Source organism: Ancylobacter sp. 3268 (genome assembly GCF_031456575.1).
GTDB lineage: Bacteria > Pseudomonadota > Alphaproteobacteria > Rhizobiales > Xanthobacteraceae > Ancylobacter.
The window spans coordinates 1-56,782 of record NZ_JAVDUX010000008.1 but is presented as its reverse complement, the minus strand read 5'-3'; the positions used below and the strand labels follow the sequence as shown (position 1 = coordinate 56,782).

The window sequence follows — 56,782 nt, the reverse complement described above, 5'->3', positions numbered from 1 at the left end:
ATGCCGGAAGGGACTTCGAAGGGCGCCCCGCCGGCCAGGGGCGGCCCGCAGGCTCTCTTCGAACGGTCGGACAGAAGGGATCGCAAATTTGCCGCCGGAACTCTGCCCCCTCTCCCGCCGGCCAGGAAAGGGGCAGGCATTCCGGCCTCGGCCTTCAGCTCAGAGCAGCGACTTGCGCAGCATCATGTGGATGCCCTTATTGCCGTCGACCAGCTGCGTCACCCGCAGATTGCCGGCCAGCGAGCACAGCATATAGGCCTGGTTGCGGGAGAGATTGGTACGCTCGCAGATGTGCTTGACCATTTCCCGCGTCGCCTGCTTGGCGGCGTCATCGAGATCCTCGTCGAGCCCGATGGAGATGAGATGCGTCGCACTCTCCGCAAAGGGCCAGTCAAGCTCCATGTCCTTGCGCACGGTGAGGCGGAACGTGCCGGTGACGCCGGTCTCCAGCGCGGTGATGCACACCTCGCCGTCACCCTGCACACCGTGGCCGTCGCCGGCGAAGAACAGCGCGCCCTCATTGAACACCGGCAGATAGAGGGTGGTGCCGGCGCGCAGTTCCTTGTTGTCCATGTTGCCGCCGAAGGCGCGCGGCACCGGCGATCCGCACCGGCCCCAGGCCGGCGGCGGCGCGGTGGCGATGATGCCGAAGAACGGGTCGAGCGGAATCTCGGTGCCCCACGGCATGACGCACACATTCCTGGCGTGATCGACCACGGGATGGATGGTCTCGTAATCGGTGAACTCGGCCGGCAGCGTACCCAGCAGCGGCAGGATGGAGACGAAGCCCCAGTCCTGACGCACCTTGACGTCGAGAATGTCGACCTGGAGGACGTCGCCCGGCTTGGCGTCCTTCACATGTACCGGGCCGGTGATGAAATGGGGCCCGGCGCCCTGCGGCAGCGTGTCGAGTGCCAGCTGATAGTCTGCCGGCACCGGAAGATCGTCGGGCAGCGTCTCCTTGCCGCCGGCGGGGAAGGAGTGCAGCGTGACCACATCTCCCGACGCCACTTCGAGGACGGGCGGAGTCGAGCTGTCGAGATATCCCCAGACCATGTTTTCCGGCGTGGCGGGGATTTCAAAGCGGCGCGACATGGGAACTCCTGATGCGTTGCGCGAAAGCGGGTTCAGACGGCGATGAAGCGGGTCAGACGTTCCCGATCCATCGTTGTTGCACGGCCGGTCTCGACGATCGCGCCGCGGGAAAGGATGACGAAGGCGTCGGCCGTCTCGATGGCGAAATCCAGATACTGCTCGACCAGCAGGATCGAGATGCGCCCCTTGAGCGAGCGCAGCACCTCGCCGATGAGCGCGACGATATTGGGCTGGATGCCTTCGGTCGGCTCATCGAGGATGAGCAGCCTCGGTTGGGTGACCAGAGCACGCGCGAGCGCAAGCTGCTGCTGCTGGCCGCCGGAGAGCGCGCCGCCGGAGCGCTTCCACATCTCGCGAAGCACCGGAAAGTGGCTGATCGCCTCTTCCATGACCGGGCTGCCATAGGTGCCATGGGCGCGCGCCGCCGCCTCGATGTTCTCGCCCACCGTCAACTCGGCGAAGATCTCCCGTCCCTGCGGCACATAGGCGAGGCCGGCTCGCGAACGCCGGTTGGGGGACCAGAAGGTGGCGTCCGCCCCATCGATCATCACCCGCCCGCCGGTCGGGGCGAGCAAACCCATCAGGCATTTGAGCAGCGTGGTCTTTCCAGCGCCATTGCGGCCGAGCACCGCCAGGCATTCGCCCGGCGCGATCTCGAAGCCGACCTGCCGCAGCACCTGAGCCGAACCGTAATGCTGGTCGAGAGCCTCCACACGGAACTGCATGTCAGCGCCCCAGATAGACGTCGACGACCGCAGCGTCGGCGCGCACCCTGTCCATCGAACCCTCGAACAGCGTGCGGCCCTCATGAAGCACGGTCACGCGGTCGGCGATGCGCTCGACGAAATCCATATCGTGCTCGACGACGATGATGGCGCGGTCCGGCCGCACCAGCGCGCGCACCAGTTTCGCGGTGCGCCCGGTCTCCTCGTCGGTGAGGCCGGCGACCGGCTCGTCGAGCATCAGCACGCTCGGATCGGAGGCGATCACCATGCCGATCTCGAGCCACTGCTTCTGGCCATGGCTGAGCTCGCCGGCGAGGCGGGTGGACTGCCCGGTGAGCCCGACCGTCTCCAGCACCTCGCCGATCCGGTCATCGAGCGCGGGCGTATCGAGACGCGGGCGGAAGCCGACATCGGCGCCGATGGCGATATGCTGGCGCACGGTGAGCCCCTCGAACACGCTCGGCTTCTGGAACTTGCGGCGCAACCCGGCACGGGCGATGGCGGCTTCGCTCGTCTGGGTGAGGTCGAGGGCGCCGTTAAAGAGGATGCGCCCCTGCTTCGGCCGGGTAATGCCGGAGATCACATCGAGCAGGGTCGTCTTGCCGGCGCCGTTGGGGCCGATGACGGCGCGCACCTCGCCATAGTCGATGGCGAGCGACAGGTCGTCGATGGCGCGAAAGCTGCCGAAGCGGACGGTGAGGCCGTCGACGAGAAGGGCGGTGAGGCTCATGGGCGCGCCTCCTCCATCTCTTCAGCCATGCGCTTGGGGCCCATCGGCCGGGTCAGCCTGAATTTGGCGAGGTCCATCAAACCGTTGGGAAAGACCAGCACGACGAGGACGATCAGCCCGGAGAGGATGAAGGGCCAGATCTCCGGCGCGGCCGAGGACAGCCAGAACTTCACCGCATTGACCAGCAGCGCGCCGATGACCGCGCCGACCAGGTGCCCGCGCCCGCCAATGGCCACCCAGACCGCGATCTCCAGCGACAATTCGGGCGAGAGCACGCGTGGATTGATGATGCCCACCTGCGGCACGTAGAGCATGCCCGCGACCATGGCGATCAGCGCCGAGAGGCACCAGACGAGGAGCTTGAGCCGCAGCGTCTCGTAGCCGAGCGTGCGCAGCCGGGTCTCGTCATCGCGCGTGGCCAGCATCAGCGCGCCGAAGCGGCTTCTAACCAATTGACGGCACAGCAAAAGCACCAGCGCCAGCACCACCAGCGACGCGACCGCCAGCGCGGTGATCATGGAGCTGGTGCCCATCTGCCAGCCGAACAGGACGGAGAAGCCGGTCATGCCGTTATTGCCGCCGAAGCCGGTGTCGTTGCGGAACATCAGCAGCATGGCGACATAGACCAGCGCCTGGGTGATGATGGCGAAATAGACGCCGCCCACGCGCGAGCGGAAGGACACGTAGCCGAAGATGCCGGAGATCAACAGCGTCACCGCCGTCGCAACGGCGAGTGCATAAGGGAAAAAATCGAACCCGGCCCAGTAGAAGGGAAAGTCCTTCCAGCCCATGAACTGGAGGAAATCCGGCACCGTGCCCGTCACCACGAAGGAGTGCTTGAGCAGATACATCGCCATCACATAGCCACCGAGAGCGAAGAACAGCCCGTGGCCCAGCGATAATATGCCGAGATAGCCCCAGATCAGGTCGAGCGAGATGGCGAGCACGGCGAAGGCCGCGAGCTGGCCGATGGCGTTGGCGAGGTAGCGGGATATTTCCAGCGGCGTGCCGGACAGCGCCGGCAGCGCCAGCGCGACCATGAGGATGAGTGCAGTGAGGTGTACGATGGGACCGATGCGCCCGAGCCGGATCATTTACGGCGCCCCTTCACGGCGAACAGGCCTTCCGGCCGCCATTGCAGGAAGCCGATGATCATCAGAAGCACGATGACCTTGGCGGCGACGGCGCCCCACAGCGGCTCGATCAGCACGTTGATCTGGCCGATGCCCAGGGCGGCGACCACCGTCCCGGCGATGGTGCCGACCCCGCCGAGCACCACCACCATGAAGCTGTCGATGATGAAGTTCTGCCCCATTTGCGGATTCACCGAATAGATCGGCGACAATGCCAGCCCCGCCAGACCGGCGAGGCCGGAGCCGAAGCCGAAGGCCATCATGTCGACGCGTCGCGTCGGGATGCCGATGCACGCCGCCATGTCGCGGTTCTGCGTCACCGCGCGGATGTTGAGCCCCAGCGGCGTCCGGCGCACCACGCCCCAGGTCAGCGCCAGCGTCACCACGGCGAAGGCGATGGCGAACATGCGGTTCCAGGTGAAGATGAAATCGCCGATGACCGGCACCCCGCCCGATACGTAGAACGGCGTCTCGAACTGCATGTTCTGGGTGCCGAAGATCACCCGCACGAGGTTGACGAGGAACAGGCTCACCGCCCAGGTGGCGAGCAGGCTCATCAGCGGGCGCTTGTAGAGATGGCGCAGCAGCAGCGCCTCCAGCGCGATGCCGATGGCGGCGGTGGCCAGGAAGGCGACGGGGATGGCGAGGACGAGATACCAGTCGAGCAGCGCCGGCGCCGCCACCCGCAGCCCCTGCTGCACCAGCCAGGTGACATAGGCGCCGATCATGATCAATTCGCCCTGGGCGAGGTTGATGACGCCCATCAGCCCGAAAATGATGGCAAGGCCGATGGCCGCCATGAACAGGATCGAGGCGAAGCTCAGGCCGTTATAGAGCGTGGCCAGCGTATCGCCGAGGGCGATGCCCCGCTCGATGCGCGCGGTCGCGGCGTCCACCGCCCGGCGGAACTCGGGGTTCGCGGCATAGACCGGGTCGCTCGCCAGCGCCGCGATGCGGGTCAGCGCGCGCCGGCTCGGCGTCTCCGCCACCCGGCCGATGGCGCGGATGCGGGCGGCAGGATCGGAGGCGTTGAGCGCGGCGGTCTGGGCGAGGGTGTCGATCTGCTCCTTGAGCCCGGCATCGCTTTCCGCCGCGGCGGCGGTGTCGAGCAGCCCCTCGGGAATCTGCGCCGGGCGGCGCTCCAGCGTCTTCAGCGCGGCCGCGCGCTGGGCGATGTCGGGCGCGCCGCGCAGGGCGAAGGCGGCATCGGCCAGTTCGAAGACCGGGCGATTCTTGAGGCTGAGCAGCGGCGAACGGGGCGTGCCGGCGGCGGCGCGGGGCGTGCGACTCACCGCATCGAGCCCGCCTTCATCGAGCACGGCGCCGGCATCGTCGCAGCCCAGCTTACGGTCGATGACGGCGCGGGCGAGCGGCGCGGCGAAGGCACGGTCCTGCGCACTGCCCGAGGCGGCGGTCGCAACGAGCGCGGCACCGGCCCGGCCCATCGCGCCGGCGTCGCCGCACAATTCCTGCACGAGACCCGCGCGGTCCAGCGTGTCCGCGCGGAGCCCGGGAGCGAACAGCAGGCCGGCCAGCAGGCCGGCGGCGGCGGTGAGACGCGCAAGCTTCATCGGGAACTCAGAAGGGCCGAACTCGGCCGGGAACGATGCCGGGTACCGGGCGCTCGACGCATCATGGCCGGGCGGATCCCGGCCATCCACGTCCTGCGAAGATGCGAAGGCGAACCGGACGACAGGATCCCCGGGCCGAGCCCGGGGACGTGGCGCGAGCGGCGTGCCGCCCGGTCGCGGAGCCCTCCCGCTCAGCCATAGGGGCTGAACGGCACGGGCTTGGGCGTATCCTTGGACTGCCAGAGGATATCGAAGCCCTGCTTGTCGTTGACCGAGCCGATGAACACGCCGCGGGCGACGTAGTTGTTCTCACCGGTCATCGAGATCTTGTAGCCCGACGGGCAGTCGAAGGTGAGGCCGGCGAAGGCCTTGGAGACTTCCGGCACCTCGAAGGAACCCGCCTTCGCCGCCGCCATCGCCCACAGATGCACGGAATCGTAGGCGGAGACCATCGGATCGATGGACACCGTGCCGCTGAAGGGCACGTTCTTCGCCTTCACATAGCCGGCCCAGTTCTTCAGGAAGGCCTCATTGGCCGGGCCCTTGGCGTTCTGCAGATAGGCCCAGCAATTGAGGTGGCCGACCAGCTTGGCGGTGTCGAGGCCTTCGAGGTCGGCCTCCACCATATCGAGGCCCAGCACCGGAATATCGGTGGCGAGGATGCCCTGATTGGCGAATTCGCGCATGAAGTCCGGGATCGAGTTGCCGACCACGGTGAGGATGACCACCGGCTGGCCGCCGCCCTGGTCGGCGAAGGCGCGGATCTGGTTCACCAGCGTCTGGAAGTTGGAGAAGCCGAAGGGGACGTATTCTTCCTTCCACGCGGTCTCCGGGATGCCCTTGGATTTGAAGTAACCCTTGAGCTGCTTGTTGATCGTGCGCGGCCACACATAGTCCGAGCCCAGCATGAAGAAGCGCTTGGCGGAGACGCCTTCCTCGCCCATCAGGTAGTCGACGGCAGGCAGCACCGAGCTCGCCGGCGGCGAATTCACATAGACGACGTTCTTGGAGTTCTCATCGCCCTCGAAATGCAGCGGGTAGTAGAGCAGCCCGTTCTCCTGCTCGACCACCGGCAGCACGGTCTTGCGCGACACCGAGGTCCAGCAGCCGAACAGCGCGGAAACCTTTTCCTGCTGCAGCATCTGCTTGGCGGTCTGGGCGTAGAGCGGCCAGTCGGAAGCGGGGTCGGAGACCAGCACGTCGATGGTGCGGCCATTGACGCCGCCCTTGGCGTTGATCTCGTCGGCGGCCATCTTCACCACGTAGTTCAGCCGGCCTTCGAGATTGGCCATGGTGCCGGATGAGGAGAAGAGGCAGCCGAGCTTGACCGGGCCGGACTGCGCCTGCGCGCCGCGCAGATAGGCCGGCATGGCGAGGGGGGAGGCCAGCCCGGCGGCGGCGACGCCGCCCGCCTGCAGAAAGGAACGCCGCGTGAACTTGACCATGGACGACACCTCAGGGGGTTCGGAAGATGAGGCGAATTCTGTTGCGGCCGGCTCCACGCGCAACTTCATATAATGTTCAGCCCTGCCCAATGGCGCGGCAAAGACGCGGTGGCTGCTTGCATTCTGGCACGATTGCCAGAATGCCCGGCCACGGCTGGCCGGGGCGGTGCCGACCGATCGCCGGCCGGCGCCGGCTCCGCCCATGGCCGGACGCAGGGGCCGAGGGCACCAAGTTGCGCACAATTCAGGCGTTTATCCCTCGGAGGGATGGTCTATAGTATGCCCATATTACGTGCATGCTCAGGCGACGGGCGGCTGGCGGTCGCTGTGCGCCATCGCCCGTGAAGGCCTGGCCTTCGGATCTCGAAATGACCGCCATCTGATCCGTCAACGATCCCGGAGGACCGATCCGATGCGACACTCACAGTTCACCGATGCCGAAATTCTCCACCTCATCGGCGAGGCGGATGCCGGGGTTCCGGTCGATGAAATCTGCCGCACCGCGCGTGTGTCGCTGCGCACCTTCTATCGCTGGCGCCGGCGCTTCGGCGGGCTGAGCGTCCCGGCCGTGCTGCAGATGAAGGAACTGGAGGCGGAGAACCGTCGGCTACGCTCCATGGTGAGCAATCTCGCCGAGCGCCTCAAGGGGCCGGCGCTCGGCGAAGCGGCGCATCTTCCCGGCCGCCCCGCGCGGGCAACGGCGCCGCTGCCTCCCGCGCGCGCCTCCGTGCTCGCCGCCGAACGCTGTGGCGGCGCCGTGGTAGGCCGCTTCGCCTCGGTGCGCGTCACCCGGTGAGCAGGACGCGCGAGGCCGCGGCAGCCGCAGAGCGCGGCTGACCGCCCCGCGGCGGCGCCGGGGCGGAAACCACGGGACGGGTTCGGAGCAAAAAATGCTGCCCCGCCGGCGGCCAGTCGGCCACACCGCAGGCCCGGCCGCTCCGCTAGGACCATCTCGGCCGGCAGGCCGGATCTCAGTTCTTGGCGGCGACGGCCTGCATGACTTCGGTGGTCATGGTGTCATGCTCGACAAGGAAGGCCGCCAGATCCTCGCGCCCCCGCCATACCGCGCCGAAACCACGCTCCTTCATGCCCTTTTGGAAGGTCTCGCTGTCGAAAGCCTTCCTGATCGCGGCCTCGATGGTCACGGCGAGGGCCGGATCGATGCCGGCCGGCCCGGCGATGGCGCGCCAGGTGCCGCCGGTATAGGCCTTGCCGGTCTGTTCCGCGACCGTCGCGACATTCGGGTAGCGCTCCAGCCGCGCGTCGCTCATGACGCCGATCGAGCGAACCTTGCCGGCCGACGCGAGCGCATCGGTCTCCGGCAGGGAGCACAGCACGATATCGACGCCGCCCGAGGCAAGCTCCTGCAGGCCCGCCGCCGAGCCCTGCGCGGGGATCAGGTTGACCTTGGCGACCTCGACACCCTGATCCATCAGCAGCGAGAGAAAGGGTATGTCCCAGCTGGCGTTGCAGGTGCCGCCGCATGAGATCTTCAGGCTCGCCGGGTCTTTGCGAAGCTGCCCGATGACGTCGTTGACCGTCTTCAGCGGCGAATCCTGCGCCACATGGATCGCCGCCGGATCGGCGTTGAACTGCGCGATGGGCGTGAAGCTGGCCGGGGTGAAGCTGGCCTGGCCGGCGAGGCGATATTGCGCAAAGGGCGACAGCTGCCCCAGCGTGTAGCCATCGGGCGCGGCGCGCGTGTAGTTGGTCATGCCGACCACGCCGGAAGCCTGGGGCTGGTTCACCACCGTGAAGGGCTGCTTGAGATTGGCTTCCAGCTCGCGCGCGAGCAGGCGCATGGTGAAATCGCTGCCGCCGCCGGCACCGGCGATCACGATCAGCGTGACGGGTCGTTCCGGCCACTCCGCGCGGGCAGGCGCGCTCGCCGCGCATGCGACCGAAACCAGCGCGGCGGCGGCCAGACGGCGGTACATCCTCATGCATGCGACGGCGATCATAGCATCCTCCCTGTGCACCCGGCCGGAGTGCCGGCGGGTGACATTTTATGAATTCATTCATTCCGCAATATGGGATATCAGTCAACAGACCTCCCTATCCATCATAGCTATTTCAACGATATCTTTCTTGACAATGCCATCATCGACTACATGATATTCCCACAATATGGGATTCAATAACATGAGAGGAAGCCCCGATGGGCGCACAGCTGACCGGCATCATCCCCCCCATTCCGACCCCCTTCCGGGCGGATGGAACCATTGACGAGGCCGCGTTCCGCGGGGTGGTCCGGTTCATGCTGTCGAAGGGCGTGCACGGCCTGTGCATCGGCGGCAGCACCGGCGAAGGGCACACCTACACGACCGAGGAACTCGTCCGGCTGAACGCGATCGGCTGCGAGGAAGCGAAAGGCCGGGTGCCGGTCGTTGCCGGCGTCATCGTCAACTCCACCCGCGAAGCCATCGCCAAGGTGGAGGCGCTGGCCCATCTTCCGCTTGCCGGGCTCCAGGTCACGCCCGTGCATTACGTCTTCAAGCCGACCGAAGACGCCACCTATGCCCATTTCGAGGCGCTGGCCGGCGCTACCGACGTGCCGATCGTCATCTACAATGTCGTGCCGTGGAATTATCTGTCCCCGGCGCTGCTGGTGCGCATCATGAAAGGCATCGACGGCGTGGTCGGGGTCAAGCAGAGCGCGGGCGACCTCAAGCTCATGGCCGACCTGCTGAATGCCGAGCTGCCCGGCAAGATCGTGCTGACGGCGGTCGACGCGCTGCTCTACCCCTCCTTCGCCTTGGGCGCCCACGGTACCATCGCCGCCAATCCGGCGGCGGTGCCGGGCGTGACCGTGAGCCTGTGGAACGCGGTCAAGGCCGGGGACCATGCGCGCGGGCTCGCCATTCATCGCGCCCTGCTCACCTTCTGGAACACCATCAATGGCGACAACCTGCCGGCCTGCGTGAAATATGCACTGACGTTGCAGGGGTGCGACGGCGGCCTGCCACGCATGCCGATGCCGATCCCCTCCCCCGAGCAGAAGGCCCGCATCGAGGCGGCGCTGCCGGCCGTGCTCAAATACGACGTCGAAGCCCTGCGCGACGCGGCCGAATGAGCCACCCGACCTGACCGGACGCAAAGGCGGCCGCCCCGGCGCGCCGCCTTTGCGCTTTGAAAGGCAAGGAGTTTACCGCCGGCGACCTTGCCCCGTGGAGCATTTCCGAGCGGAGGGGAGTCCGGCCCGCGTGAAGAAAATGCGATAAAATAAAGAGTTAGGGCGATTTCGCGATTCGGGGGCGCGCGAAACTGCTCTATATAGTCGGTGAGTTGTGGCGCGGACCGTGTGCAGCGCGAGAGCGAGTCTGTTTTGGAAACCAAGAACGTCAAGTCTGCCGGCAAGCTGCTCGCCGTGCTGGAATGCTTCTCAAGCGTCGACAAGCGGCTCTCCGTCGGCGAGATCGCCCGCCGCACCGACCTGCCGCGCAGTACCGCGCATCGGCTGATCCTGGCGTTGAAGGAGATCGGCTTTCTCGAACAGGACCGCTCGCGTGACGAGTATCGGCTGGGCATCAAATTGTTCGAGCTGGGCTCGATCGTCCTCAACAACATGGACTTGCACCGCGAGGCGCGGCCCTTCGTCGACGCGCTGACGGTGGCGACGCGCGAGGCGGCGCATCTGTGCGTCTTCGACGGCCTGCGCATGGTTTTCGTCGAGCGCTCCTCCGGCGGACGCAGCGGCGAAAACAACGCCACCATCACCATGGAATCCTCGCCGTGCCACTGCACCGGCGTCGGCAAGGCCTCCCTGGCCTTCCAGCCTCCGGCCGTGATCGACCGGGTGATCGGCCTCGGCCTCAGCGCCTATACGCGCAACACCATCACCGATCCCGACCGACTGAGGGCGGAACTGGAGCAGATCCGCGAACGCGGCTACGCCATCGACCGCGGCGAGATCGAGATCGACCGCAACTGCGTGGCGGCGCCGATCCGCGACAGCACGGGAAAGGTCTTCGCCGCCCTGAGCTGCACCGGGCCGGCGAGCCGGATGACGGCCGAGCGCCTCGCGGAGATCGCGCCGCTGGTGGTGAACCACGCCGATTCCATTTCCTGGCGGCTCGGCTGGCGGCGCGATACCGGCGGCGGCGAGGCCCGGCCCCGCCGGGCGCGCACCCCTCGCACCCCGGCGGCACTGTCCTGAACCATCACCTCCGGCGGCGGAACGCATCCTCCTGACGCCGTCACGCAGAGCCGTTCGCGCGCGGGCTCGTGGAGGGGAGCGCTTCTTCCTGTCCCTCCTTCGCCCGCGCGGACCGCGACGCCGCCAGGTTCAGCAACAGCACCAGCGCCCAGGCTCCGAGCGTGATGACGCCGAGCGTGCCGCCGATCGGCCGGTCGAAGAACGCCACCGGGTTGCCGTTGGCCTTCATCATCGTCGTCATGAAGTTCTGCTCCAGCATCGGCCCGAGGATCAAGCCGAGGATGGCCGGCGCCAGCGGTATCTCGTTGGACTCCATGACATAACCCACGAGGCCGAACACCAGCATGAGCACCACGCCGAACATCACATTGTCGGCCGAGAACGCACCGACGATGCAGAACAGCAGGATGACCGGCGAGATGAAGACCGCCGGCACGTTCAGGATGGCTCCATAAGCGCGGATGCACGCAAGGCCGAGCGGGATCATCAGCAGGTTGGCGATGAAGAAGATGCTGAAGATGGCATAGATGACGCCCGGATTGTTGATGAAGATCGTCGGACCGGGATTGACCCCCTTGAGGAACATCACGCTGATGACGATCGCCGTGATGGCGTCTCCCGGAATGCCGAAGACGGTGGCGGGAATATAGGCTCCGCCCAACGCCGCATTGTTGGCCGCGCCGGAGGACATGATGCGCTCGACCTTCTCGAACTCCTTGTCTCCGCCGCGCCGCCCCTTCTGCACGCGGCGCTCGACCGCATAGGACACCCAGGCCGCGACATCCGCCCCCGCCCCCGGCAAGGCGCCGATCAAGGTTCCGATGCCGCTGCCGCGCACCAGGCCAAAGCGATGGTTCCAGAGCATGCGCGTCATTCCCGAGCAGATCTGGCCGATGGCCGGCCGCCGGGCGGCGGTGGAAACTTCGAAGAAGGCCCCACGCAGCAGCTCGGAAATCGCGAACAGGCCGATCAACACCGGAATGAGGCTGAGTCCGCCCAACATGTCCGGCACGCCGAAAGTAAAGCGCGGCATGCCGGCGATCGGGTCCATACCGACCATCGCCAATGCCAGACCAAGGAAGAGCGACAGCAGACCCTTCAGAATCGAGGAGCCGCCGATGACGATGGCGCAGGAGACGCCCAGCACGCCGAGCCAGAAATATTCCACGCTGGAGAAATGCAGCGCGACTTCGGCCAGCGAAGGTGCCGCGAAGGCGAGCACGACGGCGCTCAACAGGCCGCCGACGACCGAGGAAAAGAGCCCGGCGCCCAGAGACAGCCCGGCCTTGCCGGCCATGGTGAGCGAATAGGCGTCGTCGGTGTAGGCGGCCGAGGCCGGCGTTCCCGGCATGCGCATCAGCGCGCCGGGAATATCGCCGGCGAAGATCGCCATCGCCGAGGCGGTGATGATCGCGCCGATGGCCGGCACCGGCTCCATGAACATCACGATCGGCACCATCAGCGCGGTCGCCATCAGGGCGGTCAGGCCCGGGATCGCCCCCATGAAGAGACCGAACACCGCCGAGGCCAGCAGGACGAGCCACAGATGGCCATCGGCAAGCAGCGAGAAGACGCTGGATATGGTCACCATATCAACCACCCGGAGACATCGCGGAGCGGGCCCCAGGGCAGGGGCATGTGAAGGAGGGAGGCGAAGAAGACGGTAAACAGCACCGACACTGCCAGGGCGACCGGGGCGCCGTGGCGCAGCTTCAGCCCGGCGAGGGTGAACAGCGCCGCGAGAATGACGGCTGCGGCAAGGACGAAGCCCAGCGTGTCGGCCGCGAGCACATAGAAGAGGATCGCCGACGGGATGGCGGCGAAACGAAGCCATGCGCCCTTGCCGGAGACGGCCGGAAGCTCGGCGAGTGGTTCGCGGCGGCCGGCGCGCAGGCCGTTCCAGGCCACGGCGCCGCCGATCAGAACGAGGCCGCCGCCGATGAGCGAGGGAAAGAAGCCCGGCCCGTAGGCGAGATGCCGGGCACCGTGCAGACCGGCCGCATAGACGAGCATGAACACGCCGAAAAGCGCGAAGATGCCGCCGGTGATGCTGTCGTGGATCTTCATGATTCCTCCACCCTCGGCGACGGGCCTGCCCGCCGGCCCCCTAGCCGGACCCCGCGGGAAACCTCGGCGGGTCAGTTCGAGCCGGCGCGGCCGAGCGCTTTCATCACGCGGTCGGTGTCGGCCTCGTGCTTTTTCATCAGTGCCGTCACCTCGGCGGTGTCGAGCCACTTCACCCCGAACTTCGCCTTGGCCATCGCCTCGCGGAAGGCGGCGCTCTCCACCGCCTGCTTCATCGCCGCCTCCCAGACCCGCGCGGCCTCGGGCGACATCTTCGCCGGGCCGCCCAGCGCCCGCCAGGTACCGCCGTCGATCGCGACGCCGATCGCCTGCTTCGTGGTCGGCACGCTTTCAAAGCCGGCCACCGGCTCGGGGCTGAGCACGCCGAGAGCCCGCACCCGCCCCGCGCCGGTCAGCGCCGCGGCCTCGGGCAGCGAGGCGGTCTGGAAATCGACCCCGCCGGCCGCAAGTTCGGTCAGGCCGTTGGCGGCGCCCTGCCCCGGTATCCAGTTCACCTTGCCGACGTCGATGCCGTAATCGAGCATCATGCCGGCCACCGGGATATCCCAGACGCTGCCGCATCCGCCGCTGCAATGGACCTTATAGGCCGCCGGATCCGCCTTGATGGCGTCCAGCGCGGTCTTCAGATCCTTGAAGGGCGAATTCTGCCCGACCAGCAGGGCGGAGGAATCGCCGTTGAAATTGGCGATGGGCGTGAAGTCGGCAAGCGTGAAGTCGGCGGCGCCGCTGGCCTTGTAGCCGGCATAGGGGAAGAGCAGGCCGACCGTATAGCCGTCCGGCTTGGCGTTCTTGAGCGAGGTGAGCCCGACGACGCCGCCCCCCTGCCCCTGGTTCACGATGGTGATCGGCTGCTTGAGAACGGCTTCCAGTTCGCGAGCAAGAAAACGCATGGTGGTGTCGCCGCCGCCGCCGGCGCCGGCCGGCACGATGATCGTCAGCGGCCGCTCGGGAAAACCGGCCAGCGCCGGAAGGGGCACAAGGGCAGCGGCGAGCGCCGCCGCGCAGACTCGGATCAAGCGCATTCCATCCTCCCACTCTTATGCTTTTCCCCAGCGGTACCGGATTAGATTGGAGAGGTCAATCCCACATTGCGGTTTACGAAATGACGTTCCCATTCGTCATTTTATGATCTTGCGTACCATTCATCACACTCATATCCCGAAATGCAGGATATGCATCGCAGGCGATCGTTCCCTAGCCGTCAGCGCCCCGACCCGGCGAGCCCGGGATACATCTTGCCGGGATTCATGATGCCGGCGGGATCCAGCGCCCGCTTGATGCGCTCCATGAGCCGGACGCCCTCGCCGTGTTCGGCCTCCATATGCACCATCTTGTGGCTGCCGATGCCGTGCTCGCCCGAACAGGTTCCGCCATGGGCCAGGGCACGGCGGGCGGTGCGGAAGGCGAGGCCTTCGGCACGCGCGGCCTCGTCCGCGTCGGCAGGGTCGAACAGGATGCCCAGATGGAAATTGCCGTCGCCGACATGGCCGACAATGGGGGCGACGAGGCCGGTTTCCTCGATGTCGGCGGCGGTTTCCAGCAAGCAATCCGCCAGTTCGGAGATCGGCACGCAGGCATCCGTGCCCATGATGCTCCGCCCGGAGCCCAGCGCCATGACCGCATGGTAGGAATTGTGCCGCGCCTTCCACAGCCGGCTGCGCTCTTCCGGGCTCGAGGCGAAGTCGAATGCCGTCCCGCCATACTCATCGGCGATGTCCCGCATGAGGGCGATTTCCTCCGCGACGGCGGCCGGCGTTCCGTGGAATTCGAGGAACAGCGCCGGCGCTTGCGCATAGTCCAGCTTTGAATACAGGATGCAGGCACGCATCTGCGCGGCGTCGAGCAGCTCGATCCGCGCCGGCCGAACCCCCGATTGCAGCGACGCCACCACCGTGCCGATGGCGGAGGCGAGATCCGGAAACTGGCACACCGCGGCGCTGATCTGGTCGGGCACGCCGTGCAAGCGAAGCTGGATTTCCGTGATGACGCCGAGCGTCCCCTCGCTGCCGACATAAAGATGGGTGAGGTCCAGCCCGGCCGACGACTTGCGGGCCCGGCTGCCGGTGCGCACGATGTCGCCCTGCGGGGTGACGACCGTCAGGCCGAGAATGTTCTCGCGCATGGTGCCATAGCGCACCGCATTGGTGCCGGAGGCGCGGGTGGAGGCCATGCCGCCGATGGTGGCGTCGGCGCCGGGATCGACAGGAAAGAACAGGCCACTGCCGCGCAGATGGGCGTTGAGCGCCTCACGGGTGACGCCCGCCTGCACCCGGCAGTCCATCGCCTCCGGCGAGATGGCGAGCACATGGTCGAAGCGGGCCATATCGAGCGACACGCCGCCCGCCAGTGCCGCCACCTGCCCTTCCAGCGAGGATCCGGCGCCGAACGGCGTCACCGGGACGCCGTTCGCGTTGCACAAGGCGAGAATGGCGGCGACCTCCTCGTTGTTTTCGGGGAAGACGACGATGTCCGGCATGCCGGACACCGGAACGCCTTCGCCATGGCTGTGCTGCTCGCGCACCGTGCGGTTGAGCACGGCGCGCGCGCCGAAGCGGGCAAGGAGCACCGCCAATGTTTCGTCGAGGGAGGTGCTGCAAGAAGGACTGGGGGATGTCGTCATCGTCGTCCCGATGGGTCTGGCGTCACCGGCCGACCGGCTCGGCGACGACCGAGTCGAGCAGGCGGACAAAGGCGAGCATGCCGGGATCGTCGAGCCCGATCGTCTTCTCGCCGAACATGCGGGCGCGGCCGAGCCGGTTCGGCCGGTTGCGGAACTGCGCCAGCGTATCCCTGGCGGCCGCGACCGAGCGGGACGCCGCCTCCTCGCCGCTCGATGCGCCGTCGAGGGCGAGAGCGACCGCGTCGATCATGTCGACGACCGTCTTGTCGCCGAGATTGGCCCCGCCGCGGGCCATCATCTGGTCGCGCAGGGCCGCCACATGGCCGCCGAGGTCGCTCCACGCGATCTCGGACCGTCCTTTCGTCGCCTTCGCCAGCGTCATCATCGCCACGGTGACCAGCGTGCCGAGGCTGGAGCCGGTCGCGCTCGCACAGGTCTTCGCATAGGCCTGAAAGGTGGCGCCGAGATCGGCGCCGTCCTCGACATCGAGGGCCGCCAGCGCCTGGAACAGGCGCTGCAGCATCACCCCGGTATCGCCATCGCCCAGCTTGCCATCGGCGGCGTTGAGCTCGTCATGCGCGCGGGAGGCGCCGGCGGCGGCGCGCCGAATGGCGCCGTGGACGGCAAGGGAGGTGATGCTCATGACACCCTCCAGAACGGGCAATCGCAGGGAGCCGCCAGCAGCGCCTCGCGCTCGGCGTCGAGATGAAGGAGACTGATCGACATGCCGGCCATCTCCATGGAGGTCACATAGGGGCCGACGAGCGGGCGCACGATCTCGTATCCCTCGCTCTTCAGCCGTTGCGCGACGCGCCTATAGGCGATGAACAGCTCCTCGAGCGGTGTCGCCCCGAGGCTGTTGACCAGCACCGAGACGCGCGCGGAGGGCACGGGGACCGGATCGGCGAGCAGGCGCGCGATCATTTCGTCGACGATCTCATCGATCGGCCGGAGGGTGTCGCGCCAGATGCCGGGCTCGCCATGGATGCCCATGCCCATCTCGATCTCGTCGTCGCCGATGGTGAAGCTCGGTGCCGCCGCCCCCGGGATCCGGCACGAGGAGAGAGCGACGCCGATGGTACGGCAGGCGTCGACGGCCGCCTGGGTGACCTCGGTCACCTCGGCGAGGTCGGCACCGCGTGCTGCCATCGCCCCGGCGATCTTGTAGGCGTAGACGATGCCCGCGACGCCGCGGCGCTTGCCGGCCTCCTGCGCACCGGCCGAGGCGATGTCGTCCGTGCCGAGCACGGTCGTCGTCGCGATTCCGTCCATCTCCAGCAGCTCGCCGGCCAGATCGAAATTCATCCGGTCGCCGCCGTAATTGCCGTAGAGGCGCAGCACGCCCTTCCCGCCGTCGGCGGCCTTGATCGCGCTCACGCAGGAAGCGACCGACGGACCGGCGAAGACGTCGCCGATCGCACAGGCGTCGAGAAGGCCGGAGCCGACATAGCCGGTGAACAGCGGGAGATGGCCGGAGCCACCTCCCGACACGATGCCGACCTTGCCGGCCACCGGCGCATGGCGGGTGCGAATGATCCGGTCTTCGCGCACGAGGGTGGGATGAGCGGCCACCAGCCCGTCCAGCATCTCGTTCACGAAGGCGTCGGGCGCGTTCATCAGCTTCTTCATGAGCGTCCTCCTTCCCGCACCGCGCTCACACGTCGTATTCGAGCAGCGCGGGCAGCGTGCGCTCGATCGCGGCGCGGGTCGCGGCATCCGGCATCGGCATCGGCTGGCGGGAGACGCCGCAATCGAGGCCCTGGAGCTGAAGCGAATATTTCACGCAGGCCGGCAGGTTGCCGTGCGGCAGCACGGACCAATAGTTGACGAGCCGGTGATGAATGGCGAGCGCGGTCTCGTCGTCCTTCTGCTTGACCGCGTTCCACAGCCGCACGCAGGGACCGGGCGCCGCCGTCGGCGAGGCCGCCAGCGTGCCGTGCGCGCCGAACTGGAAGCAGGAATAGAGCAGGTTGTCGACCGCCGCGAGGATCACCTTGTCCTTCGGCGCATTGGCCACGAGTTCGGCTGTGCGGGTGATGTGGCCCTGGCTCTGCTTGATGCCGACCACCAGCGGAAGCTCATTGAGGATGCGCAGCACCAGAGGCGTCGACAGCAGGTTCCACGGGATGACGTTATAGAGCAGCACCGGGGTCTGCAGCGCCTCGGTGACGGTCTTGAAGTGGCCGAAATTGGAATCGTCGTCCGGCTGGAACACATAGAAGACCGGGGTGACCTGCAGCGCGTCGACCTTCAGGTCGGCGATCAGTTCGCCGCGCTTGATGACCTCGCGGGTCGAATTGGCGATGATGCCGGCGACGACGGGCACGCGGCCGGCCACTTCATCGACGGTGATCTCGCCGAGGCGGCGGAATTCCTCCAGCTCCAGCGCATGGCCCTCGCCGGTCGAACCGCCGAAGCAGAGGCCATGCACGCCTTTGCCGAGCATGAAGCGGATCTGGTTGCGGAACTTGGCCTCGTCAATGTCGCCCTTGGCGTCGAAGGGCGTGGTCAGCGCGGGAATGATGCCGTGAAACTTGGTCATGGCGTTGGGCATACCTCTTTTGGGAACAGGTGGTGGAAAACGGCATCAGGCGCCGAGATAGGCGTCGCGGACGTGCTCGTCCTGCAGCAGTTCGTCGGCATGGCCCTCGAGAGCGACGCTGCCGCCCTCGAGGACATATCCATAGTCGGCTACGCCGAGGGCGGCGTAGGCGTTCTGCTCGACGATGATCACGGTTCTTCCCCCTTCCGCGATGCGGCGGATGGAGCGGAACATCTCCGTCGTGAGCTTGGGCGAGAGACCCATCGAGGGTTCGTCGAGCAGCAGCAGGCGCGGCCCGGCCATCAGCCCGCGCCCGATGGCGAGCGCCTGCTGCTCGCCGCCGGACAGCACCCCGCCCAGGTCTGCCGCCTTGCGCTTGAGGACGGGGAACAGCTCGAACACCTCGTCGCGGGTGGCTGCGATCCCTGCCTTGTCGTGCCGGCGCGCATAGGCGCCGACATCGAGGTTCTCCATCACGGTCAGCGTGCTGAAAATCCGCCGGCGCTGCGGCACGCAGGCGATGCCGCCGGCGACGATCTGCTCGATGGAGCGGGCGGCGAGCGGCTGGCCAAGGAAGCTCACCGTGCCGCCGGACGGCTTCAGCCTGCCGATGATCAGGTTGAGCGTCGTCGATTTGCCGGCGCCGTTGGCGCCGATGATGGCGGCGACCTCGCCGCGCTCCACGCGGATGGACAGATCGAAGAGGACCTGGGCCTTCCCGTAGAACACGTCGACATGCGACAGTTCCAGCTCGGCGGGTTCCGGTGCGACGATGTTGAGCACGGCGATGCCCCGCTTGTCAGTAGCTGACGGCGGACCGGACGACCGGACGGCCGCCCTTGATCTCGACGATGTTCACCTGGTTGTTGCAATCGCCGCTCGGCGTGCAGTGATAGCCGGCAAGCAGGCCGTCATACTTCACGGAATTGAAGGCGTCGCGGATCTTGGCCACATCGGCGGACCCGGCGGCGTTGATCGCCTTGGCGGCAAGGATGGTGGCGTCGTAATAGGTCGCCGACCACACGTCCGGCGCCATCTTGAAGCGCTCCTCATACTTCTTCACGAAGGCCTGCACCGCCGGGTTCGGATCGGTCGGCACGAAATAGGAGGCGCTCATCGCCCCTTCCGCGCTGCGGCCCGCGAGCTTGAGGAACGCCTCCTCGCTGAGCACCGCGCCGGCGAACTGGAAGGGCAGGCCGAACTGCTTGGCCTGCTTCACGATCAGCGCGGCATCGGTGTCGTGCGCCCACAGGATGACGAGTTCGGCACCCGCCTTCTGCAGCTTGGCGAGCTGGGCGGAATAGTCCTTGTCGTTCGGATTGTGGCTCTCCACCGCGACCGGCTTGAGGCCGAGCGCGGCCATCTGCGCCACCACGCGGGCCTGCCCCGACTTGCCGAAATCGTCATTGGCATAGAAGACGGCGATCTTCTCGCCCGCCTTCAGCTCCTTCTGGGCGTAGTCGATGAGCGCCTTGGCCTGCACATTGTCGTTGGAACGGGTGCGGATGACGAAGTTGCAGCCGCTATTGGTGACGGGCACACCGGTGGCGCCGGTGACGGAGACCACCTTGCCGTTGCAGTACACGTTCTGCGTGGCCATCTGCGTGACCGAATAGTGCGGGCCGATCATCACCGGCGTCTGGTGCACCTGCATGATCTTGTTCACGGCGTTGATGGCGCCGTTGGTGTTGTCGCCCTGGTCGTCCTCGAAGACCACCTTCAGCGGCTTGCCGAGCACGCCGCCCGCGGCATTGATCTCGTCCACCGCGAGCTCGACGCCCTGCTTGAAATTGCGCCCGACAAGGGCCTTCGGCCCCGTCATCGGCAGCGAGACGCCGATCAGCGCGTCCTGCGCCCAGGCCCCGCCCAGCGGCAGCGCGGCGAGGATCAGGCCGGCACCCGCCGCCGCCCGGAGGCGTTGCCAGCCGCCCGCGTTACGTTCCTTCATGATCGTCCCTCCCTTATGTATTTGTATTGTTTGGTTTTGCTGGTGGTGTCCGGCCCGTTCAGCCCCGCACGACGACAGGACTGGCGGAGCGGCGCCGGATCCGGCGCGGCATCGCATCCGCGGATGCATCGGCACGCTCGCCGAGATAGGCCTCGACGACGGCCTGGGTCTCCATGACGGCGGCCGGCGGACCGTCGGCAATGAGATCGCCCAGATTGAGCACGACGACCCGGTCACACATGCTGGTGACGAGCTTGATACGGTGCTCGACCACCAGGACGGTCATGCCCTGATCGCGCAGGTTCTTCAGGATCTGCGCGAGTTCGAGCACCAGCCCGCCGCGCAGGCCGGCAGCCGGCTCGTCGAGCAGCAGGATCTTCGGCCGGGCGACAATGGCCCGCGCCATCTCGACCAGACGGCTCTGGCCGAAGGAGAGGTCGCGTGCCCGGCGCATGGCGAGGTGCCGCACGCCCATCTGGTCGAGCGCCGCGAGGGCCGCCGCCCGGATCGCCGCCTCGCCGCTTGCCTCGCCGGCCACCGGCCTCCACGCCACCATGACGTTTTCCAGCACGGTCATGGATTCCCACAGGCGCACATTCTGGAAGATGCGGGCGACGCCGAGCGCGTGGATGTCCCATGGCGGACGGTTTTCGATCCGGCCGGCCTCGAGCTCGATCGCGCCTTCGACATGCACCACGCCGGAGCAGGCATTGATCATCGTCGACTTGCCCGACCCGTTCGGGCCGATGACGCCGAGAATTTCGCCCCGCCGCACCTCGAACGACACGTCGTTGAGGGCGCGCACGCCGCCAAAGCTGCGCGAGACATCGCGCAGGCGCATCAGCGTCCCGCCGTCCGGCTCCGCGGCCGTTCGGCGCGCGGTCGAGGACGTGGCGGCGATTGCATGGGCGAGGCTGAGCGGACCCGCCGGCGCGGGAACCTCCGCCTCGCGGCCTCTGGTGAGGAAATCGCCGCACAGCCAGTCGGCGACGACGCCGAGCCCCTTCGGCCAGACCAGCATGATGACGACCACGCCCGCGCCGAACGCAGCCATGTAGTAGGTCTGCAGGTCGCGCAGCGCCTCGGGCAGCACGGTGACGACGAAGGCGCCGAGCATCGTGCCCGGGATCGAGCCGAGGCCGCCGATCACCACCATCAGCATCATCTTGATGCTTTCGGCGATGGTGAAGTTGGTCGGCGCCACAAATCCCACGAGCAGGACGTAGAGACCTCCGGCCAGCGCCGCCCAGACGCTGCAGATGACGAAGGCGATGGTCTTGGCACGCACCGAGTTTACGCCCATGGCCTCGGCCGCCATCTCGTCGTCGCGCACCGCCCTGAGCTCGCGGCCGAGGGACGAGCGGTGGAAATGGACCATCACCGCATAGGAGGCGAACATCAGCAGCACCAGCGGCAGATAAAGCTGCCGATCGATGTTGTCGCCCAGCATCGGGATGTGCAGGGTCGGGATGTTGCGCAGCCCCATCGGCCCGCCGGTGAGGCTCTCTTCGTTCAGCGCGACGATGCGGAATATCTCGTTCAGCGCGAGCGTGACGATGGCGAGGTAGTGCCCCTTGATGCGGGTGGAGATCAGGCCGAGCACGGCGCCGACAAGACCGGTCAGCACCATCGCGCCGGGCAGCGCGATCCACCAGGGCAGCGACAGGCGCATCATCAGCAGCGCGGTCGCGTAGGCGCCGAAGCCGACGAGCGCGGCCTGCCCGAGCACGATCTGCCCCGCGACGCCGGTCGCGACCGACAGGCCGAGCGCCGCGATGGCGAAGATCCAGGCGAGGTTGAGGACATGGACGTAGTAGGTATTGAGGCCGAACACGACCGGCGCGAACAGGGCGGCGACGATCAGGAGCCACGCGGCGGAACGCAGGGCGGAGGTCATGGTGGAGGTCATGGGGAACGTCATGGCGATCCTCATGCCCGGTCGGCGTTGCGTTCGGGAATGAGGCCTTCCGGCCGCACGACGAGGAAGGCGAGCAGCAGGGTGAAGGCGATCGCGTCCTTGTAGGTGGACGAGATCGTGAAGGCGCCGACATTCTCCGCCACGCCCAGCAGCAGCCCGCCGACGATGGCGCCGGGCACGCTGCCGAAGCCTCCGATGATCATCGCCACGAAGCCCTTGAGGCCGACCATCGTCCCCATCTCCGTCGTGACGTAGAACAGCGGGGCGAGCAGGATGCCGGCGAGCGCCGCCAGCACGCAGGAGAAGGCGAAGGTGCCGGCCAGCACGGCATTGACGGGTATGCCCATCAGCGCGGCGGTCTCCCGGTCGAGCGCCGTCGCGCGCATCACCTTGCCGATCATGGTGTAGCGCAGGACGAGATATTGCGCGGCCATGATCACCACCACCACGACCATGATCAGGATTTGCTGCATGGACAGGCGGATGCCGCCGACATCCAGCATGTCGTCGCCGAACGGGCTTACATAGAGCAGCGGCTCCGGCCCATAGATGATCCGCGCCATCTCCTTCAGGAAGATGCCGAACCCGACCGTGGCGATGATGGCCACCAGCGCGCGCTGACGCTGCAGCCGCGCGAAGACGAGGCGCGAGAACAGGGCGCCCATCAGCGCCATCGCCCCGGCCGTCAGCCCGAGCGCCATCCAGAACGGCAGACCCAGGCTGGTGGTGAAGGTCGCGACGAACACATAGGCGGAGAAGGTGAGGAACTCGCCGGCGGCGAAGTTCACGATCGCCATCGTGTTCCAGACATAGGCATAGCCCAATGCCACAAGCGCATAGATGCAGCCCATTGCGAGGCCGCTCGCGATAACCTGACCGAGCATTTCGTCTCCCAGCGCCGCGCGCCGGGATCACCGCCCGGTCGTCGCGATCATCTTGTTCGTTGGCCCGTTGGCGACGGGCGACTTTCCATGTCAGAGGTCGACGGAAGCGTGGAAACCTTGTAATAACGCACTGACATGTTACAGCTGAATTTGTGTAGCACTGCCGATAGGCGCTGCCAAGTGGCTTTGAAGCGCGTGAGGCCGAAGCGGGTGGCACGACCGGGTAGCGGCTCCCTCAGGGACCGCCTCTGCTGCTACATGTGATGTCGAAGTCGGGAGCGAAGCGTTGAGCACGGAAACAGGGGCGACGGCGAAGAAGAACCGCGTGGTGCCGGTCTCGCAGCGGCTGCGCGCCTATGAGAGCTTTCGCGAGCAGATCATGAATGCCCGGCTGCTGCCGGGCGAATTCGTCTCCCAGCGCGAACTGACGGAGCGGCTCGGCCTACCGCTCGGCGCGGTGCGCGAGATGATTCCGCGGCTGGAGGCGGCCCGCCTCATCGTCACCGTCCCCAAGCGGGGGCTGCAGGTGGCGCCTGTCGATCTCAAGCTGGTGCGCAATGCGTTCCAGATTCGCAGCATGATCGAGAGCGAGGCGGTCCGGCACTTCACGCGCATCGTTTCCGACGCGGATCTCCACGCGCTCCGTCAGGTGCATGAGGACATCCTGCGCAGGGCGGAGAAGGAAGGCGACGGCGAGGCGCTGGATGCCGATGCCCGCGCGGTGGACTGGGGCATGCATGATCGCATGGTCGACGCCATGGGCAATGAGATCCTGTCGGAGATCTATCGCGTCAACAGCCTGCATGTCCGGCTGATCCGGATCGACGCGGACCGCGTCGTCCGCCTGCGCGTGCTTCCCGCCATGCAGGAGCATCTCAACATCATCGCGGCGATCCACACGCGCGACGAGGACGCCGCCGCCCGCGCGATGACGGTACATATCGAGACTTCCAAGCAGCGCGTCCTGGAGGCGATGCTGAAGGGCTGAAGACGTCGCGGGGACCGTGGCCGCGGCTGAGGAACCGGGCGTTCGTCATGGCAGGGCGATCCATCGAGAACGATCTCCCCTTCGTCGGCGGCGCAAATGCCCCGGTCCCGGCACGCGGCCGTCCGAGTTCCGCGCCACCGGCCGGCCGGCCATGGCGCTCCTGCCGCGCTCAATTTTCGATGAGATGCGCCAGCTTCTGGCGGAGCAGATTGGCCGACCCCAGCACTTCCTTCAAATGAGCCGACATGAGGCGCCCCGCCTCCTCCGCCTGTCCCCGCTCGATCGCCTCCGCGACCTGCCGGTGCTGGGCGAGGAGCACGTCGAGATGGCCGGGCTCCGGCAGGCTGAGATAGCGGACCCGGTCCATTTGCAGCTTCACGGACTGGATGACGCGCCAGCTCTTGGACAGGCCGGCCTCCTCGCACAGGCCTCGATGGAAGGCCTCGTCCAGTTCCAGGAACAGGTCGCGATTTCCCTCGGCGACGGCGCTCTCCTGCCGGGCGAGGTTGAGCTTCAGCTCCGACAGGAAGCGCGCCGAGCAATGCCCCGCCAGCCGGCACGCCACCGCCACCTCCAGCGATTCGCGAATGAACTGGGCCTCCTCGACATCGCGCAGCCGGATCGGCGCAACGAAACTGCCGCGCTGGGGCAGGATGTCGACCAACCCTTCGTCGGCGAGGCGGATCAGCGCCTCGCGCACCGGCGTGCGGCTGACCCCCAGCTGCAGCGACAGTTCCTTCTCGCTCAGGGCCTCGGAAGGCAGCACGACGAGCGTGGTGATCGCCCGGCGCAGCCGCTCATAGATCTGTGGGGCGATGGGCAGGCGCGGATTGACCGGCTCCAGGGCGGAAGCCGCGAGAGCGCCCATGCCGGTTCCGGAGGCGACCGGTGACGAACCGATGCCGGAAGCAGGCGCGTCCGGAATCGCAGCACCGAGCCGCCGTCGCTTCGCTTCCATCGACATCCCTCCCCGTCGCGCCTCGCCATCCTGTCAAATCGCACATTCACCCGGTGCACGCTATCACGGCAATTGACATCCTACCATGGTAGAGTACAAAGCCGACAACAAGCCGCCAAGGCAGGCATGCGGACCCGGGCAACGCCTCGGGCCGCGACAATGGGGAGGAAGGTCCATGGCGAAGACGAACAGTAAGATTTTGGCGTTGACGGCAGCTCTGCTGGCCGGCGCCGCACTCACGAGCGGTGCTTTCGCGGCGGAGGGTACCGCCACCGGCGATACGTCGGGCAAGAAGATCGCCTTCAGCAATTCCTATGCCGGCAATTCCTTCCGGCAGGTGATGATCAAGAGCTTCGAGGCGGCCGCCGCCAAGGCCAAGGCCGACGGCAAGATCGCCGGCGGTGCCGTCGTCTCCTCCAACAATTCCGTCACCGAGCAGGCGTCGCAGATCCAGAACCTGATCCTACAAGGCTATGATGCCATCATCGTGCTCGCCGGCTCCGATACCGCGCTGAACGGCTCGATCAAGGAGGCCTGCGACGCCGGCATCACCGTCGTCGCGTTCGCCAGCGGCGTCACCGAACCCTGCGCCTATGTGGTCGACTACAATCTCGATTCCTACGCCAAGGCCGAGTTGGACTTCATTGCCTCCAAGCTGGGCGACAAGCCGGCCAACATCCTCGAAATTCGCGGCATGGCCGGCGACGGCTTCGACAAGCGCCTCAACGAGGGCGTGAACAAGGCCCTCGCCGCCCATCCCAGCTACAAGAAGGTCGGCGAGGTCTACGGCCAGTGGACCGGAACCGTCGCCCAGAAGGAAGTCTCCGGCGTGCTGCCCTCACTGCCGCAGATCGACGGCGTGCTCACCCAAGGCGGCGACGGCTACGGCGCGGCGCAGGCATTCAAGGCGGCGGGCCGCAAGCTGCCGATCATCATCATGGGCAACCGGCAGGACGAACTCGCGCTCTGGAAGAAAGAGCATGACGCCACCGGCTACGAGACCTTCTCGCTGGGCGCCACGCCCTCGGTCTCGCAGGTCGCCTTCTGGGTGGCGCAGCAGATCCTCGCCGGCAAGCAGGTGCCGAAATTTGTCGAGGTTCCCCTCCTCCAGATCAACCAGCCTGACCTCGATGCGTGGCTGAAGACCGTGCCGGAAGGCGGCGTGGTCAATGCGGAATACCCGCAGGACCTGGTGGCGAAGATCATCGACGCCAATGTCGCCAAGGCGCCGCTTCCCATGGTTCCCGCGCCGAAGTGAGGCGTTGCGCCCGATGCACGCCCTCTCGCCCATATCAGGAGCGCCGCGCGCAGGCGCGGCCTCCTCGGTGCCGCTGATCGCGACCCGCGCCATCGCCAAGAACTATGGCGCGGTGCGGGCGCTGGCCGGCGTCGATTTCGTGCTGGCGCCGGGCGAGGTGGTCGGTCTGGTCGGGCACAACGGCGCCGGCAAGTCGACGCTGATGAACGTGCTGGCGGGCACGGTGCAGCGCAGCTCCGGCGACTTCCGCTACGACGGCGCCGAGATTGGCCCCTGGGGCGCGCGTGAGGCGCAGGCTGGCGGCCTGCGCTGCATCTTCCAGGAACTGTCGCTCTGCGCCAATCTCACGGCGACCGAGAACACCCGTATCATCCATGCGAGCCTGAAGGGCTTGGGCTGGCGGCGCCGGGCGCGGGCGCTCATCGCGGCGGCGCTCGATGACATCTTCCCCGGCCACGGCATCGACCCCGACCGCAAGGTGGCCGAGCTCGCCATCGGCGAGCGGCAGATGGTCGAGATCGCCCGTGCCTTCACGCAGACCAGCATCCCGGTACGCGGCGTCATCCTCGACGAGCCGACCTCCGCGCTCGGGCACACGCCGACGGAGCAGCTCCTCGCCCATATCCGCAAGGCGGCGGCCGGCGGCATCGCCTGCATCCTCATCACCCACCGCCTCAACGAAATCCTCGCGGTCAGCGACCGCGTCACCGTGATGATGGACGGCGCCGTGGTGGCGGATCGTCCGGCCGCCGGTCTCGCCCGTTCCGATCTCGTGACCATGATGGGCAGCATCGAGGCCCATGGCGGGACGGGCCGCGTCAGCGCCCCCGCCGTCGATGGCGCGACCGTCGTCGACCATGCCGGCCGCGACGCGGCCGACCGCGCTATTCGTGCCCGTCGCGGCGAGATCATCGGCTTTGCCGGGCTCGACGGCCATGGCCAGCGCGAGCGCCTGCGCGCCATCTATGCCGCCACCTCGGATGTGCCGGTGGCCTATGTCGCCGGCGACCGCGGCACGGAGGGCGTGTTCCCGCTCTGGTCGATCGCCGACAATCTGACCATCCGCAGCCTGAAGGCGCTGCAGCGCGGCGGCTTCGTCGTCCCGCAGGCCGCACGGGCGCTTGCCGAGCAATGGGCGGCGCGGCTGAAGGTGAAGGCGCCGGACGTCGACACGCCGGTCCTGTCGCTCAGCGGCGGCAACCAGCAGAAGGTGCTGTTCGCCCGCGCGCTGGCCTCCGACGCGCAGGTAGTGCTGCTCGACGACCCGATGCGCGGCGTCGATGTCGGCACCAAGCAGGAGGTCTACGCCCTCATCCGCGCGGAAGCCGACAAGGGCCGCAGCTTCGTCTGGCACACCACCGAGATGGACGAATTGACCAATTGCGACCGGCTCTACGTCTTCCGCGAAGGCCGCGTCGTGGAGGAAATCCCCGGCGCGCAGATCGACCATGCCCGCATCCTCGAAGCCTCCTTCGGCGGCGCGCAAACGGGAGCGTCCCATGGCTGATATCGCCCTTCAGCGGCGTCCCCGCATCGCCCCGGCTCTGGGCTCCGCGCTCCAGATCGGCCTGCCGGCGGCGACGCTGATCGCCATGCTGGCGGTGATCTTCTGGATCCGGCCCTCGGCGATGAGCTATTTCGGCTTCGGGCTGCTGTTCAAATTCGCCGTGCCGCTGATGTTCGCCGCGCTGGCGCAGATGCTGGTCATCATGCTCGGCGACATCGACCTGTCGATCGGCAGCTTCGTCGGCTTCGTCACCTGCGTGACAGCGCTGTACCTCAATGAAGCCCCGCTTCTGGCGGTGGCCATTCTCGCCGCCGGCATCGCGGTCTATGCCGGGGTGGGGCTGCTCATCCATGTGCGGCAGCTGCCTTCGATCATCGTGACGCTCGGCATGTCGTTCATCTGGCTCGGCGCGGCGGTGACGCTGATGCCGGGGCCCGGCGGGGCGGCGCCGCGCTGGCTGGTGGCGTTCATGAGCTGGAAGCCACCATTGGTGCCGCTGCCTGTTCTTATCGCGCTCGTCACGGCATTCGTCGGCCACCTCGTCATCACCCGCTCCTCCTATGGCGCGGTGCTGCGCGGCGCGGGCGCCAATCCCCGCGCCGTCGAACGGGCCGGCTGGTCGTTGCTGACCATACGCTGCGCGGTCTATGCCGCCGCCGGCGCCCTCGCCTGCCTCGCCGGGCTGACCCTCACCGGCCTCACGACCTCCGGCGATCCCAACGTAGCCCCCGCCTACACGCTGCTCGGCGTCGGCGCGGTCATCCTGGGCGGCGGCGCCTTCACGGGGGGCATCGTCTCGCCCGTCGGCACGGTGATCGGCGCGCTGACGCTGGCGCTGGCCGGCTCGCTGCTGAGCTTCCTGCAGGTGCCGCCGACCTGGCAGATCGGCGCGCAGGGGGCGATCCTGTTCCTCGTGCTTGCCGGCCGCGTCCTGTTCTCGGAGCACCGCTCATGAGCCTGCGTCTCGCTCCCTGGAGCTACGGCTTCCTCGTCGCGCTAGTGATGTGGGGCGCGACCATCGCCTATTCGGGCGTCGGAAGCGCCATTCCAACGCTCTCCTCAGCGCTGGTCTTCGCCGCCTTCAGCGTGGTGGTCGGCAGCGGCCAGATGCTGGTCATCGCGTCCGGTCCCGGCAATATCGACCTCTCCATGCCCTCGGTGCTCACGCTGGCGGCCTATGCCTCGATGAGCGTGATGGCGGGGTCCGACGCGATGGTCCTGCCGGGGTTCCTCCTTGCCATCACGGTGGGCGCGTTGGCGGGCATGCTCAACTATCTCGCCATCACCGCCCTGCGCCTGCCGCCGATCATCGCGACACTGGCGTGGAGCTTCGTGTTCCAGTCCTTCGCCTTCAACCTCGGCGGCGAGGCGACGCTGAAGCCGCCGGCGGCGCTCTCCGATTTCACCCTCTGGTCGATCGGCGGCATCCGCGTGCTGCCGGTGGCGGTGATGGGGCTCACCCTGCTCGCCGTCCTCGTGCTGAAGCGCGGCGTCGGCGGACGGCACTTGCTGGCCGTCGGGCAGAGCGAGCGCGCAGCGCGGCTGGCGGGCATTCCGGTCGGGCGGGTGCGGCTGGTCGCCTATACGCTGTGCGGCATGTCCGCCGGCCTCGCCGGCTTCCTGCTCTCCGGCTTCTCCGGCGGCGCGGCGCTCAATATGGGCGACACCTACCTGCTGGAATCCATCGCCGTGGTGGTGCTCGGCGGCACCAGCGTCGCCGGCGGGCAGGCCAACGCCATCGGAATCTGGGGGGCGGCGCTGTTCTTCAACCTGATGGCGACGATGCTCAACACCTTCCAGATGCAGGCCGGCATCCGCTTCCTGCTCACCGGGGCGCTCATCATCCTCATCGTGGCCATCGTGCCGCGCCCGAAGGTGGGGTGAGGCGATGGCGATTGGTGACGAAGACCTGGACGCTCTCGCCGCGCTGTTCCGCTCGCCGCAGGTCCGGCTTGTCGACCTCACCCATCCCATGGCACCGGACATGCCGGTGTGGCCGACGCATCCGCGCTTCACGCAGGAGCTCGTCGAGAGCTACGACCGCGGCGACGCCGCCTGCAATCACGCGCTCTGCATGAGCGAGCATTCCGGCACGCATTTCGACGCGCCGCTGCATTTCGTGCCCGGCGGCGCCGCCATCGACGCGATCGAACCGCAGCGCTTCTTCGGCCGCATGGCGACGATCGACTGCCGCAACGTCGCCCCCCGCCATGCCGTCGGTATCGAGACGATTCTTGATTTCGAGTCCCGTCACGGCGCCATCCGGCCCGGCGACGCGGTGTTCTTCCATTTCGGCTGGGATGTGCACTGGACCGAGCCGGCCCCGCACGCCGCCTTTCTCGCGGATTGGCCGGGCCTCTCGCAGGCGGCGGCGGCGCTGCTGGTCGAGCGTCAGGTGCGCATCGCCGGGTCGGATTGCCTGTCGCTCGATGCCTTTGGCAGCACGGAGTTTCCCGTCCATCGCCTGTTGCTGGGGGCGGGCGTGCTGATCGGCGAGAACTTCGCTCGGCTCGGCGATCTGCCGCCCTTCGCCTTTCTCGTCACCCTGCCGCTGCCCATTCGCGGCGGCTCCGGGGCGCCGCTGCGCGCCATCGCGGTCGTCGGCGCGGTCGTCGGCGCGCCTGCCTGAACCGTCAGCCATTTCGAGGAAACCAAGAATGCGACACACATGGCGCTGGTTCGGCCCGATCGACAGAGTGAGCGTGCGCGACGCCGCGCAGGCCGGCGCGCAGGGCATCGTCTCCGCGCTGCATCACGTCCCGACCGGCATTGCCTGGACCGCGCAGGAGATCGCCCGGCGCCAGGCCGAAGTGCGTGCCGGCGGTCTGGAATGGGAGGTCGTCGAGAGCATCCCGGTCTCCGAGAGCATCAAGACCCAGACCGGCGAATGGCGCGCGCACATCGCCGCCTGGCAAGACAGCCTGCGCCGGCTTGCCGAGGCGGGAATTTTCACCGTCTGCTACAATTTCATGCCGGTGCTGGACTGGACCCGCACCGATCTGCGCTGGGAAGCCGCCGACGGCGCCCGCGCCATGCGCTTCGACCTCATCGATTTCGTCGCCTTCGACCTGTTCCTGCTCGCGCGCCCCGGCGCCGCGCAGGACTATCCGACCGCGCTGGTCGACGAGGCGGACCGGCGCTTCGCGGCATTTGACGACGGGAAGAAGACCGCGCTCGCCCGCAATATCGGCGCCGGCCTGCCCGGCTCGTCCGACGGCTACAGCCTCGCCGAGCTGCGCGAGGCGCTCGCGCGCTACGCGGCGATCGATGCCGACCGGCTGCGCCGCCATCTCAAGGACTTTCTCGCCCAAGTGGTGCCGGTGGCCGAAGAGCTCGGCATGCGGCTCTGCGCCCATGGCGACGACCCGCCCTGGCCGCTGCTCGGACTGCCGCGCATCCTTTCCACCGAAGCGGATTACCGCGACATGCTCGATGGGGTCGACAGCCCGGCCAATGGCGTCACCTTCTGCACCGGCTCATTGGGGGCGCGGCCGGACAACGACCTTCCCGCCATGGCACGGCGGCTGGCCCCGCGCATCCATTTCGTGCATCTGCGCAATGTACGGCGCGAGACGGACGGGTTTCCCTGCTCCTTCTTCGAGGACCAGCATCTTGAGGGCGGCACCGACATGGTCGCGGTCATCGCAGCCATTCTCGCCGAGGAGCGGCGCCGCAAGGCCGAGGGGCGTGCCGATCACCAGATATTCATGCGCCCCGACCACGGGCAGGAAATCCTCGACGACCTGACGCGCGGCGCACAGCCCGGCTATCCCGCCATCGGCCGCCTCAAGGGGCTCGCCGAACTGCGCGGCATCGAGCACACGCTTTCCCATTCCGTCTTCGGCATGGCGTGATCCATGGAGCGGCTCTCACCCACAACCGCGCTGCCGGCGCATGTCCAGCGCCCGGCCTATGACCGCACGGCGCTGACGCCGGGCATCGTCCATATCGGCCTCGGCGCCTTCCACCGCGCCCATCAGGCCGTTTATACCGATGCCGCGCTGGCGGCGGCGTTCGGCCCGTGGGGCATTGTCGGGGTGAGCCTGCGCTCGACCGACATCGTGCAGGAGATGCACGCGCAGGGCGGCTTCTACACCGTCGTCACCCGCGACGCCGATGGCGACACCGCCCGCGTGATCGGTGCCGAGATCGACGCCGTCGCGGCGACGCAGCAGCGCGCGCGCGTGCTGGCGCTGCTGGCCGATCCGGCCATCCGCATCGTCACCCTGACGGTCAGCGAGAAGGCCTACGGAATCGACCCCTCGACCGGAGGCCTCGATCCGGCACACCCGGCGGTCACAGTGGACCTCGCCACGCCACACGCCCCGACCGGCGTGGTCGGCGTCCTCGTCGAAGGGCTGGCACGCCGCCGCGCCGCCGATCTGCCGCCCTTCACCGTGCTGTGCTGCGACAATCTTCCCTCCAATGGCCGCCTCGTGCGCCGTCTCGTGCTGGACATGGCCGAACGTCGCGACGCCGCGCTCGCCGCGTGGATCGCCGCGAAGGGGCGCTTTCCCTCCAGCATGGTCGACCGCATCGTGCCGGCCGCGGCCGAGGGGACCCGCGCCCGCGCGGCGGCCCTCATCGGGGCGCAGGACAGGCTGGCGCTGGAGACCGAGGCTTTCGCCCAATGGGTGATCGAGGACGACTTCGTCGACGGCCGGCCCGCCTGGGAAGCCGGTGGCGCACTGTTCGTCACCGATGTCGCGCCCTATGAGAAGATGAAGCTGCGGCTGCTCAACGGGTCGCATTCGCTCATCGCCTATCTCGGCCAGCTGCACGGCCTCGACTATGTGCGCGACGTGATGGCGCTGCCCGAGCACGTGGCGCGGGTGCGCGCGCATATGGAGGCGGCGGCCGCGACGCTGGACCCGGTGCCGGGCCTCGACCTTGCCGCCTATCGCGCGCAGCTTGTCGCCCGCTTCGCCAACCCGGCGATTGCCCATCGGACGGCGCAGATCGCCATGGATGGCACGCAGAAGCTGCCGCAGCGGATCTTCGCGCCAGCGGTCGAGGCCCTGGCGTCCGGCGGAGACGCCGACGCCTTCGCCTATGTCACCGCGCTCTGGCTCGCCTATGTCAGGCGCATGGGACCGGTGGACGATCCGCGCGCGGCCGAACTCGCCGCTGCCGCCTCGCAGACAGGCTCGGCGCCGTTCTTCGCGCTGCCTGGGCTGTTCCCGCGCGAACTGGTTTCCGCCAACGGCTGGCGGCAGCGGGTCGATGCCCATCTCGCGACACTGGACGCGGCTGGCCGCTGAGGCGGCCACACCGCATCATTCCGCAACAGGATCATCCTCATGGTCACGATCTCGGTCCGCGAACCCCACGCCCTGCTGGTGGACACACGGGAAGCAACGGCGCCGGGACCGGGCGAAGTCGCAATCTCCGTTCGCCGTGCCGGGATTTGCGGCTCGGACATGCACATTCTTCACGGGTCCAACCCGTTCGTGACCTATCCGCGCATCATCGGCCATGAGTTCGCGGGCGTGGTGTCGGCGCTCGGCGCGGGCGTGTCGCATCTTGCCATCGGCGATCATGTGGTGGCCGATCCCGTCATCTCCTGCGGCCATTGCCACCCCTGCCGCACCGGACGCTCCAATGTCTGCGCGAAATTGCAGGTCATCGGCGTGCATCGCGACGGCGGGTTCCGCTCGGTGGCCATCGTGCCGGAGGCCAATGCGGTGAAGATCGCGCCGTCGCTCGGCTTTGATGTCGCGGCGCTGGCCGAGCCGTTGGCGGTGGCGGCGAACGTGCTGTGGCGCACCGCATGCACGAGGGACGACGTGGTGCTGATCTACGGGGCCGGCACGGTCGGCATCACCGTGCTGCAGGTCGCGAAGATGCGCGGTGCCCGCTGCATCGTGGCAGATATCGATGCGGACCGCCTCGAAAGGGCGCGCACGTTCGGCGCCGATCTGGTCGTCCACTCGAGGGAGCGTTCCGTCGGCGAGGCGGTCGCCGGCGAACTCGACGGCCTCGTCCCATCCGTCGTCATCGACGGCGCCGGCATTCCCGCTCTGCTGGCGGAAGCCTGCCGCCTTGCGGCGCCGGCCGGGCGCATCGGCCTGCTCGGCTTCTCGCCGGCGCCGTGCAATGTCAGCCAGCAGGAAATCGTCCGCAAGGAACTGACGCTGGTCGGCTCGCGGTTGAACCGCCGGTTCATTCCCGAGGTGGTCGGCTGGCTCGAAAGCGGCGCTCTGAAGCCGGCGGGCATGATCACCCAAACCTTCCCCGCGCAGGAGGCGCGCGCCGCCTTCGATCTCGTCGAGCAGCATCCCGAACGCACGTTGAAGGTTCAGCTCGCCTTCGATGCGTGAACGGCAGCCTGACCCGCGCCGCGGCGGGTCGATCGTTCCGCAAGACAGACGCGAGTTTTGCGGACAGGCACCATCCCGCCTGCGCTACCGTACCAAAACGCCTCGCGCCGTCGTAGGCCGGTTCACCACGAGGGAGGCGAGCAGCACATGCCGCGTGCCCTCGATGTGATCGACGATGGCCGCGCGCGCCGCCGTGGCGTCGCGTTTTTCGAGCGCCGCGACGATGTCGAGATGGCTGGCATATTGCACGGGATAGGCCGTCGTCGCCTGCGCCTCGATATAGAAGAAGCGCTCGAGCTCGTTCAGCATCTGGACGACGGATCGGTGCAGGCGCGTGTTGCGCGCCGCGATCACCAGGCGCTCATGGAACATGTTGTTCACGTTGTTGGATCGGTCCGGCTCCACCCGGTAGACGGCATCGGAAATCGAACGTGCGATGGTGTGGAGCTCGTCGATGTCCTGTTGCGTCGCCCGCTGCACGGCGAGGTCCATGGCCCCGCCTTCCAGCACGATGCGCGTGTCGAATATCTCGTTGATGTCGGAGATCTTGATCGGCTCCACCACGTATCCCCGCCGCGGATAGGACTTCACCAGCCCTTCGAACTGCAGCCGCAGGAGTGCCTCCCGCACGGGCGTCTTGCTCATGGCGAAGCGTTCGGCGATGTCGAGCTCGGTGAATTCGAGCCCTGGCTCCAGGTTGCAGGCCATGATCTCCCGGCGGATCCGGTGATAGGCCTGATCGGTCAATGAGAGCCTGGCAGGCCGTATCCGCCGGGCCTCGGTGATCGCCGAATCGCTCATCACGACCTCCTCCTGATCCGCTGCCCATCCAAAGCAGAATCGGCGTCTCGACAAAATGGCGCGCTGCACAAAAAACGGGCTTGCGCAGCGCGACGTCATTCGTAGCATATCACTAAATATATCACGTGAAAGATCAGACCTTCACGATCGGCGCGGACGACCGGCAACACGGCGCCGCGGGGAACAGCGCAGCGGAGAACCGGCACGTGGGCAGCTACGTGATCAGACAGGTGTGCCTTGCCGCCGGCGTGCTGCTGACGGCAGTCATCATCCTGTTCTGCCTCATCTATCTGGTTCCCGGCGATCCCGCGACGATCGCGCTGGGCCCCCGCGCCAGCGCCGAGCAGAAGGAGCTGTTCCGCCAGCAGATGGGACTCGATCAGCCGGTGCCGGTACAGGCCCTGCGCTTCCTCGGCAATCTTGCCCGTGGCGATCTCGGCACCGACCTTCTGACCCGGCAACCGGTCGCGGCGCTGGTGCTGGGTGCGCTGCCCAAGACGATCGTGCTCGCGCTGGTCGGCCTTGGCTGGGCGATCCTGCTGGGCATTCCGCTCGGCTGTGTCTCCGCGCTGCGCCCCAATGGCTGGATGGACCGGCTGATCGGCCTGTTCTCCACCGGGGTCATCGCGCTGCCGTCCTTCCTGCTGGCGATCTATTCGCTGATCCTCTTCGCGGTGGTGCTCGGCTGGCTGCCGGCCATGGGAGCCGGCGAGCCCGGCGACCTCGGCGACCAGATCGCCCATCTCGTCCTGCCGGCCTTTGCCGTGGGGCTCGGCTGGGTCGGCTACATCGCCCGCCTTGTGCGCGCCTCGCTGCTGGAGACCCTGCAGGAGAACCATATCCGCACCTACCGCGCCTTCGGCATCTCGGACATGCGCATCGCGCTGCGCTTCGCCCTGCCGATCGCGATGATCCCGGTAGTGGCGGTGATCGGGGTGGGGCTCGGCAACCTGCTGTCCGGCGCGGTGCTGGTCGAGGTGGTGTTCTCGCGTCCCGGCCTCGGCTCCCTCGCCCACACGGCGGTCACCTCGCGCAACTCGCCCGTGCTCGTCGGCACGGTGCTGGTCACGACGCTCCTCTATGTCGGCGCCAATCTCGCCACCGACCTCATCGCGGCGCTGCTCGATCCGCGCATCCGCAAGGAGGGGTGAGCGTGGCGTTGACCAGCGAGATCGGGACGTCCGGCGCCCCGGCGACACCCGCGGGCACGCCCCCCGCCTGGAGCGGCGCCCGACGCTTCCTCGCCAATCCCGTCGGCCTGATCGCGCTTGTCGTGGTCGTCGGGCTGGCGATCTGCGCCCTCTTCGCCCCGTGGATCGCCCCCTACGACCCGGTGAAGATCGCGCCGCGCCTGCGGTTCCAGCCGCCCTCCTGGGAACATTGGCTCGGCACCGACCAGCTCGGCCGGGACGTGCTGTCGCGCGTGATCTACGGCACCGGCGTCGCCCTGAAGGTGGCGCTGTCGGGCACGCTGGCGGCGCTGGCGCTCGGCGCCGGGCTGGGGATCGTCGCCGGCCTCGGGCGCCGCGCGGTCGACGGGGCCCTGCTCCTCCTGTGCGACGCCATGCGCTCGCTGCCGCTGATCCTGTTCGCGCTGGCCATCATCGCCATCTACGGGCCGAGCCTGACGACGCTGATCGGCATCATCGCCTTCTCGATGGCGCCGGGCTATTTCCGGGTGGTGCGCAACCAGGTGCTGGTGCTGCGCAGCATGGATTTCGTCACCGCCTCGCAATCCATGGGCGCCTCGCTGCCGCGCATCGCCCTCACCCACCTGCTGCCCAACCTGCTCGGCCCGATCATCGTGCTGATCGCCATGGACATACCGGCGGTGATCGGCATCGAATCCGGCCTGTCCTTCCTCGGCCAGGGCATCCAGCCGCCGGATCCGAGCTGGGGCACGATGCTGAGCGACGGCTACAGCTTCATCCGGCAGGCGCCGCATCTCGCCATCGCCGCCGGCCTGCCGGTCATCGTCTCCACCGTCGCCTTCACCTTCCTCGGCGAGGCCCTGCGCGACGTCCTCGATCCCAAGAGCGGGCGGGGACGCTGAAATGGCCGCCATCGTCGATCTTCGCGACGTCTCGATCAGCTACGGCAATGTGCGGGCGGTACGCGGCATCACGTTCGCGCTGGAGCGCGGGCGCGTTCTCGGCCTCGTCGGCGAGAGCGGCTCGGGCAAGTCGAGCCTCGTCAGCGCCATGCTGGCGCTGCTGCCGAAGGGCGCCTCGGTCGAAGGGCGCATTGCGCTGGACGGCCGGGACCTCTATGCGCTCGGCGAGCGCGAGCGGCGCGCGCTGCGCGGCCGGGAGATGGCGACCGTCTCGCAGGATCCGTTCACCGCGTTGAACCCGGTCATACGGATCGGCCGGCAGCTCGTCGAGTTCCAGCACCGGCTCACGCATCTGTCGCGCGGCGCGAAGCGCGAGCGGGCGCGGGAGATGATCGCCCGCGTCGGCATCTCCGATCCCGCGGTACGAATGGAGCAGTATCCGCACCAGCTGTCGGGCGGCCTGCGCCAGCGCGTGGCCATCGCCGCCGCCCTGCTGGTGCAGCCCAAGCTCCTGATCGCCGACGAGCCGACCACCGCGCTCGACGCCACCACCGAGGCCGAGGTAATCGAAATCATCCGCGACATGCGCGGCGAGGTGGACGGCTCGATCATCCTGGTGACGCACGACATGGGCGTGGTCGGCCGGCTCTGCGACGACGTCGCCGTCATGTATGCCGGTGAACTGGTGGAAAGCGGGCCGGTCGAGGCCGTTCTCGGACACCCGCAGCATCCCTATACACGCGCACTGCTGGCCTGCGATCCGGCGCGGATCGAGACGCCCTCGCGGCATTTGCCGACCATTCCCGGCACCGTGCCGAGTCCCGCCGCGCTTCCCGGCGGCTGCATCTTCTCCACCCGGTGCCCCTCCGTGCAGCCGGTCTGCCGCGTCGACAAGCCCGTGCGCATCGGCATCGGCGCCTCGCATGCCGCCTGCCATTTCGCGGGGGCGGCATGACGGCGCTGCTGGAGGTCAACGATCTCGTCGTGCGCTATCCGTCCGGGTCGCTCATGGACCGGTTGCGGGGTGAGCCGCGCGACGTGACGGTGCTCGACGGTGTCAGCCTGACGCTCGGTCCGGGCGAGACGCTGGGCCTCGTCGGCGAGAGCGGCAGCGGCAAGACCACGCTCGGGCGGGCCATTGGCGGGCTGACGCCGATGGCGTCGGGCTCGATCACCCTCGCCGGCGCCAGCGCCACCGGCGAGAAGGACGGTTTCTGGCGCGAGATGCGCCGCAACGTCGGCTTCATGTTCCAGGATCCGATGGCGGCGCTCGACCCGCGCATGCGGCTCGCCGCCTCGATCACCGAGCCCCTCGCGGTGAACGGCGCCGGACGCGCCGAGCGCCGCCGCCGCGCCGGCGAGCTGCTCGCCGAGGTCGGCCTGTCGCCGGACTTCGCCGGCCGGTTCCCGCACCAGATCTCTGGCGGGCAGGCACGGCGGGTGACGGTGGCGCGCGCCTTGGCGCTGCGGCCGAAGCTGGTGATCGCCGACGAGCCGACCGCCGGGCTCGACCTCTCCGTGCAGGGCGAGCTGCTGAACCTCCTGAACGCCATCCAGGCGGCATCCGCGGTCAGCTTCCTGTTCATCACCCACAATCTCGCCGTGGCGCGCCACGTCACCGACCGCATCGCCGTCATGTATCTCGGCCGCATCGTCGAGAGCGCCCGCACGGCGGAGATCTTCGCGCGTCCGGCGCATCCCTATACGCGCGCGCTGCTCTCCGCCCATGGGCGCCCCGGCGCGCCACCCCCGCTAAAGGGCGAGGTGCCCAGCCTGAAACGGCGCCCGCGCGGCTGCGCGTTCCACACGCGCTGCCCGCTTGCCGCTGAGCTGTGCCGGCGCGAGGCACCCGCCGAGCGGATCCTCGGCCCGCTGCATCAGGTGCGCTGCCATTTCCCGCTGGCGACCGCCGGCGACGCTGCCCCCCACGCCTTCCCTGCCCCTCCCGAACCCGCCCGGAGCACGCCATGAAGTCGCCCGTTCTCGATCGCCGGCAATTGTTGAAGACGCTCAGCGCCGCCACGCTTGGCGCGGTGGGCACGAGCCTTGTCGGCACCGGCGCCGCCTTCGCCATCGAGGGCAAGACGCTGAAGATCCGCAACGACGGCGACATCCGCAATCTCGACCCGGCCACGCGCGGCGGCTGGTACGACGAGACGGTGATGTTCGCCATCTTCTCCGGCCTGGTGCAGTTCAAGGCCGGCGACGAATGGGGCTGGCAGCTCGACGCCGCCGAGAGCATCGACACCAAGGATCCGCTTGCCATTCCCTTCAGGCTTAAGCCGGGCCTGAAATGGACGGGCGGCTATGGCGAGGTCACCGCGGAGGACGTGAAATTCTCCTATGAGCGCTTCGCCGATCCGAAGGTGAACGCCGTCTACGCCTCGGACTGGGCGGCGCTCGACAAGGTGGAGATCACCGACAAATATTCCGGCGTCATCCGGCTCAAGAAGCCCTTCGTGCCGCTGTTCACCTCGACGCTGCCGCATGCCTCCGGCCTCATCGTCTGCAAGGCGGCGGTGGAGAAGAATGGCGGGCTGATCACCACCGATCCGCTCGCCACCTCCGGCCCCTACATGCTGTCCAAATGGCAGCCCAAGGAGCGCATCACCCTGACGCGCAACTCGGACTGGCCGGGGCCGAAGCCCTATTTCGACGAGATCCAGCTCTATCCGCTCGCCGACAAGGTGGCGGCGGAGACCGCCTTCGACGCCGGCGACCTCGACGTCACCCAGATCAACATCAGCTCCATCGCCGAGCGCAAGAAGAAGGACAAGGACGTCCTCACGGTGAAGCCGGCGCTCGCCTATACCTGGATGGGCATGAACATCGAGAACCCGAAGCTGGCCGATGTCCGCGTGCGCCGGGCGATCCAGCGAGCGATCAACGTGCCCGAGGTGATCGAGGGCACATTCGGGGAGGCGGTGCAGCCGGCCTTCGGCGTCATCCCGCCGCCGCTGCTCGGTGCCCGCGACAAGCTGCTCTATCCCTACGACCCCGAGGCGGCCAAGGCGCTGCTCACCGAGGCGGGCGTCAAGGATCTCAGGATCAAGGTCGAGTTCGGCACCGACGCCGACCTGCTGGTCGCCGCCCAGGTGATGCAGGCGCAGCTGGCGGCGGTCGGCATCACGCTCGACGTGCGGCAGATGGACGGGGCGACGCTCACCGCCCAGCAGCAGGACGCCAAGGGCGGCACCTGGAAGGAGGTCGAGCTGTTCTTTGTCACCTTCACCACCGCGCCGGATCCGAGCTGGGTGACCGAATGGTTCAAATGCGACCAGGTCGGCGTCTGGAACTTCCAGCGCACCTGCGACGCCGGCTGGGACGCCGAGAACGCCAAGGCGGCCGAGGAGCCGGACGAGGCCAAGCGCGCGGCCGTCTATGTCGACTTGCAGAACAAGCTGGAGGAGACCGGTGCCTATGTCTTCCTCTATCACGGCGTGAACGCCTGGGTGTCGCCCAAGACGCTGAAGGGCGCGTGGACGCCGGACGGCCAGTGGGCGCTGCTGCGCGAATTCTCCGCCGGATGATGGAAGGGCCCGGCAGGGTCTTCCTGCCGGGAGCGCCCCGGCGGCCGGTCATGGCCGGGCGTCGGGTGCCGTTGGCGTGGCCTTCATGACAATCACTGCACAAGAACCGTTTCCGAGCTGGCGGCAAAGGGCCGGGCGCGCCCTGCGCAACCCGCTCTATCGCCGCTACTTCCTCGCCCAGATGCCGCTGGTGGTCGGGTCGTGGATCCATTCCATCGCCATCGGCTGGCTGATGTGGCGGCTGAGCGCTTCGCCGTGGCTGCTCGGCCTGCTCGCTCTGTGCGACCTCGGCCCGACCTTCTTCCTGGGTCCGCTGAGCGGAACCATCGTCGACCGGCTCGACCGCCGGCGGCTCCTGGTCTGCACGCAGGCCGCCTATATCGTGCTGGTCTCGCTGCTCGCCTTCCTCACCCTCGCCGACCGGGTGACGGTCGAGACCGTGCTGCTGCTGACGCTGTCGCTCGGCATCGTCGCGGCGTTCGACAGCCCGGCTCGGCAGGCCTTCGTCGCCGAGCTGGTCGGCCTCGACGACCTGCGCAACGCCATCGCGCTCAATTCCATGCTGTTCAACGCCGCGCGGCTGGTCGGCCCGGCGGTGGGCGGCACCATCGTCGCCGGCTTCGGCGAGGGCTGGTGCTTCATCCTCAAGGCGGTCGCCTATGTGCCGATGCTGGTCATGCTGCTGACGATCAAGGTGCCGCCGCCGCTCCGGCGCGCGCGCGAGCCATTCGTCATCGAGATGCGCCGTGGCTTCGCCTTCGTGCGCGGCCATGCGGGCGCCGCGCGCATCCTGGTCCTCGTCGGCATCTGCAGCTTCACCAGCGTGCCCTATTTCTCGTTCCTGCCGGTGCTCGCCGACAAGATGCTGAACTCCGACGCCAGCGTGGCGGGCCTGTTGATGAGCATCACCGGCATCGGCTCGGTGATCGCCGCCGTGACGCTGACCGTGTTCGACCGGCTGTCGATCCTGCGCCTCTATCCGGCATGGTCCGCGCTGCTGCTGGGTCTCACCCAGACCGGCATCGGCCTTTCGAACAGCCTGCCGCTCACCGCGGCGCTCGCTTTGCCGATGGGCTTCGCCATCCTGTCGCAGAACCTCGCCTCCAACACCCTGCTGCAGCAGTTCACCCCGCCGGCGTTCCGCGGCCGGGTGATGGCGATGTACGCGATGATGATGCTCGGCACGGTGCCGTTCGGCTCGCTGATCGTCGGCGCCCTCGGCGACCGGCTCGGCATGCCCTTCACCTTCGTCGCCGGCGGACTCGCCTGCTCGATCGCGGCGCTCGCCATCGCGCTGCTGCCGCGGCCTCCGGAAGCCCCCTTGACCGAACCGAACCCCGTATCCCAGACCGCATGAAGGACCGCACCATGGACAACACCTATCTCGGGGATCGGCCCGCGCCCTACGAGCAGATCACCATCACGCTGTCCGACGGCGTCGTCCTCGCCGGCCGCCTGTGGCTGCCGGAAAAGCCGGCGGCGGAAAAGGTGCCCGTCGTGCTGGAATGGATCCCCTATCGCCAGTCCGACAACACCGCCATCGGCGATTCCATGGTGCATGGCTATTTCGCCATGAACGGCATCGCCTCGGTGCGGGTCGACCTGCGCGGCAGCGGAAACTCCGAGGGGCTGCTGTTCGACGAGTATCTGAAGCAGGAACAGGACGACGCCTGCGAGGTCATCGCCTGGCTCGCCGCGCAGGAATGGTGCAACGGCAAGGTCGGCATGATCGGCATCTCCTGGGGCGGCTTTGCCGGCCTGCAGATTGCCGCCCGCCGTCCGCCGGCGCTGAAGGCCATCGTCACCTGCTGCTCGACCGACGACCGCTACAGCGACGACGTGCATTTCATGGGCGGCGGCCTGCTGATCGACGGCATGCAATGGGGTGCCGGCCTGTTCGCCCAGCTCGGCCGCCCGGCCGACCCCGCCCATGTCGGCGAGCGCTGGCGCGACATGTGGATGCAGCGGCTGGAGAACATCACGCCGCCGCTCGCGAGCTGGTTCGCGCATATGGAGCGCGACGCCTTCTGGAAGCACGGCTCGGTCTGCGAGGATTACGACGCCATCGACTGCGCGGTCTATGCCGTCACTGGCTGGGCGGACGGCTATTCCGACCCGGTGTTGCGGCTGATGCAGAACCTGAAGGGGCCGCGCAAGGGCATGATCGGCCCCTGGACGCACATGTACCCCAACTGGGGCGTGCCCGGCCCCCAGATCGGCTTCCTCGAGGAATGCATGCGCTGGTGGCGGCACTGGCTGCTCGACGAGCCGACCGGCATCATGGACGAGCCCATGCTGCGGCTCTGGGTCGGCGAGGAGCTGAATCCGCATCCGCGCCATCCGCAAATCGGCGGGCGCTGGATCGCCGTGCCGGGCTGGCCCTGCGAGGGCGCACCGCAGGCCTTCCACCCGGACGACCGCAGGCTAGCGTCGGCGCCCGCCGCCGACGCCGCCCCGGTGCGGGTCGATACGCCCCAGCATCTCGGCGCCTATGCGGGGGAATGGTGCCCGCTCGACGGCGGCGGCGACGGCCCGGAATTCCAGGCGGACAACCGGCCTGACGACGCGCTCTCGGTGTGCTGGGATACACCCGTGCTCAAGGAGCCCGTCGAGATCGTCGGCATTCCCCGGCTCAAGCTCGACATGGCCATGGAGGGCGCCAAGGCCACCGTCATCGTTCGGCTGAACGAAGTGGCGCCGGACGGCACCTCGGCGCGCGTGACCTTCGCCATCCGCCGCGTGACCCGTCCGCAAGGCGTGGCCGCCGGCGAGCGCTTCTCATATGAAATCCCGCTCAAGGGCGTCGCCTACCGCTTCTCGGCCGGCTGCCGCATTCGGCTCGCCGTCTCCACGACCTATTGGCCCATGGTCTGGCCCGAGCATCATGACGGCGCCGTCACGCTGTATCCGGACGCCACCGTGTTCCTGCTGCCCGGCATGCCGGCAGAGGCCGTGCACGACCTGCCGGCGTTCGGCCCGCCCGTCTCGGCGACACCGATCCCCTCCGAGGACATCGAGCCCGGCGACATCATCCGCCGCGTCACCTGGGACGCCACCACCGGCGCGAGCGAGCTCGTCAACACCAACCAGCGCAAGACCTGGCGGCTCGGCGCGCTCGCTCTCGGCGGGCGGGGCCTGCACGGCTACTCGATCCGGCCGGACGACCCGGCCTCGGCACGGGCGTGGTTCGAGAGTGTGCAGCGCTATGAGCGGCCGGGCTGGGCGATCCGCCTTGAGACCCGCAGCGATGTTTTCTGGGAGGACGGCAGGCTGGTCCTGGAGTCCCGTTACGAGGCGCTGGAGAACGACGCGCCCGTCTTCTCCCGCCAGTGGCGCCACAGCTTCGATTACTGAACCGGCCGCACCGGCGGTCGATCCATGCGGAGCTGCCCAAGCCCCGTCATGCCGGCTTCACGCCGAGGGTACCGAGGTTGCCGGCGACCGGAAGATGGCCTGCGGGACCATCTTGCCGGCGCTTCGGCGTCTCCGGCTCTTCCGCGCGCCGGTCTGCATCAGATGAGCGCATCGAGCGACCAGGCCCCGGCGCCGAAAGCCGCGAGTGCGAGGAAACCGCCGGCGATGGCGACATCCTTCTCGAATTGCAGCAGGGCGTCGGGGTCGCCGATGCCATGGAAGATCAGCGCGGCGAGCAGGCAGAAGCCCGCCAGCGCGAAGGCGACGAAGCGTGTCGCCAGCCCGGCCGCGACCAGCAGGCCTCCGCCGAGTTCGGTGAGGATGACGAGCGGTAACAGCCGTCCCGGTACGCCATGAGCTTCCATGTAGCCGGCGACATCGGCATAGGCGCCAATCTTCTGCCAGCCCTCATGGATGAACAGCGCCGCCAGCAGCAGCCTGGCAGCGCCGGCGAGCGGATTGACCAGCCTCTCCATCGCCGCCCCTCCACTCAGAGGCCGGACGGCGAATGGATGGCCTTGGCGAGGTCCTCATATTCCTCGCATTCCGTGCCGCCGCAGATCGTCTTGATGACGGTGAGCTGCTCACGGGCGAGATCCATCTTGCCCTGCAGCACATAGGCTTCACCGAGATATTCGCGAACCTGGGCGTAATGCGGGTCGAGCTTCACCGACTGGAGGTAATAGCCGATGCCTTCCTCGGTGCGGCCAAGCTTGCGCGTGGCATAGCCGCGATAGTTCAGCGCGCGGGCGGTGTTGGGGTTTTCCAGCATGTCGAGCGTCGCCAGCGCCTCTTCATAGCGGTGCGCCTTGGCAAGGGCATAGGCATATTGCGCTACCGCAGCGTCGCCGAGCTGGCCTTTCACCGCCGGCATGCATTGGCGCTTGGCGGAATTCCAGATCAGACCCTTCTTGCAGGTGGTCATATCGCCGGAGCCGCCGCCCGAGCCGCCATTGCCACCACCACCGCCACCCCCGCCGCCCCCGCCGCCGGCAGCGAAGCCCGCCCCGGTCGCGGCCAGCCCGAGGGCGACGGCGAGAAGGAGGGGCGCGACGCGGGCGCCGACAGCGCGGGCATGTGAGATTTCGACAGTCCTGGGATTGGTATCGTGCATGGTCTTTCTCCATTCCCGTCCCGATACGGACCCGTGAAGGACGCCCAGCGCGAGGGCGTTATTCCGCGCGCGGCAAGAGAATCTCGGTTCATCTTGAGCGTCCGCGCGGCATCCACAGCGCCAGCACCGCGCCGGCTATGGCGAGCAGGGCGAGCAGCGCCCAGGCCTCGTCGATTGCCTGCGTCAGCGCCGCTGCTTCGACGAGCGGGCGCACCATCGCCTCGATCGCCGGGTCGACCGGCTGTGTCATCGGGCCGTTCAGCACATCGGGCGGCAGGCCGATCATGGCTGCGGCAGAGGCGTCGCCGGCGAGCAGGCGCTGCTTCAGCGCCTCGCCATGGATCGGCGCGCGGCCGAAGATCACCGTGTCGCAGGCGGCGATGCCGATGGCGCCGCCGAGGTTGCGCATCAGGTTGAACACCGCGCTGGCATCGGGCACCTCGTCCGGCGGCAGGTTGCCCAGTGCAAGCCGGGTGGGCGGCAGCAGGCACAGCATGATCGCCGCCCCGCGCACGATCTGCGGCCAGAACATGCCGTCGAAATCGGTATCGATGGTGGCCGTCGTGCTCAGCGCCAGCCCGGCGCCGAACAACACGAAGCCGCCCAGTGTCAGTTCCTTGGCTGGCAGGCGCCGCTCCAGCAATACCGCGAGCGGCGAGGTGACGAACTGCGTCAGGCCCGTCATCAGCATGACCAGGCCGATGGCGAGGGGTGGCTTGCCGCGCACCAGCGCCAGGAATACCGGCATGAGATAGACCGAGCCGTAGAGGCCGGCGCCGAACAGGAAGCTGAGCGCGCAACCCAGCGCGAAACCGCGGGTGCGGAAGGCTTCCGGCCGCAGCACCGGCGACGGCACCGACCCCGTCCGGCGCAGGAAGAGCAGCGTGGCAACGGCGCTGAAGCCGAGCAGCCCGATGACCGGCACGGAGAGCCAGCTCCGCTGTGGCGCCTCCTTGAGCCCGATCTCCAGCGCGGCCAGCGCCGCGGCGATGAGCAGAAGACCGGCGAGGTCGAGCGTGCGCAGCAGCGCCGGGTTCGCCTTGTCCCGCGCCAGCATGGCGAGCCCGAGTGCGCAGGCGATCACGCCCGGCGCGATGTTGATCAGGAACAGCCAGTGCCACGAGTACCGCTCGGTTATCCAGCCGCCGACCACCGGCCCGACCACCGGCGCCAGCACCGCCAGCATGCCGGCGAGCGTCGTCGCCGGTCCCTGCACCCGAGGGGGAAACAGGATGAAGACCGAGGAGAACACCAGCGGGATCAGCATGCCTCCGGCGAAGCCCTGCGCGACGCGGCCTGTGATGAGGCTGGCGAAGCCGCTGCTGATGGCGCAGGCGATGGAAGCGAGGGTGAAGGCGCCGACAGCGAGCGCGAACAGCACCCGCATGCCAAGCGCCCGCGTCAGCGCGCCGGTGAGCGCGATGGCGATGACCTCGGCGATGAGATAGGCCATCTGCACCCAGCTCATCCGGTCGGTGGGGATGCCGAGCGCGGTGCTGATCGCCGGCAGCGAGGTCGCCACCACCTGGATGTCCAGCACCGCCATGAACATGCCGAGGCACATGGCGGCGAATCCGATCCAGGTGGCCGCGCCGGCGGTCTCCCCTGCGCGGGCGGCAGTCATCGGGCGAGGCCCAGCGCCGCATTCTCGGCGCGGATCCGCACGGTGAGCACCAGCGCGTTCAGCGCCGAGAACAGCACGCCATACCAGACGAGACCGAACATCAGCGGCAGCAGCGCGATCTCCCCCACCACGACGAGATAGTTCGGGTGGGAAAGAAAGCGGTACGGCCCTTCCCGCACCAGCCGCGCGCCAGGCAGGATGACGATGCGCGTCGTCCACCGGGGGCCAAGCGTCGCCAGCACCCAGGCGCGCAACACCTGCAGCACGGCATAGGCGGCGAGCAGCCACACATTCACCGGCCGTCCCGGCGCGAGCACCCATAGCCCCACGAGCCAGGCGGCGTGCAGCGCCACCATGTAGGGATAATGCTCCGGCGCCCGCTCCACCGCGCCGGCGGCCTTGAGCCTCGCGGTGTTGCGTCGTGCCAACACCAGCTCGCCGAGCCGCTGCAGCGTGACGAAGGCGAGGATGAAGAGCGCTTCCATGGCCTCGCCCTCACCACGCGCGGGCGAGCGAGACGCAGGAAGCGGTGAAGCCCGGCCCCATCGACACCAGCGTCGCCCGATCCGGCAGTCCCTCATGGAGCACCCGGTCGAGGATGAACAGGACGGTCGGGGCGGACATGTTGCCATAGTCGGCGAGCACGCCGCGCTCGTGATCGAGCGCTCCCTGTTCCAGCTCGAAGGAATGCTCGATGGCGGTAATCACCTTCGCTCCGCCGGGATGGCAGACAAAACGGCCAATATCGGCGGTCGAGAGGCCCATGCGGGCGAGTATGCCCGCCACGGCCGGGCGCAGATTGGCGCGCGCGAAGGTGGGCACGTCAGGTACCAAGATGACGCCGAAGCCGACAGGATCAATGCTCCAGCCCATGATGCCGAGCGTGTCCGGCCATAAATGCTCACCGGCACCCTCGATGACTGCGATTCCCTGCTCGCCGGCGCGCAGCACGATGGCCGCCGCGCCGTCGCCGAACAGCGCCGATGAAATGAGGCTGGTCTTGTCCGGCCGGTCGAGGCGGAAGGCAAGGGAGGAGAGTTCGACCGTCACCATCAGCACGGTGGCGCCGGGTTGGGCCTCGGCGATGCGCGCGGCGACCGCGAGGCCCGTCACGCCGCCGGCGCAGCCGAGACCGAACACCGGCACGCGCTCGATATCCGGGCGAAAGCCCATGCGGTGGTGCACCACCGCGTCGAGGCTCGGCGTGGCGATGCCGCTGGAGGAGACGAAGACGACGGCGTCGACCTCCCCTGCGGTGCAGCCGGCGGCTTCGAGGGCGCGGTCGGCCACCTCGACGAACAGGTCGCCGCCGACCTCGGTATAGACCGCGCTGCGCTCCGGCCAGCCTTGCGGCTCGAGATACCAGTCGAGAGGGCGGGCCGTGTAGCGCTGGCGGATGCCGGTCGCGGCGAAGATGCCGGCCATGGTCTCGGAGCGCGCGAATATGTCGGCGAAGACGTGATGCATCGCCGCCGCCACGTCCTGCTGCGGCAGGCGATGCGCCGGCACTGCCGTGGCAAGCGACATCAGCCCCGCGCGGGCGCGCGGCGGCGCGGTAACGGCCGGGCTGCCATGGATCGCGGGAGTGGAACGGGTGTCGAGTATCTGCAACATGGTGTTGACTCGTCGATAAGCCCCAGTTGCGCAGATAGACGCCGCCAACCGCCGACCCTTCCAAGACCGACGCAACGTCAGGCTGTCACGAATTCGTGAAGGAGGAGGAAGGCGGCCTGAGGAAGAAAGCGCGCCCCGCGGCGTCTATCGCTCACATACCCACGAGCCGCCGCCATGGACGAGATTGCCGCTCTCATCGAACCACACATACCCGCGCTGAGGCGTTACGCCTGGTCGCTGCTTCGCGACCGCGACGGCGCCGACGATCTCGTGCAGGACACGCTGGAGCGCGCGGTCGGGCGCTGGCAACTGCGCCGCCGCGACGGCAATGTGCGGGCGTGGCTGTTCGCCATTCTGCACAATCATTTCGTCAGCCAGACGCGCAGCGAACGGCGGCGCGGCGCCCGGGTAGACTATGACGACGATCTCGCGGCCCCGGCACAGCCGCCGGACGAGAGGCTGACGCTGCGCGACGTGTTGGCCGGGCTGGACAGCCTGCCGGGGGACCAGCGCGCCGTGCTGCTGCTCGTCGGCGTCGAGGAGTTCGATTACTCCGAGGCCGCCCGCATCCTCGGCGTGCCGGTGGGTACGGTGATGTCGCGCCTCAGCCGCGGGCGCGAGCGGTTACGGCTCTTTCTCGACGCCGAAGCGCCAAGACTGAGGAGGGTGAAATGAGGGCGGGGCTGCCGATCGGTGAGGACGATCTCCAGGCCTATGTGGACGGGCAGCTGCCACCCGCGCGCATCGCCGAGGTGGAGACCTGGCTCGGCGAGCGGCCCGAACTGGAGGCACGGCTCTCCGCCTATCGCACTCAGCGCGAGGAACTGCGCGAGCGGCTGCGGCCATTCGGCGAGGCGCCCATTCCGGCCAGGTTGCGCATCTCGGCGATCCGCGCCGGGCGGCGGCGGCGACAATGGAGCTGGGCGATGCGTGCGGCTGCCGCCTGCCTGATCCTCGCTGTTGGCACCGGCACCGGCTGGTGGGCGGCGAACCGCTTTTCACCGGTCGCTGCAAGCCGGCAGGCGCTTGCCGAGGACCCCGCGCTGGGCCTCGCCTTCGCCGCGCATTGGACGCTGGCGACCGATGGCGATGCCGCCACGGCGCTTCGCACCGGCGACCGGCGCGATCTCTCTTCGTGGATCTCCGATCGCCTCGGCCATGATATCGCCGTGCCGGACCTGTCGTCGCAGGGTTTTCGACTGCTTGGCGCGCGCGTGCTCTCGTCGGCGCGCTTCGCGGCGGCGCAGGTCGCCTATGGCGGCGCCGGCGGCAAGCACCTTACGCTCTATGTGAAGACCGGCGAGACCGGCGAAAGCCGCCCGGCCTTCACCGCGCTGGGCGGCGTATCCGCCATGATGTGGCGCGACGATGGCTGCGCTTATGCGTTGGTCGGCGCGCTTGATCATGAACCATTCGCCGCGGTTTCCGGCTCGGTGTTCGACCAGATGGAAGCTGACGGCTCCTAGTTGTTTAGTCCCAGGGTGCCATGGCTTGGCTGACGGCTGAACAGCTCCGGCTTTTCGGCGCTGATTTGATGGCTTCAAGCGGGATCTTGAAGCGGAGGGCCTTGAGCTGCTTGGCGTAGTTGTAGGCCAGCAGCCAGTCCCGGACATGCGTCGCAGGTCATTGATCGAGGCGTAGTGGAAGGCGCGGACGGTGGCGTCCTTGATGGTTCGGACCATGCGTTCGGCTTGGCCGTTGGTCCAGGGATGATAGGGCTTGGTGCAACGATGCAGCGATGAGCGGGTCAGATGCGGGATGACGTCCTTCAATGCAACGAAGACATCGTCCAGCGGCAAGCGGGCCTGCACGCGCACAGCGACGATCGCCGCTTCCTCTATGGCCGAGAGGGTGGAACTGCGCCGCTCCTTCGGCCCATCGGCTCGTCCTCAACCGTCTCCCGGGACCGCCACTTCCTCACGGTCTTTTCGTTGATCCCGAAGCGCTGCGCGAGTTCCGCGTTGCCTAAACCGAAGCAACCAGGACCGGCTAAGCATGATCCCGACACCAGGAACGGCCGAAGGGTCTTCAACATGCTGATGAAGACACAGCCAAGCGCGGCAGCCACACGATATCACTGATATTTCGCTATCCAACCAACTCATTGTTGGGCATGGCCGCGATCCAGCTTTCGGCGAACCTCATACCCTCCTGGAGGAGGATCTCCGCCCCCTCGGGATTTTCCGCCTCTACATAGACGCGCAACTCCGGTGCATTGCCAGAAGCGCGGTAATGCACACTCGTTCCATCATTGAACGTAAGCCGGAGACCATCACATCCATTTCGCGCAACGATCCCTCCTCGCGCAGCGAAGGCGATCCGGCTGACCTGCGATGCCTCGTCACCCAATGCCGCGATAAAAATCGAACTCCGCTCCTGGGGCACATTCGGCAGCCGGCTCGACAGGGCGACAGCAAAGCCCTGCCTCGCAACCAACGACGCAAGCGTCTCATCCGATCGAGCCACTGTCGCGAGGACCGCCAATATGGGAAGCATCGCGTCACGTGTCGGCAGTGCCGCCAGTCGTCGCCCATGCCGCTCTACTGCCGAGCCAAGCAACGTACCCCCATTGGCTTCGAAGCCGACGACGGTTTGCGCGCCCCCGGCCTGCGCCTCCGCCATACCCGCAATGACAAAGGGCGACCCCACTTTGGTGCGAACGACGCGTTGGAAAAGGCCGCATCTCTCCAGCGCCGAATTTGACGTGACCGGCGTAACGACGGTATCGGCCCCAAGGTAAGCAGCCGTCAAGGCTCCCACCAGATCGCCGCGAAGGAAACGCCCTTCGCCGTCGGCGATCAGGGGGCGGTCGGCGTCGCCATCCGCGGAAACCAGAGCATCAAAGCGCCGCTCGGCCCCCCATCCGCGAACCAGTTCTTCATCTTCCGGTCGCAGGGCCTCGGTATCCACCGGGATGAAACATTCGGCACGCCCCAGCCGCACGACTTCAGCACCCAATGTGGCAAGCAGATCGGCGATCACATCGCGCCCGACCGTTGAATGCTGGTAGACTCCGATTGTGAGCCCCTCCAACATCGCGGGAGCAAAAAATGCCTCATAGCGCGCGCAGTACTCCGCGAGCGCTTCGATGCGACCAGCTTTCGCAGAAACTGCGGGCATTGCGGAAAGCGAAAGCCGGGCATGCCAGTTGAGGATCCGCTCCTCGGCCGCCTTATCGATCTCACCGGACGGCAGATAGAATTTCAACCCGTTTCGGTCTTCTGGAATATGACTTCCAGTAACCATGATGGCGGCAACCCTTCGCCTCATCGCCATCATGGCGAGAGCCGGCGTCGGCACTGCCCCGCAATCGATCGGATACAAACCCGCATCGGCGACGGCGCACGCGCACTGGCCGGCGATCTCGGGGCTTGATGCGCGCAAATCTCGCCCGATCAAAACCTCGCGCCCTGCCCCTTCGGCTCCGATTTCGGCGATCATGGCGCAAAAGGCGCGCACGAAGCTGTAGGCGGGCAGGCCCACCAGATCGGTCACGAGCCCCCGTAAACCGGATGTTCCAAATTTCAGACTGCTCACATCAAACCCGCCGATAAGCATCCTGGAGACGCACGATATCGTCCTCTCCGAGATAGGATCCCACCTGCACCTCAATGATTTCCAGCGGTATCTTTCCGGGATTGGACATGCGGTGCACGCACCCGATCGGCAAATAGATACTTTCGTTCTCGTGGACGAGAACGATCTCGTCGTTGCGGGTAACTTCGGCGGTGCCGCGCACCACGACCCAATGCTCGGCGCGGTGATGATGCTTCTGCAACGACAGCACCCCGCCAGGCTTCACCGTAATGCGCTTAACCTGATGACGGAGGCCGCGATCGATGGAAAGGTACTTGCCCCACGGCCTATGGACCTCTTGATGGGTCGTCGCTTCCGTATCGCCGTTTGCCGAGAGCAGGCCAACCATTTCCTTCACCTTGCCGGCGCCGGACTTTGTGGTCACTAGCACGGCATCGCGTGTCGCAATGACGGCGACATCATCGAGTCCGATCACAGCTACGACGGCTTCATCGGCTGCAACGAAATTGCGCACGCCGTCCAAGACATATCCTCGTCCCTTGATGGCATTGCCGCTCTCATCCTTCGGCGACATCTCCCACACGGCGGGCCAGCCTCCCACATCGGACCATCCGAAGCTGCCGGCTACGACAGCCGCCTTGTGGGTGCGCTCCATCACCGAATAGTCGATGGAGACCTTCTTGGCCTTTTCGAAGCTCTGAGAATCAAGCAGCAAGCAACCAAGATCGGACGTAGCCTGCGCCAGCGCCGTTGTCGCAACGTCCCAAATCGTCGGCTCGAACGTTCGCAATTCGGAACGCATAGTGGCCGCATCAAAGATAAAATTTCCAGAATTCCACAAATAATTTTCTGCTACATATTGCGCCGCACGTTCGGCATCTGGTTTTTCGACGAACTCCATAACTCGACAAGCCTTCGCGCCGACTTCTTCACCAGCACGAACATATCCAAATCCGGTCTCAGGTCGCGTCGGTGAAATGCCAATCGTGACAATTCGCCCCTCCGCCGCGACAGCGGCGCCTTGCCGGCACGCCTCCCGAAAGGCGCCTGCATCCTGCACGACATGATCAGCCGCGAAGATTCCGATAACCCGAGGCCCGATATGGGACAGCACGAACTGGGTAGCGACCGCAACCGCGGCGGACGAATCCCGCCGGCAGGGCTCGAGAATGATCTGCGCCTTGACGCCGATCGCAGCGAGTTGCTCAGCTACAATGAACCGGTATTCAACGTTGGTAATTACAATTGCTTCTGAAAAAAGATCGGCGTCTGAAACCAACTCCATCGCGCCCTGAAATGTCGATTTCGTCCCCAACAGGGGAACGAACTGCTTGGGCATCGTATCTCGCGACACCGGCCACAATCGCGTTCCAGCCCCACCACACATAACAACAGGAACCATTTTATCCGAGCGACCGAGTTGATCGGCATCGACCCGAGAGCCCTCGGCGAAAACAGACTGGTTTATGGAATTCATATCCCTCTCCAAGTAACGTGATCCGCCAAATATATCATTTTTATTTTGATGCTAAATATAAGCAATCAGTAATATTCACTTCCTAATTCATCACTTCGTTGACCAGAAGCACCCCACACATACCTTGTTAAAAGTCCCATCGCAGAGAATCCAGAAACAACTCCAGCAGCACTGACCAGGAAATCACTGAAATGCGGCGTTCTCCCTGGAGAAAATTCCTGCAAACATTCAAGTAATCCAGCCAGAGCAACGAAAAACACTGCTATCAACAGCCCCCGACGCCACCCGCCACGGAACGCAAAACCCATCAATAAAGCTGCTCCAAAATAGGCCACGAAGTGCTCTCCGCCCTTTGAGGCCCCTGTACGGTACATGTCCTGGGCCGGCAATAACGACAAAACAGCGATTACCAATACAGAAATCAACAAGAATATATACTTTAAAAATTTCATAACTGACGAAACTCCAACCCGAAGCTCATCCACTCGCTCGCTATATCTATGAAAATTACCCAATAATTATGCATCCTCTTGAGTTCTAATGAGAGACAATCGAGGCGAAATCCGCCATGCCGTCATCATTGGGTGATCAATTTATGCAAATCGCCATCCATAGGGATAACGATCATCCAATATATATCCTTATGGATACCCTCTGCGCATTGGATGCTCGTTTCAATTTTCATTATTCCAACCACTTATTCTCGTAGAAAACCCCTGCACTGGGTGTCATCGATCCAATGAAACGATTGCGAGCGACCTTGAATGTTCATTTCACCCTCCACTTCATTCAAGAAAAATCCGTCCTCTGGCGACCCTTTGCCGGCCGAGCTATCGTCGCAAGACCATTTCAGTCTTAGCGACATCACCTCATTCATTAGAAGATATTGGATCACTATTATATTACCAATGGCAATTACGCTTGGCGCTTGCGTTACATATCTGAAGGTCGCCACGCCGATATTCTCAGCGCGCGCGCAGATTATCATTGACCCGCGCGTTCAGGAGCAGTGGAACGGCCAAACGGGAAACGCCGTGCTCGCGCTAGATACCGCACAAGTGGAAAGTCAAATAGCCGTATTGCGTTCAGAACGCATCGCGAAGGGCGTCATTGCCGATCTCCATCTGGCAGATGCGCAAGATTTTCAACCGCAGCCATCTCTCCTTCATCGCCTTCTCGCCCCGATCTGGTCTCCCCCCCAGATCGAGATGTCATCAGCGGCCAGATCCCGATTCATCATGGAAGCCTTCGCTGGCAATCTTGACGTCCGCCGCTCGGGAATGTCTTATGCTATTGATATCACATTCAGTTCCCCCAACCCAGAGCGTGCTGCGCAAGTGGCGAATGCCACGGCAGAAGCGTATATCCGCTATCAGCTGGCCGCTCGCTCGGAGACAGCACGCGTCGGTGGCGACTGGCTTGAAGCGCGCACGCTCGAGTTACGCAACCAGATGAGCGCCGCCACGCGAGCCGTCCAAGAGTTCAAGGCCCGCAGGGATTATCGTATCACACGCGCTAGCGACGCACGCCTCGACGGAACCTCGGATGCAGCAGGCGAGGCCGCGCCCACCGCCAAAATGCCGGCCAATACACTTGAGGAATTAGAGACCACCGCTCAAATTTACCAGCGTGTCTATGAGAGTTTTCTACAAGGCTTTACGGAGTCGGTGCAACGTCAGTCATTTCCCGTCGCCGACGCTCATGTATTGACATCGGCGACCGCTCCATTCTCAAAGACGCAACCCCGCGGAGCAATGACCCTGATGCTGGGATTGCTCGTAAGTGGGCTAGCTGGTGGAGGCATCGCGCTACTCAGACACCAACTCGACCATACGATCCGCTCCGCACGCCAAGTTCGCACAGAACTCGGCATTGAGTGTCTCGGCGCACTTCCTGCGATAAGGTTTCGGAAGAAGCTTCACCTCCGTAAAGGGCCCTCACCGTTGACGGCTCCACAATCATCTGCGCCAGCGACAACGCGGCATCTCCGTCAATCAAATTTCGCACACCTCACCACGGCGCCCACCCCATTCGCGGCCTCCGCACGTAACGCCATGCTCGCAATCACAGAACGTATAGAAATCTGCATGCGTCCGGCCGAGCGGTTCAGTTTTGGCATCACATCTCATAACAGCCGCAAATCAAAATCAGTTCTTGCAAGAAATATTTCGGAGATATTCTCGATTAATGGCCGTCGCATATTATTTGTCGACGCTACTACACAAAATCACATGGCAAATAATATTTCACTCTCACCTCGACTTGGCCTTATTGATGTCGCCCTTGGCCTTACCTCTCTCGATAACGTTATTTCGATATTCAATAATTCATCCGTTGAAATCGCGCACCTGGGAGACACAACAGCACTCCCATCAATTTCTCGCCAGAACGATACATCAAAACTCAAACATACGATTGATAATATATTAAGAAACTACGATATAATAATATTTGACCTCCCTCCCATAAGCCGAACTTATGGGAATATCGCCTCCTATTTTCTATTTGATGGAATCATAATAGATATAGAGTCAAGATCTATAACAAAAAAAGATATTGAAGATGATATATATTGGCTAAAGACTTTAAATTATAATATAATTGGTGGAATAATTACTTATAACAATTAGATAAAATCTGGGATTTCATAATCCGCATTGTAATATTGTGATTAATACGCGTTGTCGGCTTGCCAATCGAGGATGTTGCAATCGGGGCCGACACAATGGAAGGCGGCGGGTGATGCCGCAGTTAAGGTGCAGGTTGGCGACGGCGTCCAGCCAATAGCGTAGCTGCCCGTCAAGATCGCGAAAAATCTGGCCAGAAAGAGGCCTCCCGAATGTACCGCAACGACCTGCCGAACCTTGCTCTTCGTCCTCAAACGATGCGGCCTGCAGGCCGTTGGATGAAAGTCGAAGCAGCGAGTTCGATGAGACTGCGATCGTGGATAATGCCCTCGGCACCCCTTGCCGGCGGCGGCAGCTTTCATCCGATCGTAGAGAACCTCGCGCAGCACGTCGCCAATGGCATCAAAAGCAACGCAATGGCAACGCTGCACTCTCGGCAGGTGCCAGCGCAGGACGAGCCGTACCAGGATCAGGCGCCTATAGCCGAGTGCCATGAAGAACAAGCCAGACGATCCGTAGTGTCGTCGGCTCTTCGGCCAAGACAAGGTGTAGCCGGACGAAATCCACCTCAGCCCGCTCGTCGGGTCCGTCTCGACCGAACTTCGCAGCCAGGCGCCGGTGCCTGCCGAACCACCGCGGGAATCCGTCACGGCGGTATAACCACATTCCTGACCGCCATCCTTCAACTTCCGGAATAGACCGCGTCCGGTCAGGCCGGGAAAAGCAGCCACGCGCTCGCTCAGATGGCGGCGAACGGCTCGATCGTTCTCTGGCGTGGCGTACCAAGCCGACGGGCCTGCGCCTCCATGCTGCACTCGCGGGCCCAGACGCCCACCTGGACACGGCACCAGATGAGGGAAAAGCCATTTCGATCCCATCCACAAGGTGTTGATCGATGAGACCTGGGTCGAAAACTGACGTGGCCCCGCTGCGCGGACGACCGCCCTGGGGCCAGCGCCTGAGCGGCTTCGCCCCCCGCATGGCCAATGGGCTGGCTGACATTCCTTGACGCACTTAGAGCGCCTAACAAAACCGTTTGTTAACCATGTCGGCTTGAGTTTGGCTTCATGGTGAAGAAGCTGCTTCCGGATGATTTGTGGGCGGAGAT

Annotated in this window: 51 protein-coding genes and 1 pseudogene; 22 read left to right on the top strand and 30 right to left on the bottom strand. The window is 66.5% G+C overall.

Annotation, left to right across the window (positions count from 1 at the left end; translation table 11 throughout):
* Nucleotides 1–159: 159 nt before the first annotated feature.
* The 6 genes from J2X65_RS12950 to J2X65_RS12925 form a co-directional block, all read right to left on the bottom strand.
* On the bottom strand, nucleotides 160–1,095 hold the full coding sequence (locus J2X65_RS12950) for an acetamidase/formamidase family protein (RefSeq protein ID WP_310201589.1): 936 nt from the start codon (nucleotides 1,093–1,095) through the stop codon (nucleotides 160–162).
* A gap of 32 nt (nucleotides 1,096–1,127) precedes the next feature.
* Nucleotides 1,128–1,820, bottom strand: a complete 693-nt coding sequence (urtE, locus tag J2X65_RS12945; protein ID WP_310201587.1) for an urea ABC transporter ATP-binding subunit UrtE — start codon at nucleotides 1,818–1,820, stop codon at nucleotides 1,128–1,130.
* Between the two features lies 1 nt (nucleotide 1,821).
* Nucleotides 1,822–2,550 carry an urea ABC transporter ATP-binding protein UrtD gene (urtD, locus tag J2X65_RS12940; protein ID WP_310201585.1) on the bottom strand — a complete coding sequence of 243 codons (729 nt, stop codon included), beginning with the start codon at nucleotides 2,548–2,550 and terminating at the stop codon, nucleotides 1,822–1,824.
* On the bottom strand, nucleotides 2,547–3,644 hold the full coding sequence (gene urtC, locus J2X65_RS12935) for an urea ABC transporter permease subunit UrtC (protein WP_310201583.1): 1,098 nt from the start codon (nucleotides 3,642–3,644) through the stop codon (nucleotides 2,547–2,549). Before urtC ends, urtD begins: the two co-directional genes overlap by 4 nt.
* Nucleotides 3,641–5,254 (bottom strand): urea ABC transporter permease subunit UrtB, encoded by a 1,614-nt coding sequence (gene urtB, locus J2X65_RS12930; protein WP_310201581.1) that lies wholly within the window; start codon nucleotides 5,252–5,254, stop codon nucleotides 3,641–3,643. Before urtB ends, urtC begins: the two co-directional genes overlap by 4 nt.
* A 191-nt stretch (nucleotides 5,255–5,445) precedes the next feature.
* Nucleotides 5,446–6,699 (bottom strand): transporter substrate-binding protein, encoded by a 1,254-nt coding sequence (locus J2X65_RS12925; protein WP_310201580.1) that lies wholly within the window; start codon nucleotides 6,697–6,699, stop codon nucleotides 5,446–5,448.
* Between the two features lie 412 nt (nucleotides 6,700–7,111).
* On the opposite strand from J2X65_RS12925, the gene J2X65_RS12920 reads away from it, so the two are divergent.
* A complete protein-coding gene (locus tag J2X65_RS12920; protein WP_310201578.1) occupies nucleotides 7,112–7,495 on the top strand; it encodes a transposase in 384 nt (127 codons plus the stop codon).
* 175 nt (nucleotides 7,496–7,670) lie between these two features.
* Here J2X65_RS12920 and J2X65_RS12915 read toward each other — a convergent pair whose 3' ends face one another.
* Entirely contained in the window at nucleotides 7,671–8,660 is a 990-nt protein-coding gene (locus tag J2X65_RS12915; RefSeq protein ID WP_310201576.1) for a tripartite tricarboxylate transporter substrate binding protein, read from the bottom strand.
* A gap of 197 nt (nucleotides 8,661–8,857) precedes the next feature.
* Between J2X65_RS12915 and J2X65_RS12910 the strand changes: the two genes are divergently transcribed.
* Together J2X65_RS12910 and J2X65_RS12905 are read left to right on the top strand one after the other, a co-directional pair.
* Nucleotides 8,858–9,772, top strand: a complete 915-nt coding sequence (locus tag J2X65_RS12910; protein ID WP_310201575.1) for a dihydrodipicolinate synthase family protein — start codon at nucleotides 8,858–8,860, stop codon at nucleotides 9,770–9,772.
* A gap of 252 nt (nucleotides 9,773–10,024) precedes the next feature.
* Nucleotides 10,025–10,855, top strand: coding sequence for an IclR family transcriptional regulator (locus tag J2X65_RS12905; RefSeq protein WP_310201573.1), 831 nt, complete (start codon nucleotides 10,025–10,027; stop codon nucleotides 10,853–10,855).
* 40 nt (nucleotides 10,856–10,895) lie between these two features.
* Here J2X65_RS12905 and J2X65_RS12900 read toward each other — a convergent pair whose 3' ends face one another.
* The 11 genes from J2X65_RS12900 to J2X65_RS12850 form a co-directional block, all read right to left on the bottom strand.
* The gene (locus tag J2X65_RS12900) at nucleotides 10,896–12,446 is read right to left on the bottom strand and encodes a tripartite tricarboxylate transporter permease (protein WP_310201570.1); all 1,551 of its coding nucleotides are present in this window, start codon (nucleotides 12,444–12,446) and stop codon (nucleotides 10,896–10,898) included.
* Complete coding sequence (locus tag J2X65_RS12895) at nucleotides 12,440–12,922, bottom strand: tripartite tricarboxylate transporter TctB family protein (RefSeq protein WP_310201569.1); 483 nt, start codon at nucleotides 12,920–12,922, stop codon at nucleotides 12,440–12,442. Before J2X65_RS12895 ends, J2X65_RS12900 begins: the two co-directional genes overlap by 7 nt.
* A 71-nt stretch (nucleotides 12,923–12,993) precedes the next feature.
* Nucleotides 12,994–13,962, bottom strand: a complete 969-nt coding sequence (locus J2X65_RS12890) for a tripartite tricarboxylate transporter substrate binding protein (protein WP_310201567.1) — start codon at nucleotides 13,960–13,962, stop codon at nucleotides 12,994–12,996.
* 179 nt (nucleotides 13,963–14,141) lie between these two features.
* Nucleotides 14,142–15,560 carry an FAD-linked oxidase C-terminal domain-containing protein gene (locus J2X65_RS12885; protein ID WP_310201565.1) on the bottom strand — a complete coding sequence of 473 codons (1,419 nt, stop codon included), beginning with the start codon at nucleotides 15,558–15,560 and terminating at the stop codon, nucleotides 14,142–14,144.
* 22 nt (nucleotides 15,561–15,582) lie between these two features.
* Nucleotides 15,583–16,203 (bottom strand): dihydroxyacetone kinase subunit L, encoded by a 621-nt coding sequence (locus J2X65_RS12880; protein ID WP_310201563.1) that lies wholly within the window; start codon nucleotides 16,201–16,203, stop codon nucleotides 15,583–15,585.
* A complete protein-coding gene (locus J2X65_RS12875) occupies nucleotides 16,200–17,189 on the bottom strand; it encodes a dihydroxyacetone kinase subunit DhaK (RefSeq protein ID WP_310201561.1) in 990 nt (329 codons plus the stop codon). The genes J2X65_RS12880 and J2X65_RS12875 overlap by 4 nt, the downstream gene beginning before the upstream one ends.
* A gap of 25 nt (nucleotides 17,190–17,214) precedes the next feature.
* Nucleotides 17,215–18,102 (bottom strand): dihydrodipicolinate synthase family protein, encoded by an 888-nt coding sequence (locus J2X65_RS12870; protein ID WP_310201559.1) that lies wholly within the window; start codon nucleotides 18,100–18,102, stop codon nucleotides 17,215–17,217.
* 45 nt (nucleotides 18,103–18,147) lie between these two features.
* Nucleotides 18,148–18,885 carry an ABC transporter ATP-binding protein gene (locus tag J2X65_RS12865; protein ID WP_310201557.1) on the bottom strand — a complete coding sequence of 246 codons (738 nt, stop codon included), beginning with the start codon at nucleotides 18,883–18,885 and terminating at the stop codon, nucleotides 18,148–18,150.
* Nucleotides 18,886–18,901: 16 nt separating this feature from the next.
* Nucleotides 18,902–20,050, bottom strand: coding sequence for an ABC transporter substrate-binding protein (locus J2X65_RS12860; RefSeq protein ID WP_310201555.1), 1,149 nt, complete (start codon nucleotides 20,048–20,050; stop codon nucleotides 18,902–18,904).
* 58 nt (nucleotides 20,051–20,108) lie between these two features.
* Nucleotides 20,109–21,971 carry a branched-chain amino acid ABC transporter ATP-binding protein/permease gene (locus J2X65_RS12855; RefSeq protein ID WP_310201553.1) on the bottom strand — a complete coding sequence of 621 codons (1,863 nt, stop codon included), beginning with the start codon at nucleotides 21,969–21,971 and terminating at the stop codon, nucleotides 20,109–20,111.
* Between the two features lie 8 nt (nucleotides 21,972–21,979).
* A complete protein-coding gene (locus J2X65_RS12850; RefSeq protein ID WP_310201551.1) occupies nucleotides 21,980–22,852 on the bottom strand; it encodes a branched-chain amino acid ABC transporter permease in 873 nt (290 codons plus the stop codon).
* A gap of 286 nt (nucleotides 22,853–23,138) precedes the next feature.
* On the opposite strand from J2X65_RS12850, the gene J2X65_RS12845 reads away from it, so the two are divergent.
* Nucleotides 23,139–23,840, top strand: a complete 702-nt coding sequence (locus J2X65_RS12845; protein WP_310201549.1) for a GntR family transcriptional regulator — start codon at nucleotides 23,139–23,141, stop codon at nucleotides 23,838–23,840.
* Nucleotides 23,841–24,009: 169 nt separating this feature from the next.
* Here the strand turns inward: J2X65_RS12845 and J2X65_RS12840 are convergent, their stop codons facing one another.
* Nucleotides 24,010–24,708 carry a GntR family transcriptional regulator gene (locus J2X65_RS12840; protein ID WP_310201547.1) on the bottom strand — a complete coding sequence of 233 codons (699 nt, stop codon included), beginning with the start codon at nucleotides 24,706–24,708 and terminating at the stop codon, nucleotides 24,010–24,012.
* 289 nt (nucleotides 24,709–24,997) lie between these two features.
* On the opposite strand from J2X65_RS12840, the gene J2X65_RS12835 reads away from it, so the two are divergent.
* The 8 genes from J2X65_RS12835 (at nucleotide 24,998) to J2X65_RS12800 (ending at nucleotide 33,883) form a co-directional block, all read left to right on the top strand.
* A complete protein-coding gene (locus J2X65_RS12835) occupies nucleotides 24,998–26,056 on the top strand; it encodes an ABC transporter substrate-binding protein (protein WP_404977705.1) in 1,059 nt (352 codons plus the stop codon).
* A gap of 67 nt (nucleotides 26,057–26,123) precedes the next feature.
* Complete coding sequence (locus J2X65_RS12830; RefSeq protein WP_310201543.1) at nucleotides 26,124–27,563, top strand: sugar ABC transporter ATP-binding protein; 1,440 nt, start codon at nucleotides 26,124–26,126, stop codon at nucleotides 27,561–27,563.
* Nucleotides 27,556–28,518, top strand: coding sequence for an ABC transporter permease (locus tag J2X65_RS12825; RefSeq protein ID WP_310201540.1), 963 nt, complete (start codon nucleotides 27,556–27,558; stop codon nucleotides 28,516–28,518). The genes J2X65_RS12830 and J2X65_RS12825 overlap by 8 nt, the downstream gene beginning before the upstream one ends.
* Nucleotides 28,515–29,447, top strand: coding sequence for an ABC transporter permease (locus J2X65_RS12820; protein ID WP_310201538.1), 933 nt, complete (start codon nucleotides 28,515–28,517; stop codon nucleotides 29,445–29,447). The genes J2X65_RS12825 and J2X65_RS12820 overlap by 4 nt, the downstream gene beginning before the upstream one ends.
* 4 nt (nucleotides 29,448–29,451) lie before the next feature.
* Entirely contained in the window at nucleotides 29,452–30,192 is a 741-nt protein-coding gene (locus tag J2X65_RS12815) for a cyclase family protein (protein ID WP_310201536.1), read from the top strand.
* A gap of 28 nt (nucleotides 30,193–30,220) precedes the next feature.
* Complete coding sequence (uxuA, locus tag J2X65_RS12810; RefSeq protein ID WP_310201534.1) at nucleotides 30,221–31,417, top strand: mannonate dehydratase; 1,197 nt, start codon at nucleotides 30,221–30,223, stop codon at nucleotides 31,415–31,417.
* Nucleotides 31,418–31,420: 3 nt separating this feature from the next.
* Nucleotides 31,421–32,824, top strand: a complete 1,404-nt coding sequence (locus J2X65_RS12805) for a mannitol dehydrogenase family protein (protein WP_310201532.1) — start codon at nucleotides 31,421–31,423, stop codon at nucleotides 32,822–32,824.
* A gap of 39 nt (nucleotides 32,825–32,863) precedes the next feature.
* Nucleotides 32,864–33,883: a Zn-dependent oxidoreductase gene (locus tag J2X65_RS12800; RefSeq protein ID WP_310201530.1), complete on the top strand. Its 1,020-nt coding sequence runs from the start codon at nucleotides 32,864–32,866 to the stop codon at nucleotides 33,881–33,883.
* Between the two features lie 84 nt (nucleotides 33,884–33,967).
* Here J2X65_RS12800 and J2X65_RS12795 read toward each other — a convergent pair whose 3' ends face one another.
* Entirely contained in the window at nucleotides 33,968–34,684 is a 717-nt protein-coding gene (locus tag J2X65_RS12795) for a GntR family transcriptional regulator (RefSeq protein WP_310201528.1), read from the bottom strand.
* A gap of 206 nt (nucleotides 34,685–34,890) precedes the next feature.
* Here J2X65_RS12795 and J2X65_RS12790 point away from each other — a divergent pair, with 206 nt between their 5' ends.
* The 7 genes from J2X65_RS12790 to J2X65_RS12760 all read left to right on the top strand — a co-directional run bounded on the left by J2X65_RS12790 (nucleotide 34,891) and on the right by J2X65_RS12760 (nucleotide 43,621).
* The gene (locus J2X65_RS12790; protein ID WP_310201526.1) at nucleotides 34,891–35,835 is read left to right on the top strand and encodes an ABC transporter permease; all 945 of its coding nucleotides are present in this window, start codon (nucleotides 34,891–34,893) and stop codon (nucleotides 35,833–35,835) included.
* A gap of 2 nt (nucleotides 35,836–35,837) precedes the next feature.
* Nucleotides 35,838–36,737 carry an ABC transporter permease gene (locus J2X65_RS12785; RefSeq protein ID WP_310201524.1) on the top strand — a complete coding sequence of 300 codons (900 nt, stop codon included), beginning with the start codon at nucleotides 35,838–35,840 and terminating at the stop codon, nucleotides 36,735–36,737.
* 1 nt (nucleotide 36,738) lies between these two features.
* A complete protein-coding gene (locus J2X65_RS12780; protein ID WP_310201522.1) occupies nucleotides 36,739–37,692 on the top strand; it encodes an ABC transporter ATP-binding protein in 954 nt (317 codons plus the stop codon).
* Nucleotides 37,689–38,708 (top strand): ABC transporter ATP-binding protein, encoded by a 1,020-nt coding sequence (locus J2X65_RS12775; RefSeq protein ID WP_310201520.1) that lies wholly within the window; start codon nucleotides 37,689–37,691, stop codon nucleotides 38,706–38,708. Before J2X65_RS12780 ends, J2X65_RS12775 begins: the two co-directional genes overlap by 4 nt.
* Nucleotides 38,705–40,267 carry an ABC transporter substrate-binding protein gene (locus tag J2X65_RS12770; protein WP_310201518.1) on the top strand — a complete coding sequence of 521 codons (1,563 nt, stop codon included), beginning with the start codon at nucleotides 38,705–38,707 and terminating at the stop codon, nucleotides 40,265–40,267. Before J2X65_RS12775 ends, J2X65_RS12770 begins: the two co-directional genes overlap by 4 nt.
* 85 nt (nucleotides 40,268–40,352) lie before the next feature.
* Entirely contained in the window at nucleotides 40,353–41,624 is a 1,272-nt protein-coding gene (locus tag J2X65_RS12765; RefSeq protein ID WP_310201516.1) for an MFS transporter, read from the top strand.
* 11 nt (nucleotides 41,625–41,635) lie between these two features.
* Nucleotides 41,636–43,621: a CocE/NonD family hydrolase gene (locus J2X65_RS12760; RefSeq protein ID WP_310201514.1), complete on the top strand. Its 1,986-nt coding sequence runs from the start codon at nucleotides 41,636–41,638 to the stop codon at nucleotides 43,619–43,621.
* Nucleotides 43,622–43,779: 158 nt separating this feature from the next.
* On the opposite strand, the gene J2X65_RS12755 is transcribed toward J2X65_RS12760, so the two are convergent.
* The 5 genes from J2X65_RS12755 to J2X65_RS12735 all read right to left on the bottom strand — a co-directional run bounded on the left by J2X65_RS12755 (nucleotide 43,780) and on the right by J2X65_RS12735 (nucleotide 48,033).
* Nucleotides 43,780–44,157 (bottom strand): DoxX family protein, encoded by a 378-nt coding sequence (locus J2X65_RS12755; protein ID WP_310201512.1) that lies wholly within the window; start codon nucleotides 44,155–44,157, stop codon nucleotides 43,780–43,782.
* A 14-nt stretch (nucleotides 44,158–44,171) separates the two neighbouring features.
* On the bottom strand, nucleotides 44,172–44,795 hold the full coding sequence (locus J2X65_RS12750) for a tetratricopeptide repeat protein (protein ID WP_310201510.1): 624 nt from the start codon (nucleotides 44,793–44,795) through the stop codon (nucleotides 44,172–44,174).
* Between the two features lie 88 nt (nucleotides 44,796–44,883).
* Nucleotides 44,884–46,419, bottom strand: a complete 1,536-nt coding sequence (locus J2X65_RS12745) for a DHA2 family efflux MFS transporter permease subunit (RefSeq protein WP_310201507.1) — start codon at nucleotides 46,417–46,419, stop codon at nucleotides 44,884–44,886.
* Nucleotides 46,416–46,904 carry an isoprenylcysteine carboxylmethyltransferase family protein gene (locus J2X65_RS12740; RefSeq protein WP_310201505.1) on the bottom strand — a complete coding sequence of 163 codons (489 nt, stop codon included), beginning with the start codon at nucleotides 46,902–46,904 and terminating at the stop codon, nucleotides 46,416–46,418. The genes J2X65_RS12745 and J2X65_RS12740 overlap by 4 nt, the downstream gene beginning before the upstream one ends.
* A gap of 10 nt (nucleotides 46,905–46,914) precedes the next feature.
* Nucleotides 46,915–48,033: a type III polyketide synthase gene (locus J2X65_RS12735; RefSeq protein WP_310201503.1), complete on the bottom strand. Its 1,119-nt coding sequence runs from the start codon at nucleotides 48,031–48,033 to the stop codon at nucleotides 46,915–46,917.
* Between the two features lie 174 nt (nucleotides 48,034–48,207).
* Between J2X65_RS12735 and J2X65_RS12730 the strand changes: the two genes are divergently transcribed.
* A complete protein-coding gene (locus J2X65_RS12730; RefSeq protein WP_310201501.1) occupies nucleotides 48,208–48,708 on the top strand; it encodes a sigma-70 family RNA polymerase sigma factor in 501 nt (166 codons plus the stop codon).
* Complete coding sequence (locus tag J2X65_RS12725; protein ID WP_310201499.1) at nucleotides 48,705–49,499, top strand: anti-sigma factor; 795 nt, start codon at nucleotides 48,705–48,707, stop codon at nucleotides 49,497–49,499. Before J2X65_RS12730 ends, J2X65_RS12725 begins: the two co-directional genes overlap by 4 nt.
* Nucleotides 49,500–49,503: 4 nt before the next feature.
* Here J2X65_RS12725 and J2X65_RS12720 read toward each other — a convergent pair.
* The 4 genes and pseudogenes from J2X65_RS12720 to J2X65_RS12705 all read right to left on the bottom strand — a co-directional run.
* A pseudogene (locus tag J2X65_RS12720) lies at nucleotides 49,504–49,993 on the bottom strand (integrase core domain-containing protein); the annotation flags it as partial.
* A gap of 128 nt (nucleotides 49,994–50,121) precedes the next feature.
* On the bottom strand, nucleotides 50,122–51,591 hold the full coding sequence (locus J2X65_RS12715) for a phosphomannomutase (RefSeq protein WP_310201497.1): 1,470 nt from the start codon (nucleotides 51,589–51,591) through the stop codon (nucleotides 50,122–50,124).
* A complete protein-coding gene (locus tag J2X65_RS12710) occupies nucleotides 51,572–52,972 on the bottom strand; it encodes a mannose-1-phosphate guanylyltransferase/mannose-6-phosphate isomerase (protein ID WP_310201880.1) in 1,401 nt (466 codons plus the stop codon). Before J2X65_RS12710 ends, J2X65_RS12715 begins: the two co-directional genes overlap by 20 nt.
* Before the next feature lie 140 nt (nucleotides 52,973–53,112).
* Nucleotides 53,113–53,499 carry a VanZ family protein gene (locus tag J2X65_RS12705; RefSeq protein ID WP_310201495.1) on the bottom strand — a complete coding sequence of 129 codons (387 nt, stop codon included), beginning with the start codon at nucleotides 53,497–53,499 and terminating at the stop codon, nucleotides 53,113–53,115.
* A 312-nt stretch (nucleotides 53,500–53,811) separates the two neighbouring features.
* On the opposite strand from J2X65_RS12705, the gene J2X65_RS12700 reads away from it, so the two are divergent.
* Nucleotides 53,812–55,677: an exopolysaccharide transport family protein gene (locus J2X65_RS12700; protein ID WP_310201493.1), complete on the top strand. Its 1,866-nt coding sequence runs from the start codon at nucleotides 53,812–53,814 to the stop codon at nucleotides 55,675–55,677.
* A gap of 41 nt (nucleotides 55,678–55,718) precedes the next feature.
* Here the strand turns inward: J2X65_RS12700 and J2X65_RS12695 are convergent, their stop codons facing one another.
* Entirely contained in the window at nucleotides 55,719–56,405 is a 687-nt protein-coding gene (locus tag J2X65_RS12695; RefSeq protein ID WP_310201491.1) for a hypothetical protein, read from the bottom strand.
* Nucleotides 56,406–56,782: the final 377 nt, after the last annotated feature.

Bases quoted from the DNA above. Each gene is read 5' to 3' on its own strand.
- J2X65_RS12950 (WP_310201589.1), bottom strand. From the start codon at position 1,095: ATGTCGCGCCGCTTTGAAATCCCCGCCACGCCGGAAAACATGGTCTGG.
- urtE (WP_310201587.1), bottom strand. From the start codon at position 1,820: ATGCAGTTCCGTGTGGAGGCTCTCGACCAGCATTACGGTTCGGCTCAG.
- urtD (WP_310201585.1), bottom strand. From the start codon at position 2,550: ATGAGCCTCACCGCCCTTCTCGTCGACGGCCTCACCGTCCGCTTCGGC.
- urtC (WP_310201583.1), bottom strand. From the start codon at position 3,644: ATGATCCGGCTCGGGCGCATCGGTCCCATCGTACACCTCACTGCACTC.
- urtB (WP_310201581.1), bottom strand. From the start codon at position 5,254: ATGAAGCTTGCGCGTCTCACCGCCGCCGCCGGCCTGCTGGCCGGCCTG.
- J2X65_RS12925 (WP_310201580.1), bottom strand. From the start codon at position 6,699: ATGGTCAAGTTCACGCGGCGTTCCTTTCTGCAGGCGGGCGGCGTCGCC.
- J2X65_RS12920 (WP_310201578.1), top strand. From the start codon at position 7,112: ATGCGACACTCACAGTTCACCGATGCCGAAATTCTCCACCTCATCGGC.
- J2X65_RS12915 (WP_310201576.1), bottom strand. From the start codon at position 8,660: ATGATCGCCGTCGCATGCATGAGGATGTACCGCCGTCTGGCCGCCGCC.
- J2X65_RS12910 (WP_310201575.1), top strand. From the start codon at position 8,858: ATGGGCGCACAGCTGACCGGCATCATCCCCCCCATTCCGACCCCCTTC.
- J2X65_RS12900 (WP_310201570.1), bottom strand. From the start codon at position 12,446: ATGGTGACCATATCCAGCGTCTTCTCGCTGCTTGCCGATGGCCATCTG.
- J2X65_RS12895 (WP_310201569.1), bottom strand. From the start codon at position 12,922: ATGAAGATCCACGACAGCATCACCGGCGGCATCTTCGCGCTTTTCGGC.
- J2X65_RS12890 (WP_310201567.1), bottom strand. From the start codon at position 13,962: ATGCGCTTGATCCGAGTCTGCGCGGCGGCGCTCGCCGCTGCCCTTGTG.
- J2X65_RS12885 (WP_310201565.1), bottom strand. From the start codon at position 15,560: ATGACGACATCCCCCAGTCCTTCTTGCAGCACCTCCCTCGACGAAACA.
- J2X65_RS12880 (WP_310201563.1), bottom strand. From the start codon at position 16,203: ATGAGCATCACCTCCCTTGCCGTCCACGGCGCCATTCGGCGCGCCGCC.
- J2X65_RS12875 (WP_310201561.1), bottom strand. From the start codon at position 17,189: ATGAAGAAGCTGATGAACGCGCCCGACGCCTTCGTGAACGAGATGCTG.
- J2X65_RS12870 (WP_310201559.1), bottom strand. From the start codon at position 18,102: ATGACCAAGTTTCACGGCATCATTCCCGCGCTGACCACGCCCTTCGAC.
- J2X65_RS12860 (WP_310201555.1), bottom strand. From the start codon at position 20,050: ATGAAGGAACGTAACGCGGGCGGCTGGCAACGCCTCCGGGCGGCGGCG.
- J2X65_RS12855 (WP_310201553.1), bottom strand. From the start codon at position 21,971: ATGACGTTCCCCATGACCTCCACCATGACCTCCGCCCTGCGTTCCGCC.
- J2X65_RS12850 (WP_310201551.1), bottom strand. From the start codon at position 22,852: ATGCTCGGTCAGGTTATCGCGAGCGGCCTCGCAATGGGCTGCATCTAT.
- J2X65_RS12840 (WP_310201547.1), bottom strand. From the start codon at position 24,708: ATGGGCGCTCTCGCGGCTTCCGCCCTGGAGCCGGTCAATCCGCGCCTG.
- J2X65_RS12825 (WP_310201540.1), top strand. From the start codon at position 27,556: ATGGCTGATATCGCCCTTCAGCGGCGTCCCCGCATCGCCCCGGCTCTG.
- J2X65_RS12820 (WP_310201538.1), top strand. From the start codon at position 28,515: ATGAGCCTGCGTCTCGCTCCCTGGAGCTACGGCTTCCTCGTCGCGCTA.
- J2X65_RS12815 (WP_310201536.1), top strand. From the start codon at position 29,452: ATGGCGATTGGTGACGAAGACCTGGACGCTCTCGCCGCGCTGTTCCGC.
- uxuA (WP_310201534.1), top strand. From the start codon at position 30,221: ATGCGACACACATGGCGCTGGTTCGGCCCGATCGACAGAGTGAGCGTG.
- J2X65_RS12805 (WP_310201532.1), top strand. From the start codon at position 31,421: ATGGAGCGGCTCTCACCCACAACCGCGCTGCCGGCGCATGTCCAGCGC.
- J2X65_RS12800 (WP_310201530.1), top strand. From the start codon at position 32,864: ATGGTCACGATCTCGGTCCGCGAACCCCACGCCCTGCTGGTGGACACA.
- J2X65_RS12795 (WP_310201528.1), bottom strand. From the start codon at position 34,684: ATGAGCGATTCGGCGATCACCGAGGCCCGGCGGATACGGCCTGCCAGG.
- J2X65_RS12780 (WP_310201522.1), top strand. From the start codon at position 36,739: ATGGCCGCCATCGTCGATCTTCGCGACGTCTCGATCAGCTACGGCAAT.
- J2X65_RS12775 (WP_310201520.1), top strand. From the start codon at position 37,689: ATGACGGCGCTGCTGGAGGTCAACGATCTCGTCGTGCGCTATCCGTCC.
- J2X65_RS12770 (WP_310201518.1), top strand. From the start codon at position 38,705: ATGAAGTCGCCCGTTCTCGATCGCCGGCAATTGTTGAAGACGCTCAGC.
- J2X65_RS12765 (WP_310201516.1), top strand. From the start codon at position 40,353: ATGACAATCACTGCACAAGAACCGTTTCCGAGCTGGCGGCAAAGGGCC.
- J2X65_RS12760 (WP_310201514.1), top strand. From the start codon at position 41,636: ATGGACAACACCTATCTCGGGGATCGGCCCGCGCCCTACGAGCAGATC.
- J2X65_RS12755 (WP_310201512.1), bottom strand. From the start codon at position 44,157: ATGGAGAGGCTGGTCAATCCGCTCGCCGGCGCTGCCAGGCTGCTGCTG.
- J2X65_RS12750 (WP_310201510.1), bottom strand. From the start codon at position 44,795: ATGCACGATACCAATCCCAGGACTGTCGAAATCTCACATGCCCGCGCT.
- J2X65_RS12745 (WP_310201507.1), bottom strand. From the start codon at position 46,419: ATGACTGCCGCCCGCGCAGGGGAGACCGCCGGCGCGGCCACCTGGATC.
- J2X65_RS12740 (WP_310201505.1), bottom strand. From the start codon at position 46,904: ATGGAAGCGCTCTTCATCCTCGCCTTCGTCACGCTGCAGCGGCTCGGC.
- J2X65_RS12735 (WP_310201503.1), bottom strand. From the start codon at position 48,033: ATGTTGCAGATACTCGACACCCGTTCCACTCCCGCGATCCATGGCAGC.
- J2X65_RS12730 (WP_310201501.1), top strand. From the start codon at position 48,208: ATGGACGAGATTGCCGCTCTCATCGAACCACACATACCCGCGCTGAGG.
- J2X65_RS12725 (WP_310201499.1), top strand. From the start codon at position 48,705: ATGAGGGCGGGGCTGCCGATCGGTGAGGACGATCTCCAGGCCTATGTG.
- J2X65_RS12715 (WP_310201497.1), bottom strand. From the start codon at position 51,591: ATGCTTATCGGCGGGTTTGATGTGAGCAGTCTGAAATTTGGAACATCC.
- J2X65_RS12710 (WP_310201880.1), bottom strand. From the start codon at position 52,972: ATGGTTCCTGTTGTTATGTGTGGTGGGGCTGGAACGCGATTGTGGCCG.
- J2X65_RS12705 (WP_310201495.1), bottom strand. From the start codon at position 53,499: ATGAAATTTTTAAAGTATATATTCTTGTTGATTTCTGTATTGGTAATC.
- J2X65_RS12700 (WP_310201493.1), top strand. From the start codon at position 53,812: ATGTTCATTTCACCCTCCACTTCATTCAAGAAAAATCCGTCCTCTGGC.